General features: G+C 41.8%; 43 protein-coding genes (1 of these 43 running past the window's edge). 19 read left to right on the top strand and 24 right to left on the bottom strand.

The window, feature by feature from the left end; all coding sequences use genetic code 11:
* On the bottom strand, window positions 1-481 hold the 5' portion of the coding sequence (locus tag H5181_RS11635; RefSeq protein WP_182751086.1) for a LysE family translocator. It extends 137 nt beyond the left edge of the window; only the first 481 of its 618 coding nucleotides appear in the window; it begins with the start codon at window positions 479-481; the stop codon falls past the left edge of the window.
* 137 nt (window positions 482-618) lie between these two features.
* On the opposite strand from H5181_RS11635, the gene H5181_RS11630 reads away from it, so the two are divergent.
* Window positions 619-1,152 carry a thioredoxin family protein gene (locus H5181_RS11630; protein ID WP_123776461.1) on the top strand — a complete coding sequence of 178 codons (534 nt, stop codon included), beginning with the start codon at window positions 619-621 and terminating at the stop codon, window positions 1,150-1,152.
* Window positions 1,153-1,274: 122 nt separating this feature from the next.
* On the opposite strand, the gene H5181_RS11625 is transcribed toward H5181_RS11630, so the two are convergent.
* Window positions 1,275-3,881, bottom strand: coding sequence for a TonB-dependent siderophore receptor (locus H5181_RS11625; RefSeq protein WP_182751085.1), 2,607 nt, complete (start codon window positions 3,879-3,881; stop codon window positions 1,275-1,277).
* A gap of 459 nt (window positions 3,882-4,340) precedes the next feature.
* Here H5181_RS11625 and H5181_RS11620 point away from each other — a divergent pair, with 459 nt between their 5' ends.
* Window positions 4,341-5,939, top strand: a complete 1,599-nt coding sequence (locus tag H5181_RS11620; RefSeq protein ID WP_182751084.1) for an AMP-binding protein — start codon at window positions 4,341-4,343, stop codon at window positions 5,937-5,939.
* A gap of 231 nt (window positions 5,940-6,170) precedes the next feature.
* On the opposite strand, the gene H5181_RS11615 is transcribed toward H5181_RS11620, so the two are convergent.
* A complete protein-coding gene (locus H5181_RS11615; RefSeq protein WP_182751083.1) occupies window positions 6,171-7,991 on the bottom strand; it encodes an ABC transporter transmembrane domain-containing protein in 1,821 nt (606 codons plus the stop codon).
* 161 nt (window positions 7,992-8,152) lie between these two features.
* On the opposite strand from H5181_RS11615, the gene H5181_RS11610 reads away from it, so the two are divergent.
* Complete coding sequence (locus H5181_RS11610; protein ID WP_182751082.1) at window positions 8,153-8,632, top strand: Tfp pilus assembly protein FimT/FimU; 480 nt, start codon at window positions 8,153-8,155, stop codon at window positions 8,630-8,632.
* Window positions 8,633-8,660: 28 nt separating this feature from the next.
* Here the strand turns inward: H5181_RS11610 and H5181_RS11605 are convergent, their stop codons facing one another.
* Complete coding sequence (locus H5181_RS11605; protein WP_101088737.1) at window positions 8,661-9,071, bottom strand: hypothetical protein; 411 nt, start codon at window positions 9,069-9,071, stop codon at window positions 8,661-8,663.
* Window positions 9,072-9,401: 330 nt separating this feature from the next.
* Between H5181_RS11605 and H5181_RS11600 the strand changes: the two genes are divergently transcribed.
* Window positions 9,402-10,580, top strand: a complete 1,179-nt coding sequence (locus tag H5181_RS11600; protein ID WP_182751081.1) for a methyltransferase — start codon at window positions 9,402-9,404, stop codon at window positions 10,578-10,580.
* A 978-nt stretch (window positions 10,581-11,558) separates the two neighbouring features.
* Here H5181_RS11600 and H5181_RS11595 read toward each other — a convergent pair.
* The gene (locus tag H5181_RS11595; RefSeq protein ID WP_011638545.1) at window positions 11,559-12,299 is read right to left on the bottom strand and encodes a FadR/GntR family transcriptional regulator; all 741 of its coding nucleotides are present in this window, start codon (window positions 12,297-12,299) and stop codon (window positions 11,559-11,561) included.
* Between the two features lie 848 nt (window positions 12,300-13,147).
* On the opposite strand from H5181_RS11595, the gene H5181_RS11590 reads away from it, so the two are divergent.
* From H5181_RS11590 to H5181_RS11565, 6 genes are all read left to right on the top strand, one after another.
* Window positions 13,148-15,439 (top strand): chondroitinase-B domain-containing protein, encoded by a 2,292-nt coding sequence (locus tag H5181_RS11590; RefSeq protein WP_182751080.1) that lies wholly within the window; start codon window positions 13,148-13,150, stop codon window positions 15,437-15,439.
* 32 nt (window positions 15,440-15,471) lie between these two features.
* Window positions 15,472-17,718 carry a heparinase II/III family protein gene (locus H5181_RS11585; RefSeq protein ID WP_404948505.1) on the top strand — a complete coding sequence of 749 codons (2,247 nt, stop codon included), beginning with the start codon at window positions 15,472-15,474 and terminating at the stop codon, window positions 17,716-17,718.
* Window positions 17,719-17,749: 31 nt separating this feature from the next.
* Window positions 17,750-18,097 (top strand): cupin domain-containing protein, encoded by a 348-nt coding sequence (locus H5181_RS11580; RefSeq protein WP_011638548.1) that lies wholly within the window; start codon window positions 17,750-17,752, stop codon window positions 18,095-18,097.
* A complete protein-coding gene (locus H5181_RS11575) occupies window positions 18,094-19,380 on the top strand; it encodes an MFS transporter (protein ID WP_011638549.1) in 1,287 nt (428 codons plus the stop codon). Before H5181_RS11580 ends, H5181_RS11575 begins: the two co-directional genes overlap by 4 nt.
* Window positions 19,381-19,382: 2 nt before the next feature.
* The gene (locus H5181_RS11570; RefSeq protein ID WP_059744771.1) at window positions 19,383-20,324 is read left to right on the top strand and encodes a sugar kinase; all 942 of its coding nucleotides are present in this window, start codon (window positions 19,383-19,385) and stop codon (window positions 20,322-20,324) included.
* A 187-nt stretch (window positions 20,325-20,511) separates the two neighbouring features.
* Window positions 20,512-21,285 carry a bifunctional 2-polyprenyl-6-hydroxyphenol methylase/3-demethylubiquinol 3-O-methyltransferase UbiG gene (locus tag H5181_RS11565; protein ID WP_182751078.1) on the top strand — a complete coding sequence of 258 codons (774 nt, stop codon included), beginning with the start codon at window positions 20,512-20,514 and terminating at the stop codon, window positions 21,283-21,285.
* Window positions 21,286-21,315: 30 nt separating this feature from the next.
* Here H5181_RS11565 and H5181_RS11560 read toward each other — a convergent pair whose 3' ends face one another.
* Together H5181_RS11560 and H5181_RS11555 are read right to left on the bottom strand one after the other, a co-directional pair.
* Window positions 21,316-22,194 (bottom strand): sterol desaturase family protein, encoded by an 879-nt coding sequence (locus H5181_RS11560; protein ID WP_182751077.1) that lies wholly within the window; start codon window positions 22,192-22,194, stop codon window positions 21,316-21,318.
* Between the two features lie 236 nt (window positions 22,195-22,430).
* Window positions 22,431-23,498: a DUF2804 domain-containing protein gene (locus tag H5181_RS11555; RefSeq protein ID WP_259397037.1), complete on the bottom strand. Its 1,068-nt coding sequence runs from the start codon at window positions 23,496-23,498 to the stop codon at window positions 22,431-22,433.
* 229 nt (window positions 23,499-23,727) lie between these two features.
* On the opposite strand from H5181_RS11555, the gene H5181_RS11550 reads away from it, so the two are divergent.
* The 5 genes from H5181_RS11550 to trmH all read left to right on the top strand — a co-directional run bounded on the left by H5181_RS11550 (window position 23,728) and on the right by trmH (window position 28,282).
* Window positions 23,728-24,294, top strand: coding sequence for a YajG family lipoprotein (locus H5181_RS11550; RefSeq protein ID WP_011638554.1), 567 nt, complete (start codon window positions 23,728-23,730; stop codon window positions 24,292-24,294).
* Between the two features lie 59 nt (window positions 24,295-24,353).
* The gene (locus tag H5181_RS11545; protein ID WP_182751076.1) at window positions 24,354-24,938 is read left to right on the top strand and encodes a peptidylprolyl isomerase; all 585 of its coding nucleotides are present in this window, start codon (window positions 24,354-24,356) and stop codon (window positions 24,936-24,938) included.
* 330 nt (window positions 24,939-25,268) lie between these two features.
* Window positions 25,269-25,601 carry a hypothetical protein gene (locus H5181_RS11540; RefSeq protein ID WP_041413690.1) on the top strand — a complete coding sequence of 111 codons (333 nt, stop codon included), beginning with the start codon at window positions 25,269-25,271 and terminating at the stop codon, window positions 25,599-25,601.
* A 128-nt stretch (window positions 25,602-25,729) separates the two neighbouring features.
* Complete coding sequence (locus H5181_RS11535; RefSeq protein ID WP_123776472.1) at window positions 25,730-27,157, top strand: AmpG family muropeptide MFS transporter; 1,428 nt, start codon at window positions 25,730-25,732, stop codon at window positions 27,155-27,157.
* Window positions 27,158-27,580: 423 nt separating this feature from the next.
* Window positions 27,581-28,282 carry a tRNA (guanosine(18)-2'-O)-methyltransferase TrmH gene (gene trmH / locus H5181_RS11530; RefSeq protein WP_182751075.1) on the top strand — a complete coding sequence of 234 codons (702 nt, stop codon included), beginning with the start codon at window positions 27,581-27,583 and terminating at the stop codon, window positions 28,280-28,282.
* A gap of 140 nt (window positions 28,283-28,422) precedes the next feature.
* Here the strand turns inward: trmH and H5181_RS11525 are convergent, their stop codons facing one another.
* The 3 genes from H5181_RS11525 to H5181_RS11515 all read right to left on the bottom strand — a co-directional run bounded on the left by H5181_RS11525 (window position 28,423) and on the right by H5181_RS11515 (window position 31,747).
* Window positions 28,423-28,836: a phosphate ABC transporter substrate-binding protein gene (locus H5181_RS11525; RefSeq protein ID WP_102036619.1), complete on the bottom strand. Its 414-nt coding sequence runs from the start codon at window positions 28,834-28,836 to the stop codon at window positions 28,423-28,425.
* A 12-nt stretch (window positions 28,837-28,848) separates the two neighbouring features.
* The gene (locus H5181_RS11520; RefSeq protein WP_182751074.1) at window positions 28,849-30,045 is read right to left on the bottom strand and encodes a hypothetical protein; all 1,197 of its coding nucleotides are present in this window, start codon (window positions 30,043-30,045) and stop codon (window positions 28,849-28,851) included.
* 85 nt (window positions 30,046-30,130) lie between these two features.
* Window positions 30,131-31,747, bottom strand: a complete 1,617-nt coding sequence (locus H5181_RS11515; protein WP_182751073.1) for a methyl-accepting chemotaxis protein — start codon at window positions 31,745-31,747, stop codon at window positions 30,131-30,133.
* A 1,328-nt stretch (window positions 31,748-33,075) separates the two neighbouring features.
* Here H5181_RS11515 and H5181_RS11510 point away from each other — a divergent pair.
* Window positions 33,076-33,702, top strand: coding sequence for a protein disulfide-isomerase (locus tag H5181_RS11510; RefSeq protein WP_011638560.1), 627 nt, complete (start codon window positions 33,076-33,078; stop codon window positions 33,700-33,702).
* Window positions 33,703-33,817: 115 nt separating this feature from the next.
* On the opposite strand, the gene H5181_RS11505 is transcribed toward H5181_RS11510, so the two are convergent.
* From H5181_RS11505 to H5181_RS11490, 4 genes are all read right to left on the bottom strand, one after another.
* The gene (locus tag H5181_RS11505) at window positions 33,818-34,459 is read right to left on the bottom strand and encodes a LysE family translocator (RefSeq protein ID WP_220491707.1); all 642 of its coding nucleotides are present in this window, start codon (window positions 34,457-34,459) and stop codon (window positions 33,818-33,820) included.
* A 292-nt stretch (window positions 34,460-34,751) separates the two neighbouring features.
* Window positions 34,752-35,000, bottom strand: coding sequence for a DUF3297 family protein (locus H5181_RS11500; RefSeq protein WP_011638562.1), 249 nt, complete (start codon window positions 34,998-35,000; stop codon window positions 34,752-34,754).
* A 282-nt stretch (window positions 35,001-35,282) separates the two neighbouring features.
* Entirely contained in the window at window positions 35,283-37,541 is a 2,259-nt protein-coding gene (locus H5181_RS11495; protein WP_182751071.1) for an ATP-binding protein, read from the bottom strand.
* Window positions 37,528-38,337, bottom strand: a complete 810-nt coding sequence (locus tag H5181_RS11490) for a phosphate/phosphite/phosphonate ABC transporter substrate-binding protein (RefSeq protein ID WP_011638564.1) — start codon at window positions 38,335-38,337, stop codon at window positions 37,528-37,530. The genes H5181_RS11495 and H5181_RS11490 overlap by 14 nt, the downstream gene beginning before the upstream one ends.
* Before the next feature lie 431 nt (window positions 38,338-38,768).
* On the opposite strand from H5181_RS11490, the gene katG reads away from it, so the two are divergent.
* Together katG and H5181_RS11480 are read left to right on the top strand one after the other, a co-directional pair.
* A complete protein-coding gene (gene katG / locus H5181_RS11485; RefSeq protein ID WP_182751070.1) occupies window positions 38,769-41,042 on the top strand; it encodes a catalase/peroxidase HPI in 2,274 nt (757 codons plus the stop codon).
* 256 nt (window positions 41,043-41,298) lie between these two features.
* On the top strand, window positions 41,299-42,492 hold the full coding sequence (locus tag H5181_RS11480) for a serine hydrolase (protein ID WP_259397036.1): 1,194 nt from the start codon (window positions 41,299-41,301) through the stop codon (window positions 42,490-42,492).
* Between the two features lie 189 nt (window positions 42,493-42,681).
* On the opposite strand, the gene H5181_RS11475 is transcribed toward H5181_RS11480, so the two are convergent.
* The 10 genes from H5181_RS11475 to H5181_RS11430 form a co-directional block, all read right to left on the bottom strand.
* Window positions 42,682-43,134 (bottom strand): hypothetical protein, encoded by a 453-nt coding sequence (locus H5181_RS11475; RefSeq protein ID WP_182751068.1) that lies wholly within the window; start codon window positions 43,132-43,134, stop codon window positions 42,682-42,684.
* Window positions 43,135-43,196: 62 nt separating this feature from the next.
* The gene (locus H5181_RS11470) at window positions 43,197-43,856 is read right to left on the bottom strand and encodes a molecular chaperone (protein ID WP_123776482.1); all 660 of its coding nucleotides are present in this window, start codon (window positions 43,854-43,856) and stop codon (window positions 43,197-43,199) included.
* Between the two features lie 84 nt (window positions 43,857-43,940).
* On the bottom strand, window positions 43,941-44,576 hold the full coding sequence (locus tag H5181_RS11465; RefSeq protein WP_011638570.1) for a DMSO/selenate family reductase complex B subunit: 636 nt from the start codon (window positions 44,574-44,576) through the stop codon (window positions 43,941-43,943).
* Between the two features lie 12 nt (window positions 44,577-44,588).
* A complete protein-coding gene (locus H5181_RS11460; RefSeq protein ID WP_182751067.1) occupies window positions 44,589-47,018 on the bottom strand; it encodes a DMSO/selenate family reductase complex A subunit in 2,430 nt (809 codons plus the stop codon).
* 40 nt (window positions 47,019-47,058) lie between these two features.
* A complete protein-coding gene (locus tag H5181_RS11455; RefSeq protein WP_182751066.1) occupies window positions 47,059-49,065 on the bottom strand; it encodes an MtrB/PioB family decaheme-associated outer membrane protein in 2,007 nt (668 codons plus the stop codon).
* Between the two features lie 15 nt (window positions 49,066-49,080).
* Window positions 49,081-50,034, bottom strand: a complete 954-nt coding sequence (locus H5181_RS11450; protein WP_182751065.1) for a DmsE family decaheme c-type cytochrome — start codon at window positions 50,032-50,034, stop codon at window positions 49,081-49,083.
* A 647-nt stretch (window positions 50,035-50,681) separates the two neighbouring features.
* Window positions 50,682-51,107, bottom strand: coding sequence for an HPP family protein (locus H5181_RS11445; protein WP_011638578.1), 426 nt, complete (start codon window positions 51,105-51,107; stop codon window positions 50,682-50,684).
* 89 nt (window positions 51,108-51,196) lie between these two features.
* Window positions 51,197-51,922: a CBM9 family sugar-binding protein gene (locus H5181_RS11440; protein ID WP_182751064.1), complete on the bottom strand. Its 726-nt coding sequence runs from the start codon at window positions 51,920-51,922 to the stop codon at window positions 51,197-51,199.
* 554 nt (window positions 51,923-52,476) lie between these two features.
* Window positions 52,477-54,684, bottom strand: a complete 2,208-nt coding sequence (locus tag H5181_RS11435) for a malate synthase G (protein ID WP_182751063.1) — start codon at window positions 54,682-54,684, stop codon at window positions 52,477-52,479.
* Window positions 54,685-54,955: 271 nt separating this feature from the next.
* On the bottom strand, window positions 54,956-55,906 hold the full coding sequence (locus H5181_RS11430) for a LysR family transcriptional regulator (RefSeq protein ID WP_011638581.1): 951 nt from the start codon (window positions 55,904-55,906) through the stop codon (window positions 54,956-54,958).
* A 109-nt stretch (window positions 55,907-56,015) separates the two neighbouring features.
* On the opposite strand from H5181_RS11430, the gene H5181_RS11425 reads away from it, so the two are divergent.
* Window positions 56,016-57,596 (top strand): isocitrate lyase, encoded by a 1,581-nt coding sequence (locus tag H5181_RS11425; protein ID WP_182751062.1) that lies wholly within the window; start codon window positions 56,016-56,018, stop codon window positions 57,594-57,596.
* Window positions 57,597-57,671 lie beyond the last annotated feature (75 nt).

The following is a 57,671-nucleotide window of genomic DNA, read 5'->3' as shown; positions in this document are numbered from 1 at the left end:
ACAAGCCATCAATAATTAACGGGGTAAATACAATTAATGCTTGGCCAGTGGTCGTTTGTGCAGCCATGACAAATTGGCTAAATAAGGCTAGAAAAAACAATAATATCTTAGGATTAAACAGTGAAATAGCTAGCCCGTCACGAGCTGCAACCCATAAACTAGTGGCTTCCCCAGCGGCTAACTTTTGCTGCATCCCGCCTTTGGAACCCAGCGCTTGAATACCCATCCAAGCTAAGTAAATTGCTCCGATTATCGCTATGGCATTAAAAATTAATGGAGATGCTTTTAATATTGCCGCTAAGCCTAATAAAGTCACCAGTGCATACACGCCAATACCAATTGAATGCGCCCAAGCACACACTACACCGTGTAATCTTCCACCACTGAGTGTATGCCTCACTACCATGGCTAAACTCGGGCCTGGAGACATAGCACCCAAACAGCATATCGCTAATAGTCCCAGCCAAGTACTTAACGTCATAACACCTCTTTAAATTACAGTTAGCCTATCTATAATCTTTGTACAAAAACAATTTTAACAACCAGTTAAGTATGCGCTGTTAATGTCGCGTCACTTATTAAGTGATGAATATGATAACGTATTTACCGAGGAAACCTATGACCACATTAATGCTGATATTACTCTTGGTTATTTTTAGCGCTGTAGTGATATTGATTTGGGCTAAAATAAAAGGCAAATCGATTCCGACCTTAGTGATAGCCATGCTCATTTTCATGGGGTTCTGTTTTGCGGGGATCATAGCATTTGTTAATAAAGGTGAAGACTATCAAGCATATCAAACATTGAATTGGCAGCCACTTGAACCTGAAAAAATTGCTACCTATGTTGAACAAGGCAATATTGTGTTTGTTGATATTACAGCCGACTGGTGTGTCCCCTGCCAAACCAATAAAGCCAACGTGCTTCATCGCGAACAAGTCGTAAATCAATTAAACCAACAACACATTATCCTCATGCAAGGTAATTGGACTCAAGCAGATACCGTCATTGAACAGTATATGGGACAGCAAGCGGCTGCTGGCACGCCGTTTAATAAAATCTACGGCTCATCCTACCCTGAGGGTATTGAGTTGCCTAAAGCGCTGATTATCGACGATGTGTATCGAGCATTGGCTTTGGTCGTCAAATAAAATACTTAATCTTCAAAAAATATTTAGTCTTCAAGAAAAATTCTTAAAAAATGCTCTCATTAAAAAAGACTGCCGAAGCAGTCTTTTTAGTTTTTGATTGGTTTTTTGAATGTCGCTAACGCTTAGAAGCGGTAATTAACACGGCCGTAGTAGAAACCACCGTTGTAATCAAATGGACCACTCTCGTAGTACACTGCACCTAATTCACCCAAAGTGCCATCTTTTAGCTTCTGCGCTTCTTGATCGAAGATATTGTTTGCGCCCACTGATACCGTTAGGTTATCAAGTACCGCATAGCTCACTTCAAGATCGATAGTCACTGCAGCGTCTGCCACTTCAGAACCCCAATCAGAGGTATCATCAGCGTGTGTAGCGTAATATTCACCATACATATTACCACGAACTGACATGCTTAAATCATCCCAGCTTTGGCCCCAAGTAAGGGTTGCACGGTGTGCAGGAATACCATCTTCTAAACGACGAACTTTACCTGCATCTGTTGTTTCAGGGTCATATTTATCAACACTGGTATCAGTCCAACCATAAGCTAAACTGAACTTAGCATCACCTGATAGCATTTCTGTAGTATAAGACGCTACAACATCAACACCTTGAGTCGTTGTATCAAAGTCATTAGTGTAGAAGGTTACCGCAGAGATCAACTCAGGGAATTCAACACCAGCAGCACGTAATGCATCATAGTCACTTGCTTCAACCGAGATTTGACTAGATTGTGCAATACGACCAGTAACTTCAATGTTGTAGTAATCAACAGTTAAGAACAAGTTATCATATTGGTAGACGAAACCTGCTGCAAAGCTAACAGACTCTTCAGGATTAAGAACTTCACCACCATAGAAAGCCGCTAATGGGTTTGTTGGTGGAGCAATGAAGGTTTGAATCAAGTCACCGTTAACAATCGATGTTTGAGTGTTAACTACGTTTTCTTGACCAACAGTTGGCGCACGGAAACCAGTACTGTGTGATGCACGAAATGATAATTCATCGGTTGCAACATACTGCGCGGTTAACTTGTAGTTTAGTGTGTCACCAAAAGTAGAGAAATCTTCATAACGAAGTGCAATACCTAATAAGAAATCTTCGGTTAAATACGCTTCAACGTCAGTATAAATACCAATGTTATTACGGTCGTTTTTACCGGCTGATTCAGGGCCAAAGCCTTTAAAGCCGTGTGAGCCAATATTGAATCCCTGATCGGCATAAGGGCCTGCAGTCCAAGAGGCGTCATCACCTTGACCAATTTCGAATGATTCTTCACGCCATTCAAAACCAGTAGCAAAACTAATATCTTCTAAGCTACCAATAGTAACGAAACGGCTAAAGTCGATATTAACAGTTGTTTCTACTTGCTCGTAAGAACCGGTATCAAAGTCAGTTGGCGTGTCTAAACCCAATGATGGGTTAAGAGAATTTTTTAAACCAAAGCTGGCTTTGTTGCTACCAGTACCCGCACTGGCATCATACATCCACTCGCCTAGCTCACCTTTAACACCAGCGAAGAAAGACATATCTTCAATTTTACCGGTAAATTGTGGTGTATACCCGCCTGGACGAATTTGGTTCATTGAGAAACAGTTAGGATCTGCAACCATTGCTTGATAAGCGTCAGTACCTAGCACGTTTCCATCTTGATCTGGAATACCATCACCATCGGTATCTATCTTAGGAATAGGAACATCCATGTTGTTACATGTTGCGACACCATCAGTGGCCAAACCAACATCACCAACTAATAAACTTTCACCACCATCTACTGAATAAACGTTACCGCGGTTATGTGGGTTACGATAATAGAAACCACCTGTTGCTTCACGTGATGACACGTTACCAAATGCATACAAGTGAGTATTGTCGTTAATATCAAAACCAGAGTTTACGAATACAGTAAAATCATCATTGATCTCTGGGTTACCCCAAGTTTGCGCTGGATTGAGAATTGAAGTATTGCCTCCAGCAGCAATAGCGGCTGCATCTGGACGCTGGACACTACGGCTAGTCTCATCTGCGGTTTTATATTGTGCACTGATATTAACAAAGCCATCATCAGTCAAAGGTAAACCAATGTTACCGTCAATTGTGGTTGCTGCTCCGTCACCTTCGTAGTATTCACCTTGGCTGACAGTGATAGAGCCACCTTCAGAGGCATCTTTTAATACAAAGTTCATCACACCAGCAATCGCATCCGAGCCATACTGAGCAGCTGCACCGTCACGTAAAACTTCAACTTGCTTTAATGCCACACCAGGAATAACCGAAATATCTGGCCCTTGTGCACCATCGTTAATGCCACCACCTTGGAAAGCAATAACTGACGCACGATGACGGCGTTTGCCGTTAACCAAAATAAGTGTACTGTCAGACGGTAAACCACGTAAGTTAACTGGACGAACTAACGTTGCTGCATCACTAATCGGTTGTGCACGAGAGTTAAAAGAAGGCACTGATGTCACTAACATGTCGATCATGTCGGTCGAACCGTTTTTCTTTAGGTCATCACTGCTAATGATATCAATTGGAACCGGTGAATCACCAATTGAACGAGGTGCTGCACGTGAACCGACTACTGCGATTTTTTCAACGTTTTCTTTCTTTGCGACTTCTTCATCGGCTGCGAATGCTTGAGCGCTTACCACAGATCCGGCAAGTGCAAATGAAATGGCTAAGCTCAAAGAGCTAATACCAAATTTAGATTTTTTTGATTGCATCATTATTATGTTCTCAACTGCTTATTATTGTTGTTTGTCGACGATATTTTTCACAAAACGAATGAAAAACATGTCTATCCCTATCGAAACGCTCCTTATTTCGACTACATTTTTATAACAATTAAAAAACAATTGCTAACACTTTTTTGGATAAATAAGTAAGCGCTAAATAGCAATTAACAAAAAAATACTCTAAGTAATTGATTTTTGGTGACATAGATCACATATAGAATTATTTTTGAGAAGTAAACTTTTTTAACGAAATCAACACAAAACACAAGTGTAACTATTGGTTTACACTCTAAATCGTGCTTTGATGACGATCTATTAAATGAGTTATCTAATGTTGATTCAATTTCAGTGAATCTTTGCCAATTGATATTGACCCGTGTAAGTTAGTAAAAATAATCTAAACGGACGTTTGATTTATAATAATAACCAAAAATATCTAAGGTGGTATGCATGGCTTATGATGCAGATTCAGTACTTGATTTACACCAATACACATCCATAGTTGATTTGATCGAAAAAGCCTGTGACAAGTATGCTGATAATGTTGCATATGCATGTCTTGGGAAAAGCACTACCTTTCGCGAAATAGAACAAAACTCGCGCGATTTTGCCAGTTATTTGCAACATAGCACTTCATTGCAACCAGGCGACAGAGTAGCGATACAATTGCCTAATATTACTCAGTTTGTGATTGCGGCTTATGGGGTAATTCGAGCAGGTATGGTGCTAGTCAATACCAATCCGATGTACACCGAACGTGAACTTATTCATCAATTTAACGACTCAGGTGCAAAAGCCTTAGTCGTATTGTCGGATTTACTACCTACATTAACTAACGTGATCGACAAAACAACAGTAGAGTTGGTGATTTCGACCCACGCAATGGATCTTATCCAACCGCAACCTCAGCCTGAAACCCCTTTTAATAAAGTGGCATTTACCTCTGTGCTCACTGAAGGTGCTAAGTATCCTTATCAGGCGATAAAACCTAACCATGATGATTTAATTGCTCTGCAATACACCGGCGGCACAACCGGTTTATCGAAAGGCGCTATGCTCAATCATGGCAACCTTTTGGCTAATTCTGGTCAAGTAAAATCACGAATTGCTAGCACCATGACCGAAGGGCATGATGTGTTTGTCGCGCCATTACCGATTTACCATATCTATGCATTTATGGTTAATTTGGTGCTGTATTTTGAATCAGGTAGCTGTTCAGTATTAATTCCCAATCCTCGTGATATTGCAGGGCTAATCAATACCATGAAAGCCTATCCATTTACTGGCTTTGCAGGTTTAAACACTCTATTTGTTGGCTTATGTCATCAGCCAGAATTTAAAGCCTTAGATTTCAGTAAAATGAAAATAACCATTTCGGGTGGTACTGCATTAACGAGTGCAGCAGCTAACTTATGGCAAAAAACCACCCAATGTATGATTTCAGAAGGCTATGGTTTGTCTGAAACATCTCCTGTTGTCAGCCTTAATGCACCAGGGCATCAACGCCTCGGTACTATTGGCAAACCTGTATTGGGCACTGAAGTTCATGTACTCGATATGGATGATAATGAAGTGGCTATCGGTCAAGCTGGCGAACTCGCAGTGCGCGGTCCGCAAGTTATGCAAGGGTATTGGAATAAACCACAAGAAACCGCTAACGTCATGACAAAAGACGGATTCTTTAAAACTGGCGATATTGGCATTGCCAGCGAAGATGGTTATCACACCATTGTTGATCGTAAAAAAGACATGATTATTGTTTCTGGTTTTAACGTCTATCCTAATGAAGTTGAAGACGTACTTTCAACTAATGAGTTAGTTTTAGAGTGTGCTGTCGTCGGGGTTGAAGATGAACGTTCTGGCGAAGCAGTAAAAGCCGTGATTGTATTAAAACAGCCGCCAGCGGATATCGAGGCGGTCAAACAGACGATCAATGATTACTGCCGCAGCCAACTGACTGCTTATAAAGTACCACGCATTATTGAGTTTACTGAACAGTTACCGAAAAGTGCTGTCGGGAAAATTTTGCGTCGAGAACTACGTAAATAAAAGCTAGGTAAATAAGAGCTAGGTAAGTACTACGCAAGCAAGAGATGAGCCAAGCAGGTAAATCTTAATGTGCTTAAACGTTATGTAAGTTACCTCAACCCTGAGCAATAACTGATTATCAAACTGCGATTAATGTCATTTGAAAAAGTTAATTGATTCGAAAATAAAAAAGATGCTTCGGCATCTTTTTTTATTTCTCAATTACACACACACTGCACAAAGCAGTAACCATTATGACGGCTCGTTATCCATCAATAACTGTAAACTGGCAAATTCGCGATATAGCTCATTGCTGGCCATTAATTCGTTGTGAGTACCACTGGCAATTAGTTGTCCTTTATCTATCACGAAAATCCGGTCTGCATTGATAACGGTAGCTAAACGATGAGCAATAATCACTGTTGTACGTTTGGCCATTAATGAATCCAGAGCCTGTTTTACTTTGATTTCGCTTATCGCATCTAACGCACTCGTCGCTTCATCAAGCAGTAATATTGGTCTGTCGGCAAGAATCGCTCTTGCGATAGCAATACGTTGCTTTTGCCCACCAGACAAACGCACGCCACGTTCACCTAAATAAGTCGAATAACCATCAGTAAATTCTCGAATAAACTCATCCGCTTTAGCCGCAATGCAAGCCTGTTTTACCTCTTCATCGCTGGCGTCTAAGCGGCCATAGCGCACATTATCGAGTACGTTCATGGCAAAAATCACCGACTCTTGCGGTACAAGTGCATACTGTTGGCGTAAATCTGCCAATGCCAAAGTAGAAATATCAATTCCATCTAATAATATTCGCCCTTGTTTAGGCTGGTAAAAACGCATCATCAATTCAAATAAGGTGCTTTTGCCTGCTCCACTAGGCCCCACTAAAGCGACTCTTTCACCAGGAGTAATCGACATCGACAACTGGCGGATCACGTCTTGCTCAATATCTGACGGATAAGCAAAGCACACGTTATCAAAACTCAGTAAACCTTTAACAGGTAACACAACTTGGTTGGGGGTCACTTGCTGAGGTATATCAATCGGTGTTTTGACTAACTCAATTAAACGCTCTGCTGCACCAGAAGCTCGTTGAATTTCACTAAACACTTCACTGATAGTGGCTACAGCACCTGCAACCATTACGGCATAAAACATAAACGCAGACAGCTCGCCACCGGTGATACTGCCAGACATAACATCTTGCGCCCCAATCCATGTAACAAAAGCAATTGCAACAATGCTTAAAAACATCACCGTTGAAATAAGCAGCGCACGATACATAATACGGCCTTTAGCTACATCCATAACCGCCTCGACTCTATCAGCAAATAGCTGACGGTCTTTAGCCTCGTGGGTATACGCTTGAACAGTATGAATTTCATGCAATGTTTCATCAATATAAGCACCAAGATCGCCTACCCTATCTTGACTTTTACGCGACAAGGTTCTGACTTTTCGGCCAAAAAAGATCACCGGGCCTAATACCAAAGGAACGGCTAACAACACTAATGCTGTCAACTTAACACTGGTAAACGCCATCATAACGATGCCACCAATCACGGTCACACTTGAACGCAACGCCATAGATAAGCTTGAGCCGACAACGCTTTGTAACAAAGTACTGTCAGCCGTAAAACGTGAAATAACTTCACCGGTACGCTGAGTCGCAAAAAAAGCTGGCGATAACGACAATAAATGATTGTAAACCTGTAACCGAATATCAGCACTAACCCGCTCACCAAGCCAAGTCATCAGATAAAAACGACAGAAAACCGCAGTTCCACTGATTGCTGTAATAGCAATAATAAACAACATGATCTCATTCAATCGCCCTGCATTATCGGCAATAAATCCTTCATCGACCATTAACCGCACCCCTTGCCCAAGCGATAGCCATGCAAGCGATCCAATAAATAGAAATACAATTGCCGCCACCACTTTCGTACGATAAGGAGACAAAAATTGTAAAATCCAAGGTAGAACAGAATGTTTTAAAGGAGGTTTAGCGGAAGATATAGACTCTGTTGAAGTCGTCGTTGGATTCGTCACAGTATTAACCAGCATATATAACTAAGATGTCCTGATAGTACCAACAAAACACCACATTGTAGATGCCTTAACAATAAGACGTCGACACAGCAGGATTACGACTGCCGAACAAATGATGCTAGTATCAAATAAAAAATAACATGAAAAACAGCATGAGTAATAAAATGAAAAATAGCATGACAAATAATATAAGACCATCGCACGGCTTTACATTAATAGAGTTGGTTGTTGTGATTATTATTTTAGCCTTATTGGCCGTTGTCGCGAGCAGTAAATTCATTAGCTTACGCAAAGATGCAATTGTATCTACCATGGAAGGGATGGAAACAGCAATGCAATCAGCTGCGACCTTAACCTATTCAAAAGCCGCTATTGCTGGAGTAGAAAGACTTGCGACTACGACGCTTAATATTGATGGGGTCAATGTTAACTTAGCTTATGGCTATCCCAATGGCACTGCTGCGGGTATACCGTTATTAATGAACCTAGCTGATAATGATTGGAACAAACGCCCCAGCGTGTTTACTGGAGCATGGATATACTGGCACGGGGTAATCACAGAGGACGCAGGCAAAGCTGCATGTTATTTACGTTACAGGCAAGTAACATCAGCCACCGCACGCCCTGTTATAGATGTTCAAACAAGCGGATGTTAAGCACCAATAGGTTTAAAAAAACATAACATTAAGACTCAGGGTAACGTTTTTCAATCGCTTTCAGCGATCGTAAAAACAACCCTATACCCCCCACACAAAGTACCAATATAACGATTAAATCAAATGCACTCATGTAAGAAAATCGAAAATTAATCGAGCTTATCACGCCAAAAATCAGTGCCACTAACGAGCCAAATGTCAGTAACCATCCAAGTATGTTTCTGCCATTATAAAACATCAGTCCCACACCAAACATAAAGGGTATCATCACCATTCCACTGGTAAGCCCAAAGCCGCCCAGCTGATATAAATGGCTGCTAAAGCCAAATGAGCTTGTCACTTTAATGGCATTTAATAGCATATAAAAGCCACCGCACATCATCACTAGCCCAATAAAGAACTGACCCATTCCACCTGACGTTCCACCAGCACCTTTCATCAATATCCCTTGAAAACCATTATTTTAAGTCAATATATTGATGTTACTGAAGCGTGCAATTAATAGCAATCATCTCTGCAGCATAGCCATTTTCGTGACGTTAGGTTTTAGTTTCAAAGTTAAAAAATCAATATCACCTTGTTCTGTATCCTAAATTCAACATGTCGCTTAAACGAGTTAAACAAGGAAGCGTTGATAATCAGTTAACTAGCGCCACTCCACAAAATTATCCCTATCAACTTGTTTAAGCCTAAGCCTCGCGCTAGTAAGTGTTATCTGAGATAATATCGGGCTATTTTATCGATATTCTTTTTATTAGGTAACACCGTCATGACAACCCAATTTGCTTGTTCAGGTATAGAGCTTGAGCTTTTTCGTTATCCAAGCCAACAAGCATCAAACTTACAAGCATGGGATGCCGCTGATGAACACCTAGTAAAGTACTTAATCGACACCGAAATAACAGCAACCACTACCGCCATTCTAAATGACAACTTTGGGGCTCTCACATGTGCATTAACCATGCAATATCCACACAGTGAATTACTTGTCGAAACGGATGCTAAAACCAGCTTGTTAGGTTATCAGCAAAATTTATTACACAACAAACTCGCATCAAGCAACATACATTGGCTAAATAGCCGCGAAACGCTGCCACAAAATATTCAATTAGTGCTGATGAAGTTGCCGAAAAACCTACACTATTTTGGCCAGCAACTTGCGCGTTTATCAACGGTGCTTCCAGCAGGAACCCAAATACTGATTGGTGCTAAAGCCAAGTCAATCAATCCAGCATTATTGGCCAGTATTGAAAAAAATCTAGGTCCCGCATCCGCCAGTTTAGCGTGGAAAAAAACACGGGTAATTAGCTGTATTAGCGATGGTAAAAAACGCTCATTAGCGAAAGCGGTGAGTTGGAATGTCGATGAGCTCAAACTCACTATCAGTAACCTTGCTAATGTATTTGCAGCCAATAAGCTCGATATTGGCGCAAGGATTATGCTCGACAACATGCCCAAAGGTGAATTCAAGCACATTATAGACTTAGGCTGTGGTAACGGTATTTTAGGATTACACGCAAAGCAATGTTATCCCAATGCGCAAATCCACTTTGTGGATGATTCTGATATGGCCATCGCCTCGGCAAAGCATAATTGGCAAGCGAACGCGCTAGACACTCCATCTCAAGATCTTCAAACCCAAGATCCTCAAACTGAACAAATGCCACAAGCTTTTTTCCATTGGGACGATTGTCTGAGTAATTTACCAGCGGATGTTGAACCAGATTTAGTGATATGTAACCCTCCGTTTCATCAAGGTGAAGCCATTACTGACCATATCGCTTGGCAAATGTTTGTTGATGCACATAAGCGCCTAAAAAAAGGCGGTTTATTACATATCGTTGGTAATCGACATTTAGCCTACCACGTTAAAATAAATCGCATTTTTAAAAACTGCACCACGGTTGCCTCTAATGGTAAGTTTGTCATTTTACAAGCAATAAAATAATGTCCTGAATAAGGTACTAAGGTCATGCTCCCCTACATGGCCCTGCATATAAAACCAAACCAATATTGATAGTAACGAGCGAGGGCCGACACAGTTTATGTGCAGCCTTTCACTCGTATGTATTTCAACTCACTACACCTTGTTTATCTAGTACGCCCACATTAACGAGCATAAATAATCATTGAACATTCATTAGTGTGAACGGCGATACAAATCTCTTTTTGTTGTAACTAACAGCAAATCGATTTGTGATGTTCATATCCCTTGAATAAATAACTATATGTCCGATTGTGTTGATCACTCGTTCGCAATAACGAGGCATCAATAGCCGCAATGATAAGTGAACAGAATGATTAATAAGCACTGAGCTTATGACCAATACCTTCCCGCGCTTAATAACTCACTATCGGTATTACCAAGTCGGCATAATTGGTTAGCGCACAAATAAACTAAATCCTATAATGACATTACCAAAATGAGTATGGGTAGTGGTAACAACACAATTCAATCATATTTATCTAGATAGAACAGCCGCTACACTAACTAATGAGGATAAATTCCTGTAATAATATTGGAGCTAATTATGATATTTCTTATATTTTTAAAGTCCAATTTAACAGCTTATTTTCTGAGTAAGTTGACCATAAAGAACATCAACTGATTAACCAAGTTACTTAATTGGTCGCTATTTATGTGGAGTATTACAACTTCAATAGCGCAAAAAAATCATGTAACAAATAGCTAAAGTGGCCGCTGAAAATGCGACACATCATTGCATTGGGGATAGGATTATTGATGGCGTTAACTAAATTGCTTGTTATCTCAAGCTGGCAGTTGAAATCATGAAGTCATCTTTACCGATATTATGGTCAACATCACTCATAGCATCCCTCATAATATCGCTCATAAAAAACGCGCTAACACTTAAGCGTGAGCGCGTTAATTTTATCGCAATGAGCTAATCCGCTTTAAAAGCAATTAACCTTTTGTTTTTACTAAACTCTCAATTGAATACAAGTCTCGATTAGCACTATTTTTCCGACGAACTTCTTCTAATGCCTGCTGTTCTAATTTATCAAACAACACATTGATTAAGCGATTAAAATGCTTATGCATTGCTAAACGAGCCTCGGCGGCATCGTGCAGTGATAATGCCTGATAAATTGCGGTATGTTCTGCCAAGGTTTTATTATTGTCTGTGCTACAAACAATATTATAATCTTCAATGATTTCATTACTTGATGAACGCAGTGCCCACATGTTTTCAAACAGATTTATCAACGCGCCATTACGAGTAGAATATGCGATGATCTGATGAAACAGCTCGTCTGCTTCTTCGACATTTTGCATATCTTTCATCATTACTAATGTTTCATGGAGTTTTTCAAGCTCTTCTGCAGTAATGGTTTTTGCTGCTAAAGCAGCTATTTCACCTTCAACTAAAGCACGTGCTTGGGTTAATTCAAATGCGTTAACATTATTAACCGCTACCGGTTTTTGCTGATGATCAACCACGTACACGCCAGAACCCGTTTTCACTTCCACTTTTTCACGCACTTCTAGTGCAATAATAGCTTCACGAATAGTTGGCCTGCTTACTTCAAACTTTTCAGCAAGCTCACGTTCTGGGGGTAAACGACTGCCTACCGGATACTCGCCACTGGCGATAGCGGCTTCAATCGTATCGACTATTCGCCAAAATAAACGACGGTTTTTCATATACCTTCCTTCGAAAAGTAAAACCAATTTACTGGTTAATGCTGACATATTATCGGTTAATACCTTAGCAGCAAACAACTAAATTACATGTTATGTTAATCTCAATATAGAAAGAATAGCACATTGTCATACCTTTAAAAATATTGGTAATAGACTGAAAATGTAAAATCTTAGTAATTGGTAAAACAATTTATTGACATAATCTTAATGATTGGTTAGTTTCTATTCAAGCACAAATGATCATTTAACAGAATAATTTAAATTTTGTGTGTACGTAAAGAAAAAGGAAATCAACTAATCTGGGGAGATTAACGTGAAATTTACCAAGACAAGCAATACTTTGAGACTAACAGGATTAAAGTCGCAATCAAGACCAGTAATTTACGACGCGGCACTAATATCTCTATTCACCAATCATGAACGTGCAACAGTGACAAACGAGTCAATACAAAAACAGCACGTCACAGTCTCTTAAATGCGAGGTAATTGGACTCGGTTACGCTTAATTACGGTTACGCTTAATTCATAATACCGTGAGAGTTAGACCCAGCCAAACAGCCTACCATTTCCAGACAGCTCTAATCACTATGCGCATGACAATGGACAACCTCAATTTGTTGGCTAACGTTACTGTGACAGATTACTTGTCACGTTGTTTCAAAGCCCTGAACAGGTTGGGTGAACCCCAAATAATTCCCCGTGGAAATAGCACCACAGTTGCTGATTATTCATGCTATGGCGCTAACGAAACTCTAAGGTGAAAAAGTAATTTTTTGATCCTTCCTCCCTTGATAACTACTTAACGTAGCCGTGGGATATCCTTTAAACAGTATTAAACGAGAGACTAGATGAATCATTCAAATAACAATACGTCATCGTCAAGGCATTGGTTATTCACACAGTTGTTAGTCTTATTAATGCTTTGCACCCCATCAATCTACGTGCAGGCAAAAGATCGCTTCGTGACTACCCAAACTGAGTACAAACAAGCACTAAAGCTCGTTGAACCTGGCGATAAAATCATTTTAAAAAATGGTACATGGCAAGATTTTGAAGTGTTGTTTATGGCGACAGGCACCGCCAATGCCCCTATTGAATTAACAGCCGAAACTAAAGGTAAAGTAATCCTGTCTGGCCAATCGAATCTTAAACTGGCTGGTGAGTATTTACAGGTGTCGGGGCTAGTATTTAAAAATGGCTTTACGCCAAGTAATGAAGTTATTGCATTTCGTAAGAATAAAAATCAGTTAGCCAATCACTCACGAGTAACCGAAGTGGTTATCGATAACTACAGCAATCTAGATCGCCAAGAGTCTGATTATTGGGTCAGCTTATATGGACAAAATAACCGACTTGATCACAATCACTTTGTTGGTAAACGCAATGTAGGCGTAACTGTTGCTGTGCGTTTAGACAGTAAAAGCAGTCAGCAAAATCATCACCGAATTGATCATAACTATTTTGGTCCTCGCCCAATCTTAGGCTCTAATGGTGGTGAAACTCTCAGAATTGGCACCAGCCATTACTCACTCACAGATTCCTTTACCGTGGTTGAAAATAATTATTTTGATCGCTGCGATGGTGAAGTCGAAATTATTTCGGTCAAGTCGGGTAAAAACCGTATTCAAAATAACGTCTTTTATGAATCAAGAGGCACATTAACCTTAAGGCACGGTAACGGTAATATTATCGATAGCAATGTGTTTTTGGGTAATGGCGTTGAACATACCGGCGGGATCCGCGTGATTAACCGCGATCAAACTATCGCCAACAACTACCTAGAAGGCTTAACTGGTAATCGATTTGGCAGTGGTTTTACTATTATGAATGGCGTGCCGAACTCATCAATTAATCGCTACCATCAAGTGGTCAACGCCAGTATTAACCACAATAGCTTTATTAATATTGACCATATTGAGCTGGCCGCGGGCAGTGACAGCGAACGTTCAGCGGTACCACTAGACAGTAAGTTAAACCACAATCTATTTATTAGCCCAACTGCACCATTTACTTTACACGATGATATTAGCGGACTTAGCTTTAACGATAACCTCAGTAATTTTGCGACAAAAACGTTAAGCCCATTAATGGCTAAAGGTATTCGTTCAAAAGATATCACCATGGAACGTGCTGCAAATGGCTTGTTATACCCAAGTGATGAAAATTTTGCAGCATACGGTGCCAGTAAAAAACTGACCCCTACATTAAAGCAAGATACCGGCACACTTTGGTATCCAAAAGCAGAGCCTACAATCGCATTCCAATCTGGCAACACTATCAACGTTAGCGCCAATGACGATGAATTAGCAAGCGCTGTTGAACGAGCTAAACCAGGCGATATTTTATTACTCAGTGATGGCAAATATAACATCAGCAGAATACTGGCGATCAACAAAACGTTAACCTTTAAAGCCGCTAATGCTCACCAAGCAATAATCAGCTTTGAACGCCCTAGTCTATTTGAAATTCAAGACAACGGTAGTTTGCAACTCGATGGTCTAGTCATTACTGGCTTAAACAGCCCTGATGCTGCCGGTAATAGCGTGGTAAGAACCCGCAAATGGGGCATGTTAACTAATTATCGTTTTGAAATGACAAACAGCATTGTTGAGCAACTTAATGTGAATCACTCATTTCACTTTTTCGATTCGGGCAGTCGCGCCTTTGCAGATAGTATTAATGTCAGCAATAGCCAGTTCCGCCATATTAGCGGGGATTTATTTCGCCTCGACAAAGAAACCGACGACCTAGGGATTTATAACACCGAATACCTCATATTGAACAATAACCAGTTTGACGATATTGAGGGTGCTATTGCCTCGGTATACCGCGGTGGTACGGATGAGAGTACCTTTGGTCCCCATGTATCGGTAACCAACAATGAGTTCACTAAAGTCGGTCAAGGTAAGCGCAATAAAACAGGTGCGTCACTGAAATTGCACGGGGTTCAAATGAGCCAAATAGAGCACAATAAATTTAACAACAGTGCCGCTATTATTGTTGAACACACCGTCGGTGAACCACAAACCCGCATTACGCATAATCAGTTTACTGATACACCTAGCCCACAAGTAACGGAGTTAGTTGTAATAGGTAAACACACTGCTGATATCAACAATAATAAAGTGCAAAAACTATGAAAAACTTCAATATAGCGGCCGGCGTAAGCCCGATGACGCGTGCCATTAAGCAGGCAGGAAAAATAGCACTATTGGCGTCAATAACGTGCGCTATTTCATTACCCGTTATGGCTGCGCAACATCCAAACTTAGTCATAAACCAGCAAGATGTGGCAGCCATGAAACAGGCCATAACTCAACCTGGGTCATTTCAAAATGCATTCAATACCACGCAGAGTAATGTGGACAAGGGACTGGCTCAGCCAATTGAAGTGCCAGTACCCAAAGATGCAGGTGGTGGTTATACCCACGAAAAACATAAAAGTAATTACCAACAAATGTATGACACTGGCATTATTTATCAGCTGACTGGCGATAAAAAATATGCCGAATACGTTAAAGACATGCTGTTGCAATATGCCACACTTTACCCAACACTACCTTTGCACCCTATGCGTAAAAGCAACAATGAAGGTAAACTTTTCTGGCAAGGACTCAATGAAGCAGTTTGGTTAGTGCATACCATTCAGGCGTACGACTTTATCTATGATGCGTTAACACCTGCAGAACGTAATACCATCGAAACGGGTGCAATAATACCCGCCGCACTCTTTTTGTCAGAACAATCTCCACACACCTTTAATAAGGTGCATAACCACGGCACTTGGGCCACTGCTGCTGTTGGTATGAGTGGATATGTACTCGATAAGCCACTTTGGGTTGAACGTGCATTGTACGACTTAAATCTCGCCAAAAAAGGCGGTTTTATGCGTCAGTTGGACGAATTGTTTTCACCAGACGGTTATTACAATGAAGGGCCATATTATCAACGCTATGCATTAATGCCATTTGTGACTTTTGCTAAAGCCATTGAGCAAAATGAACCGCAGCGTAAGATTTTTCAATACCGTGACGGTATATTACTTAAAGCTATTACGAGTACGGTTGAACTCAGTTATAACAAACTGTTTTTCCCGCTTAACGATGCGATTAAAAGCAAAGGCATCGACACTATTGAACTCGTCAACGGCGTCGCCATTGCTTATGGTCTCAACGGCGATCCACGTTTATTAGATATTGCTCAGCAACAACACAATATTTTATTAACGGGTGATGGGCTCAAAGTTGCACAAGGGTTAGACAACAAACTACAACAGCCCTTTCCATTCGTTTCGACATTATTCCGCGATGGCCAACAAGGTGATGACGGTGCATTAGTGGTTATGCGTCAAGGCAAAGCAACCGACCAAGCCATTGTATTTAAAGCAACCGCTCAAGGTTTAGGTCATGGCCATTTTGATAAGTTAACGTGGCAGTTTTACGATGCTGGTAATGAAATCGTATCCGATTATGGCGCTGCACGTTTTCTAAATGTTGAGGCAAAATTTGGTGGCCGTTATTTACCTGAAAATGAATCATGGGCTAAACAAACCATTGCCCATAACACTTTAATTGTTGACGAGAAAAGTCATTTTAATGGCAAACTTAAAGCGGCTAACAAAAATAACCCGACATTACACTTCTACTCAGCAAAGCAAGACCTCACCATCGCATCAGCTTCAATCGACACTGCTTATGATGATGTCGCGTTTAAGCGCACTCTCGCCTTAGTCAACATCAAACAACGTGATGCGGTAATTGGTATCGATATAATGCGTGTTACGGCTAACAAGCCACATCAATACGACTTACCAGTGCATTATCAAGGGCAATTAATCGATACCAACTTTGACAGACAAGCGTCACTGACTCAATTGTCTGCTTTGGGTACCGAAAATGGTTACCAACATCTATGGTTGTTAGCAACTGCTAACCTAGCCAAAGACAAAGCCGCTAATAAACTGGCTAAAGTCACTTGGTTAAATGATAACGGCCATTTTTATACCCATAGCACGTTAGTCAATACTAACTTCAACAATGCCACTAACGAGCAAATGTTATTCACCCAATTGGGTGCCAACGATCCGGATATGAACTTACGCCAACAGCAGTCGTTCATTCACCGAGTGAATGCCACTAATCATACTTATGTCAGCGTGATGGAGCCACACGGCGAGTACAACCCATCAAAAGAATACACTCTAGAAGCCACCAGCAATATTGCAGGGCTGATTCATCATCAACAAGCTGATCTAGAAGCGATGCAAATACGCTTTACCGATGGACAACAATATCTATTAGCAATCAACCACGCAGATAACGCTGTGACTCAAGAAACACAAAGTGTCATTAGCGTCAACGGGGTGCAATACCCGTTTAGCGGACGCGCCGAATTATTAGACATTAAAGAATCCAAGTAACACAAAATTAAAATAAAAAGGAATAAACACCATGCAGCAAAGTGAGCATTTTTCATTTGGGGAACAAACCGAAATCGAGGATATTGGCGGAGGGTTAAAGCGCCAAATGCTTGGATTTAATCATGAACTCATGGCAGTAAAGATTTGGTTTGATAAGGGAGCAGAAGGCTATGTCCATGCTCATCGCCATTCACAAGTATCGTATGTGGTAGAAGGCGAGTTTCATGTCAATGTCGATGGCGTGATTAAGGTGTTAACGGCTGGAGACAGCTTCTTTGTGCCACCTCATGTAGACCATGGTGCAGTTTGCCCAACTGGTGGCATTTTAATTGATACCTTTAGCCCGGCTAGAGAAGACTTTGTTGAGGGTTTATCATGAAAAAAGTCCCCCTTAAATTGAAGCACCTACGTTGGCTTGTTGTCAGCTTAGTGGCACTCGCTACCGTCATTAACTACATCGACCGATCTGCCCTTGCCATTATGTGGCCAGGCATTGCAGAAGATTTAGGTTTAGATAAAAGTGATTATGCCAACATTATTACCGTGTTCATGATCTCATACGCAATTGGTCAGTCTCTATTTGGTAAGATATTTGATGCTATTGGCACGCGCTTAGGTTTTTTATTATCCATTGTCGTGTGGTCGGTCTCAATCGCCCTGCATGCTGTTGCAGCAAGCGTTACCTCATTTGCTATTTTTAGAGCTATGCTTGGGCTAGGCGAAGCGGGTAACTGGCCTGGTGCAACCAAAGCGAATGCTGAATGGTTTCCGATTAAAGAACGCGCCCTAGCACAAGGTATCTTCAATGCTGGTGCGTCTTTAGGCTCGATTATCGCCCCACCATTGATTGCTTTTTTGTATGCATTTTTAGGATGGCAGGCAACCTTTATCGTCATTGGTAGTTTGGGTATTCTTTGGATTTTACCTTGGTTGATTGTTTATAAATCATCACCAGACTCACATCCATGGATCACTGAAGAAGAACGCCAACATATCTTAACCGGACAGCAATGCACTTCAGAAAAACAACAGGACAAAGAATACGTGCCCACTATGGGACAGTTATTACGCCACCGTCAAACTTGGGGAGTGATTGCAGCACGTTTCTTTATCGACCCAATCTGGTGGTTATTTGTTGCTTGGCTACCATTGTATTTAAACGAAAAATTTGGCTTTGATGTTAAACAAATTGGCGCGTTTGCTTGGTTACCTTATGTAGGTGCTGCCATTGGTGCACTATTTGGTGGTTGGTTTAGTGGCCACTTGATGAGCCGAGGCTGGTCGGTGAATAAAGCCCGTCGTAGTGCAATTGTCTTAGGTTGTATGGTTATGCTGCCAGCACTGTTACTGACATCTCTTGCTGCAACACCTTGGATGGCAATGGGCCTTATAGCGCTTATCTTATTTGGTTTCCAAACGGCTATTGGCAACGTTCAAACGTTACCAAGTGATTACTTCTCCGGTAAAACAGTCGGTACCTTAGCTGGTATTAGTGGCACATCGGCAGTACTAAGTGTGATTATCACCATCCAATTAGTGCCAATGATGACCAAAGGCGGTGACTATACGCCATTCTTTATTTTAGGTGCTGCGTTAGTTCCACTAGCATTAATTTCGTTGTGGTTAGGCGGAAAAATTGAACCGGTAAAAAGGAAGGCATAACCGTGAAGAGTCTGTATTTATTTGGTGAGTGTATGGTCGAATTGCAACGTGTAACGGCCAGCAGCTTGCAGCAATCTTTTGCTGGTGATGTGTATAACACTGGGGTTTATCTTAAGCGCACCTTTAGTGATATTAACACCCACCTAGTCACAGCCATTGGCCAAGATAGTTTTAGCCAGGCCATGTTGCAACGCTTTGAAGATGAAAAAATTAATACTGATATGGTCTTTCAAAGCACCGACAAAATTGCTGGTCTGTATGCAATACAAACTGACAGTAAAGGCGAGCGCAGCTTTACATACTGGCGCAACGATTCAGCCGCCAAGCAAATCATGCAATTTATTGACGATGCAGCCATCAGTAAAATATCTCAGGCAGATATGGTGTTTTTTTCGGGCATTTCTTTAGCAGTAATTAATGAAGAAGATCGAGACGCATTTTGGTTACTGATTAAACAATGCAAGCAAGCAGGTGTCAGTATTGTATTTGACCCTAACTACCGCGCAAGAATGTGGCACAGTCCAGACCAGGCAAAGGCACAGTTTGATATTGCGTTTAGTGTGGCCGATGTCGTACTGCCAGGTGTTGATGACTTTAATCAACTTTACGGTATTAGCTCCGTTGAAGACATTATTGCGTTCTGCCAGCCTTACGACATTAACGAGCTGGTGATAAAAAATGGTGAAAACGGCATTAATTATCTGATTAATGGCCAGCAACAGCATTTTTCAATCACACCAGTAACGAATGTTGTCGACACCACATCAGCGGGTGACTCATTTAACGGGGTGTATTTAGGCGCACGCTTAACTGGCGCAGATATCAGCACAGCGATAAAATTAGCCTCTCAAGCAGCAGGATTTGTGATCCAACATAAAGGTGCCATTGCACCAAAAATTGAGTTTCATCAATTTATTGAACGTCAAAAATTAATGATGCAATAACAGCTAAAGAGTCATCTTTTGTCGCTTGTAAAAAGGCTTGATAACACTGAGTTATCAAGCCTTTTTATTTGCTAAGAAAAAGTAATATATCGCCTGTTGAGCCATTCGTGTTTTAGCTTCAAAACAAGTAATATTACTGAATCATTTCGATAATTTACCCTATTAAAGCAATAAGAAGACATTGAACATGGACTATTTAGCCATCAATAAACACGCATGGAACGAGCGAACCCAAATCCACCTCGACTCAACATTTTATGACTTAGAGGCATTTATCCAAGGTAAGTCATCATTAAACCCCATTGAACTTGAACAAGTCGGCGATGTGCACCACAAAAGCCTGTTGCACCTACAATGTCACTTTGGACAAGACAGCTTATCGTGGGCAAGGCTTGGCGCCAATGTCACTGGCGTAGATTTATCAAGCGAATCGATTGCAACTGCAAAAAAGCTGGCTGCTCAATTACACTTACCAGCAACATTCATCAACAATGACATCTATCAATTTGGTGATCACAATACAGAGCAATATGACTTCGTATTCACCTCTTATGGGGTGTTAGCTTGGTTACCCGATTTAACTCGCTGGGCGCAAACCATTGCAGGAGCATTACGTCCAGGCGGTGAATTTCATTTGGTTGAGTTCCACCCTTTTAATGATGTGCTGTGTGGTTATGGCTACTTTCCACAGACACAACCGGATATCGAAGATGAAGTCACCTACACCGAAAACCACAACGACCAAATTGAAACGGTAGTCACTTGGCCGCACCCGATAAGTGAAGTCATTAGCGCACTTATTAGTGCAGGACTCAGTATCGAAGCGTTTAACGAACACCCTTACAGTCCCTACAACTGCGTTGAAGGTTTGGAGTTTGTGGTAGGCAAAGGTTACCAGCTAAAACATCAAGACCACCTCATCCCACTTATTTACTCTATTAAAGCAAGTAAAGTGGGATAAGTACTAGCCTGAAGCTTGTTTACAGCGGGCTCAAATATCGGTTTTAGTGGATGACTGTTGATGTGTTGAAGGCGGTGCAAATAATATACGTAAACGTTGTTTTAGAGATAATTGCGCTTGGGTAACATCACCCCACATGTCGCGCCATTCACTAAACGTTACCACTAACGGGTTAAAACTGTTTACCGGCTTAGTGATGCCGTATTTCACAGTTTCAACCTCAGGCTCAAAAGTACCAAACATTTTGTCCCAAATTATCAGCACTCCCGCATAATTTTTGTCGATATATTGTGGGTTACGTCCATGATGCACGCGGTGATGGGACGGTGTATTAAAAATCAATTCTAGCGGCCCTAACGACTTAATAGCTTGGGTATGAACAAAAAACTGCAATCCCAGATTAAGTAATACTGCAAACACCACCCAGTTAGGATCAAAGCCAATCACCACTAAAGGCAACCAAAACAGCCACATTCCTGCCAATGGGTACATTAAGCTTTGTCTAAATGCGGTGCTGAAATTCATGTTTTCTGAACTGTGATGCACCACATGCGCAGCCCACATCCAGCGAATACGATGGCTAGCACGATGGAACCAGTAATAACAAAAGTCTTGAGCAATGAGCAATAAACCAAAAGTGAATAATGTCATTTCAATATCAAATAAGCGCCAACCGAAAAAGTGTAAATATATCTTCGCAATCAATAAGCCAGCGATGATATCCGCCACTTGGTGCATACCTGCCAATACAAAATTACACAATACTTCGGCAGGGCGATATTGAGCATTACTCGGTAATCGCTGGGCGCGAACACCAAACCACCATTCCAGTAAAATGCAGCCGAAAAAAATCGGGGCTAACACTAGTAATAACCACTCTGGGTGAGCTATCAGTAAATCCATGTCCATATGTTATCCATTTCTATTTATTATTATTGAGTCAATGTTTGTACTAGTGGTTCACTATTTCTGGTTCCTAATCAAAGTGCTCTTTTGGCGAAACCCATTTGAGTAAACCGCTTTTAATAGGTCATTTTAATAATCTGTCGTTAATAATCAGTTGTTAATATTCCGTTTTTAGTAATTCGTTTTTAATAGTCCATAGGCTAAAAAATCACTCACCGAGTCAACACGGTTAGTCGTCATCACCATTTGGCAAAATGATCTTCTGTTAAGCCTAGCTGGTTGGTTAACCTATATTGATTACCATTGTTGTCGCAAATCACTCCGCTAAAATAGCCAATGTATTGTCTAAAATTATTCTTCAACCAAATTAAATTAAGCTTTTCGCTGCGCTGATTTAATGGTCTAAAATGTAAATCAACATTGCCATCATTAGTGGTGATATGCCACACATCTTGTTGTGAGTGTCGATTAAAATCAAACTGTGCACCACCTAATAGATGACGCTCGCCATTTATCCACATCACATTTTCTGTTTGACCGGTTTCATTAACGCCAGCAGCTAAATTTAGCCCGATAACCCCGTCGTCAGTTTGGGCATTAATTGAAGCCCAACGCCAACTGGTTTCGCGGCGCATAAATCCGGCTGAAAAGTCATAACCCGCCAAAGCATATTGTAAAGGCTGCGGTTCATGATGAATGGTTAATTGCCCTGTTACGGCTAAGCCATTGTGCTTTTGAGTATAGGTCCAACCGTTATAACCCGTTGGAGTACACAAGCTAATGGGTAAACTCAGTGGCGCTGGTTGAATACGTAAATTGGCTTGTATGTCTGCAAGATTAATCTCAACTTGCCATTGTCCGTCGACAATATCGATAACAATACCTTTATGTTTACGGCCAATTTCGGCCCGCCCATGCTTAGGAGAGTCACTTAACTGGCAGCCAAATCCGAATGGTGTTAGCCATTGCGTTTGGGTCAACTTGTTGGTTTTAATGTCATAAAGGTAGCAAAAACCATTGGCGACATAACGAATATCGGCTATCGCCAGAGCGATAATATAATGAGGAGTGATAATGCTAACGAATTGGAACTGCTTAAAATCAAAATGCTTAGCCATTGCCGACGCAGGTTTGTCCATTACCGTCGAATAAGCAAACTGATTAACATTGAGTGAATCAACAATCCCATCAAAAATACCAAATACTGGCTGGCCATTGGCATTAATCAATTTGTCAGGAGCCAATTGCGGCTGTTTATGTTGCATTACATTACCTACATCATGTTGTTTATCAAACTTAAGTTGCATAACACTAACCTGAATTGATCAGCCATTAAAGTCAACAACCAAGTAATATTGTTGCCATTAACCGGAGTTGAAATGGCGTTAAAAACAGATATTGATGAGTGACAACACCTGCACACAGAGTGATGCATATCACTCTCGTTATCTTTATAGCAACATAACCTTAGCGATACTGGAAACCCAGACAAATTCTGGTATCATTTATCTACCTTTTGCTGGTTATTGTTGTCTCATGAAGTTATTGATCCCTATTTTACTGTCTACATTATTGTTATCGGCTTGCGCAAGTTATGAGCCGACTCATGTTGGTCTTAATCCCACATTGGGTCCGATTCAGTTACAAACTGAAGTCGATTTCCCTGTACTGGTCGACACCATCGATACTCGCGAAGCAAGCTTTGTGGTGCGTTTTAATGAAGAAGGCAAATCACCAAGATTAGTCAGCGCCAGTGAGCCTATTCGCCAACAGTTAGATACACTGTTCCGTAATGGTATGAACAAAGCGGGTTATGTTATTGACCCTGCCGCACGCAATTCAGTGCAGTTTCAGCTAAATTACTTGTTAGCTGACGTCACGGACACCACGTTCAGTTACGAATCAAAAACACGTCTAGTTATCAATGTACTGGCTAAAAACTCACAACAAGAGTTCACCAAATCCTATAACGCTAACGGCTATTTAAAAGGCCCGTTAAGCCCAGATTTTGCCACCCTTGAATTAGATATCACCAAACTCGTTGATAAGCTCACCACTGAAATTCTTAACGATGAAGAGTTACACCAATTTATTCAACGTTAATCTCCCCGCTTTATCAGGTATTGGCATCGAGAGATGCCAATAAAAAAGGACGTCACATTATGATGAAATGGTTATCCACTTGCCTACTGTTATTGACCAGTTTAAGTTCCAGTGCTGCGGTCGACATTCAAAAAGACACTTTATATCCACAAGTAGAGTTGGACACCTCTATGGGGAAAATAGTGGTTGAGTTAGATCGCACTCGTGCACCACTTACCGTAGATAATTTTTTAACCTATGTGATTAAAGGCGAATATGACAATACTATTTTTCATCGTGTGATTGCCGAATTTGTGGTTCAAGGTGGTGGGTTAACCACGAAATTAGAAGAACGCCCTTCGCTAGAGCCTGTTGTAAATGAGTCCGGTAATGGTTTATCAAACTCCCTTGGCACAATTGCCATGGCTCGAGATAACGATCCTCATTCAGCAACACGTCAGTTTTACTTCAACCTAGGTGACAATAAAAAATTAGACCCTTCTAAACGTCGTTGGGGCTATACCGTTTTTGGTGAAGTGACTCAGGGGATGGATGTATTAGAAGCCATTTCATTGGTACCAACTGAACATAACACCACCCTAAACTGGCCCGATTTTCCGGTTAATACTGTCATGTTGAAAAAAGCGACTCTACTGCCTCGCTAATCTCCCGCTAATCGCCTATACCTACCGATGGTCATGTTAATGCATGCCATCGGCATTTATATTGTCTCCTTCAATGTAATATTGGCCAATTTTAGCTCGATTAATAAGTCCAAACTCACTCAATATGATGACGTCTTACATTGTTATCCTATACATATTTACTAGCTGCAAAATCAACTAAGTAGCACTATCGATTGACTAAATCGACACTTTTTTACGTTTTTGACTATCGACAGCCAAATTAACGTCTATACTCTATTTGACTCATTCACCTAGTTAGCTGCGCAATTGTTCGCAACCGCATTTCGAATACTCAAGGACGCAATTATGATGACGGCTAATGATTTTATTGAAACCAAAGCTCCACAACTAGCCTATTTCGGTAAAGCTTTTTTAAACAATCAATTAGATTACAAAGAAATACAGCTCTATATGTGGGATGTGCTGGAAGAGTGGCAATTTATATCAAATAATCCCATCCAATTAGCCGAACAACCTAGCGATACCGAGAAAGTGTTTTGGCACTTATTGTATTGCTTCGATCATTGGTCTGGTTGGGCAATTAAAGGCAATCAATACTTACGCCAGCAAGTTCATGAATGTTGTGACTACATTGATATTGGCGGCAATGTGCCACAAAGTTGTATTGGTATCAGACCTTAAGGCGATTATCTTAAATCTGCTCTGAATGCTAATTTAACCTCAAACTGACTGAATAATCTTTTAGAATGGCTTGAACCTAAACCCCTTGCAACATAAGCTAGAGCCATTCTCCTTTATCCAGTTGTCTTATGTCGGTTTTCTTGTCTCGTACCCGTGAAGCGTTATCGGTTTACTACCACAAACGAGTATTTATTTTACTCTTGCTGGGGTTTTCTGCCGGCTTACCATTAATGTTAGTCTTTTCGACCTTAAGCTTTTGGTTACGTGAAGCTGGCATCGACCGAGCGGCGATTGGTTATTTTAGCTGGATAGCACTAACGTATGCATTTAAATGGGCGTGGTCACCATTAGTCGATCGTATGTCATTGCCCTTTTTTACCCGCTTTTTAGGAAGACGACGCGGATGGATGCTGTTCGCACAACTGTGCTTAGTCGGCGCCATACTCGGTATGTCTGTTAGCGATCCAGTGGTTAATCTTGAACGTTTGGCCTTATGCGCCCTACTTTTGGCATTTGCCTCCGCCACCCAAGACATTGTTATCGATGCTTTTCGGATTGAATCCGCCCCAGAAAAAATGCAAGCAGCGCTTGCTGCTGCGTACCAAGTCGGTTATCGCAGTGCGATGATCATCGCCACAGCAGGCGCATTAACCATTGCTGCTTGGGTGTCTCCTGGCGATGATGCTTACAACTTAGAAGCTTGGCAGACCGCCTACTTTGCCATGGCGATGTTAATGGGTGTTGGTATTATTACCACGTTATGCAGTAAAGAACCGCAAGTCGATACCAAACAGGCTGACGATAAAGAACGCCTATTAAGAGCCGAGTTTGCTGCCAAATACCCTGCTAAAGTCGCAGGGGCATTAGCCTGGTTATACAGCGCAAGTGTATTGCCTTTTATTGACTTTTTTAAGCGTTATGGCAAAAGCGCTATTCTCATTTTGTTGTTAATCTCGTGCTATCGCATTTCCGATATTGTCATGGGTATTATGGCAAATGTTTTTTATGTTGATATCGGGTTTAGCAAAGAAGAAATCGCTTTTATCAGTAAAGTCTATGGTTTGATCATGACCTTAGTCGGCGCCGCTTTTGGCGGTGTGTTGCTGATGCGTTATGGCACCATGAAGATTCTATTCTTGGGTGCCTTGTTAGTCGCGGTCACTAACCTGCTGTTTGCTTGGCAAGCGTATATTGGCTACAACGTGCCATTTTTAACCTTAGCCATATCGGTAGATAATTTTAGTGCTGGTATCGCAACCGCAGCGTTTATCGCTTATTTGTCCAGCTTAACCAGTAGTGGATATAGCGCGACACAATATGCGTTATTATCTTCGATTATGTTGTTGTTCCCTAAGTTTATCGCAGGATTTTCGGGCTTGTATGTTGATGCTTTTGGTTACATCAATTTCTTTATTGCAGCGAGTTTGATTGGCTTTCCGGTGTTGCTATTAGTGGTGTTGGTGAATCGATCGCAAAACCAAGTGATGATTGCCAATGCGGCATCAACAGAGGGATCTATCGATGTGTCGACAGATGTTGGTAAACCACCACTGTAAGCGATTAATATCCGAACGGCATTGGGTTTAAGTGCAAAAGGGTTGGCCTACCGCAGCACTTTACGTTCACGTTTCAATGGCTATAAAAGTAGTAATATTGACAATATCAAAGACACATGCCCTCTTAAAAGAGGGCTGAAGTAAATCCGTAGCCTAGCTATAATTTATAGCCATAATTTATAGCTATAAACCATGCGGTAAATCAAAGCGGTAAACGGCTGCGAAATTAACCTTCAAAGGTTAGTAGCCTATATATTTATCTTGTCGCGATCGATGACGTTTTAGCGTTAGCATTTTAACGCTATAATGCCACTCGAAATAATCACCTGCTATCAATATTAATCGCTTCCCGGCGCATTTAGCGCCCTTTCTGTTGAAAGCTAATGTTTAAATATGTTGAATAAAATTAAGTAGAAATACCTCATGAGTCCAGAACGTTTTGCCCGAATAAATCAAATGCTTGATAACCGCCAAGTCGACTTAACGGTTTGCCTTGATAAAGTGCATATGACCAATAATATTGCTGCGGTTCTTCGATCTGCTGACTGTGTGGGCATACATCAAATTCATGCAGTGTGGCCAGATGATGATATGCGGGTATCGGGTAATACCGCTTCTGGCAGCCAGCAATGGGTTGATACCGTTAAACATTACACGTTTGAAGAAGCTCACCAAGCTTTTAAAAAACAGAAAATGCAGGTATTAACCACTACATTTTCTGACTCTGCAGTCGATTTTCGTGAGATTGATTATACTCAACCCACTGCCATCGTAATGGGTAATGAACGAGACGGCGTCAGCGCAGAAGCCATTGCCGCAGCAGACCAACATATTATTATTCCCATGCGTGGCATGGTGCAATCGCTTAACGTATCGGTTGCGGCAGCACTAGTGATGTATGAAGCTCAGCGCCAGCGCGAAGTGGCTAATATGTACGGCAAACGAAGACTTGATAACAGCTACTGCCAGACGATGTTGTTTGAACAAGGTCATCCGGTTTATGCTAAAGCGTGTCGCCGCAAACAGATCCCCTACCCAGCCATTGATGTTCAAGGCCAAATTTTTGCCGACAAAGAGTGGTGGGATAGAATGCGCGCGCCAGATCCACAAGCGTTAGTGGGTTGAATACCGAATAGCTTGCAGAGTCAGATTTGATTTAGCGATGATATCTTGTTTAATCGGGATATGGGTCGTAGCTTACCAATCAACTTAATGATATTCGTTGCCTAGTAAGCGTTGACCCAATTCATATTTCAGAAGATAGATTATGGTTGGTAAATAATCTTTAGTTGATCGGTTACTTCTGTAGAATCAATGTAACCAATTACTGAACTATTAGATGTTATTTCAGCAATAACCGCGGCTGACGAACTGACTTCCTTTGGCGGCGTGCCCTTTCCTGTAAATACCAACTGCGACCAGTAAGCCTGCAGTTGAGATCCTGACTTTTGCGTCACCTTGCTATGAAACTCTTCACGAATAGCTGAACCATCTGGATATTCAACAACAATTGGCTTAGTGCCATTTGGCAACGTTTTCAATTTACCTAAAAACAACTTCTTGGCGTCGCTTGCACTAATATTGTCGACACCATTTAAGTTCCCAACGATCACAGGTTCAGCAAAAGCACTACCCATGCCAATTAGGAGGCCTAATATTATAAATACTGATTTCATCATCTTGCTCCCTAATTAAAATACACAGTCTAAGCGAATTGAATAAACCAAAGAGTCATCTTGCTTAGAACCAAAGGTTGTAAGATCAAGGTTACTTGCCAGAGTAGCGTTACTAATCATGCCGACTGTATCGCCAAAATTGTTGATTAACGTTGCATCAGCTTTTATTGATACGTTGCTCATAACGTCGTAACGGACCCCTAATGAATATGCATCTCGTTCTGCCGTTAATAATGGCGCTACAGGCACAGTCATGCCCCCCAAGTTAAAATATTGACCAACGCGTTCAGAATTATCTGTAGTTTCCAGTCTAGCAATAGTCACATAAGGCATCCAATCACCAAAACGGCGTCCGTATGTCAGGTAAGCAGATTTAGTATCTGACATCTGCCCATCAACTTCTACTGTGGTATATTCACCCGTAATCAAGTTGGCTCCATCATCATATTTTAAACCGAGTCCAAAAAACTCTGCTTTGGTATCCTCAGGAATAATACTGTAAAACGAACTTGTTGAAGGGACACTAATTTGTGAAGTACCGTAGACAGCGCGAAGCAATAAATTGTCGTACTGCCAACCAGCACTGGCACCATACATGTAGTTAAATTCGATATTACCTTCTTTGGCTTTACCGGCAAATGCTTGCAACTGAATGGTTGAGTCATCTAATTCTAGATCGTAAGCAATATCACCGCCGACATAAGTACTAAAAGGCACGGCTCCGTAAACTTCTTCTGGCGGGCGGATAAAAGGTTGTGCATAGCCCACATCAAGAAAATCAGAGTACATAAAAATAGGAACACGAAGTTTACCGCCTCGTACTGTGACATCATTGTCAAAGGTATGCTTTATATAAGCCCATTCAAATGATGGGTCATAATCATCTTCGCCTCTGGCAACAAGTTGCGACACAACACTAGTCTGTTCACCCAAAGTAAACTCTGCTTGTAAGCCAAGTAAACTTAATGAGTTCAATTCATAACTGTCATCAGAACCTGCATAGCCAGCATCATTATTAGACCGTGTAGCGCCCACGCTGAAAAAACCGTTAACCTTAATTCGGTCGGCTATATCACTTGCGCTACTGCTTTTAAGTAATTGAATTTCTTGCTCTAGCTGACTGACTCGCTGATCTACGGTATCTTCCGCTGCTGCCACGGACAAGGCCGTTGTCATCAGCACAGGAATAAGGTAATACTTTTTATTCATCATCATTTATCCTAAAAATATATAGTGGTATTTTTGTTTATTGATTAAGTTAACGCGTGGGTAAAAACTACATTCAACGTGTTATAGATCAGACCTTGTATTGATTAATCACTTGACCCAGTCTTTGGGTTACATTTTGAATTTCTTTACTTTCATGTAAAATAACTTCGGCGCCATCTCTAACCGAAGAGGAAATTTGATTTGCATCGGTAATACTGTTGGATATCGCTTCATATGTTACTTTTTGCTCATCTGTTTCATCAGCGATTTGTTTGTTTAGGCTCAAAATACGTTCAACTTTACGGGTGATATCATCAAGCGATCTGCCTGACTTTTCCGATTCAGTGACTGTTGTATTAACACTTTGCTGACCAGAATTCATAGCTACAACAACTGAAGAAGCTCCTTTTTGAATTTCTTCTAAAGCTTGTTTTATTTGTGCTGTTGCATCTTGTGTATGCGATGCTAAAGAACGTACTTCATCGGCAACAACCGCAAAGCCTCGACCATGCTCACCCGCTCTTGCAGCTTCAATTGCTGCGTTAAGTGCTAATAGATTAGTTTGATCTGCAATGCGACTAATCGTGCTTAAGAATTCCCCAGCGTTATTTGCCAACAACTCAAACTCACTGACCATTCCGGCTGTTTTATTCACGTCTATAGCAAGGGCATTAATGCTCGCAACAGTTGACTCCACAACGTCTCGGCCTTCTTTAGCGGTATCATTAGCGTTGGAAGCTTCTGTTGATGCCAATAACGCACTTTCAGCAACAGACACAACACTTTCGGTAAGTTGCTGAACCGCCGCCATCACCGAAGCCATTGCAGTCTCTTGTGACTGAATTAACTGGGTGCTATCCATGCTGGTTGTTGCTAAACGTGTTGAAACTCTCTCCAAGGTTGTTATTGTCTCTTGGGTAGAGCTAATATTGCTGTGCATTGATTTAATAAATTCATTAAACCAATGTACTAAATGTGACACCTCATCTTTACGCGAGTATTCTATGCGTTTAGTTAAATCACCTTCACCCTCAACAATATCCCTCAATGAATCAGTCACTTGCTTTATTGAATTGGTGATACTACGAGTTAATAGATAGCTCGATACCACCATGGTCACAATTAAAATAATACCCAACATAATGCCGACAATACGGCTTGTTTCATTCTGCTTAAAGGTTTTAGCGACCACGTTACTAGATGCAATATGGATTGACTGAACCGAATCTGTTAGTGACTTTTCTAAGGTCTGAAGTGCTGTATTTGCTTGTTGAGATCGTGGAGCAATAACTTGGAAATCGACATCCCCATCTAAGAGTGATGAGGCGACAAAAAACTTATGTTTAGTATAAGTATTGAATAACTCTTTAAGATTAGCGGGCAAATTCAGGCTCTGGTTACTGGCTTGAATATTAACTAACACATCAAGCACGTATGCTGAATGCTGTTTTGCTTCTGTTATCCGGTCTTTTTCCCCGGTTGTCACTGCACCTTCAAGACTTTTTTCCACATCTTTAAGGCCCTCTTTAGCGTTATTTAGCAGCTCTAGCACTGGGGTGTATTCATCCTGAAGTAAAAGAATGTTGCTCTGTGTCTGACTCACTAATTTTTGTTGATATAGAAAAAAAATAACGAATCCTAAAATAGCGACACTGGCAAGAAGCCCGATTTTATGGCTGATTTTTAAATTATTCCAGAGTTGCATATGTAGACCTTCGTTATTTCAACACAAGCGAATTCGGCAATGATAATGATTGCTTCATAAACAGCCGTGTTATTAAGTAGTGCATATATCCTATTGGAATAGGAGCGTGTTTTATTTTCACAAACTAAGAGCCATATATAATACTTGTTATCAACAAAAATATTGTGACCAAAACTGTATTTTATTTAACATAATAAGTATTTTATGGATTTTGTGATTTATGTATCTATAACAATGTAGGGAGGAATTAAGAAACCACTTAACAAGATTTAATTAAGTTCAGTAAAAACTCATTAATGTTCAACATTAAATAATTAAAATAACAATAACCAGGTTACACTCACCGCTAAAACAAATCACTACCTACATTAACTTCGATTATTAATCTAGTATTTTTAGTTTTTTTGTTATACGAAAACATATCCTTTAAATCATCTTTTCGATCCATAATGCCAATCATCACCCCCCAAAACCCCATAACACTTAATGGAGAAAATCAAAACCAAAAAAAACACCTAACCACCTGATAATAAAATACAAAAACAAATTACTATTGAGACAGAAGAAACAGATTCACTTATTTTATTGTTAAATTGATTTAACTCTACAATATCGACAGAATAAATAACGAACAAACCCCATACTTATATTAATCCACTCTAATTTAATATAACTAGTCTAGCTTTAATTCATTACATATGTACTTAACACATCTTAACGCCACTTAACTTCGACTTAAATTAAAGTTGATTCAATTAATCTCTAACAATTATTAAAATTAACCTTTAATATGGAAAGTAAATCCTAAAAACAAAACAATTTATTCATTATAAAAACAACAAAACCATCCATACATACATAATACAAGACCGACTAACTCGTTAAGTATTAATGTGCTAGCACGCATTCATTAGATAATTCATTAATTGAAAAATCTATCTTATGAATAAACACTCGTAAAATCACATTTGCATCGTTTATGCGACCTACCTAACAGGTTCATATTTTAATTAGGTTGTCATGTCACGCTTAATATAAGAACGTTATTATCTGAATTAAAATTAAATACCAGCATAGAACCCTTGATCTAATATGGCAGAGCCCAACGTAAACGTCGAAAACAAGTAGTCAACGCATGCACACAGTAGACCAACTCCGGTCACACTCCATTTAGCTTGCTAAATGGAGTGTGAAATCTGATAACTTAAAGTTTGCTTGGTTAAGAGCTCGTTTATTCTGAACTGAGGTCTACTGCAGATTCAATGATTGTATAATGCTGATAAACTATTTAGGATCAGCACATCTGATCGCAAACAAGAATTAACGTAATGACCACTGAGCTTTATTTTATCTACGACTCACATTGCCCTTGGAGCTATGCCACCACACCGTTGGTGAATGCATTGCAGCAAGCCTATCCTGAAATGAATGTACATTTACTGCATAGCGCACATTACATTGGCAAAGACAGTGCTGGCGAAGAGCAAATGGAAGCGGCTGCAAGAATGAGTGGACTAAAATTTGGCCGCGATCATATTCGTTACGTAAACAGTCCTAAAAGCTCAATCAAAACCGCAAACTTTATGGCCTGGTTGCAGGGCAAACAAGCTGACAAGCAATTAGATGTGCTCAATGCGCTACAAAGAGCTCATTTCATTGAAGGCAACCCGCTTAGCAATAAGCACGACTTTAATGACATCGTAGAAAAATTTAAGCTGTCACCATCAAATAAAGTGTTTAAAGATGAGCTCAGTATGGACGCAGAATACGTACTGGAAGGCATTGAAGAGATTCAACAAGTCATTGGTACTACCGGCTTCCCCGTTTTAGTCATGACCGTTAATGATAACGCCATTTTTATCGATCATTCACAATATCTGAGTAGCCCTCATGCTGTGGTTGCTGCGGTTGAAAAAGAAATAGCGGCGATTAAACTCGCGAAAACAGAATCGTAGCGATAAATCGCAACCCGCCAAATACATCATTGATGTGAATGTGCCAGCAGTAAGATCAAAAAACCACGGCTAATGACCGTGGTTTTTATTTACTAGCGACTTTTAATCGTAAAGGTTAAGCAATACTTTGAACTTGCGATGCCAATAACCAAATCGCTAATGCAAAAAATATTACACCCATAAACTTGTTTTGATAGGTACGAAACTTTTCATTATTAAGTAAAGGTTTTCCCAAACTGCCCACTAATGCTACCAACAGCAAATTGAACGTCAATCCCATCACATTCAGCAGCAAACCTAGCGCCAGCATTTGTTCACCTGAGCTAGCACTCAATTGAGTAGACACAAACTGAGGCAAAAATAACACAAAAAATATCAGTGCTTTAGGATTAAGTAAATTGCTCATTACCGCACGGCGATAGAGTAATTTGGCTAAGTGATTCTGTTGTGCAATCTCAGGTGCATCACTGGCACTGCTGCGCATGCAATCCCAGCCCATTTTCAATAAATAAGCCCCGCCCAATACTCGTAATAGCTCTAACGCCATCGGGTTCATCGCCACTAATGCGGACACGCCCATTGCAGCAAGTAAAGTCAAAATAAGTCCCGAGGTCGCATTACCAAAACTGGCATACACGCCCACTTTACGGCCATAGCTCAAACTCGAACTGGCAATCAGCAACATATCAGGCCCAGGAATTAATAATAACGCGACTACAGTGGTTAAATATAAAGGAAGCAAAGCCAGATCAATCATCATAAACACACAAACAACAACTATTAAGACGGAAAATAAGGCGCGGATTCTACAGTTATTCAACATGAATTAAAATCATGTTGGGCTTCATGTTGTATTTAGGCTGGATGACGACTGGCAGAGTTTGTTTACGGATGGGGTAGATAAGTGTTCATAAACCTAAGGAATATAAAACAAGGTAAAATCATAGAATAAAATTTACTCTATTGCTCATTTGTCACGGTAAATAACAAAGGCCAGCCCATTGGGCTAGCCTTTCGTTTTTTGACGCTAAGAGTCAGCTTACTCAGTTCTACTTGTAGAACGCTTCAACCTTGCCTTTTACTGTCATCGTAAGCGGTTGGCCACGACGATCTAATGCTTTATGCGAGGCGACTTTTACCCAACCTTCACTGATGCAATATTCTTCAACATCTGCACGCTCTTTGCCATTAAACAAAATGCCAATCTCGTGTTCGAAAATTGCAGCCACATGATGTGGGCTACGTGGATTAACGCTAAGGCGATCAGGTAAAGCGGGTTTAGCAGTAGTGTCGTTCATTGTCGTGTGCTGTAGTTAATAAAACGTGCGCTATTGTAGGCAATACCAGCCTGATGCTCAATAGCGGCTGTCATAAATGTGAGTCGCACCGAAAGATATGGCGAGTTTAGAGTTAACCAGGCAGGACAATTGTTACTCAGTAACATGATAGACAAAGATTTTAAGCGGATTTAAGTAAACAAATTTCGTTAATACCTTGCTCATAATCGCTAAAGTAAGCTGTTCGATTGTGAGCGGTATAAGGCTATAAATGACTAATCAACCAAAGGGTCCGTTAGTTCATTATTCATAGTATTCACAATAACGTGTTAGCTGAACCACGACTTCTTTAAAGCATTGTTCTAAGTCACTCACGTGCTCAGCAGTAACGCTGCCATTGGTAGCCAGTGTTTCAACTTGCTGACAAATGTCGGCTAACAATAATGCCGAAACCGATTTTGATGACGACTTTAAACCATGGGCTTGAAATGATAAATCGGCGTAGTTCTCACTAGTCGCATACGCACTGATTAACTTAACTTGTTCACCAGCCGTTTGTAAAAAGGCATTAAACACCATGCAATGCACCGTGGGATCATCACCTAGCATCGCATTTAATAATGCTAGATCTAACTGATCAAATGAATCAGACGCAACCTCTGACGGTTTTTTAGCTTCAATATGAGCATTAACCATGGTTGTTGAGTGCTCCATTAAAAGCGATTTAAGCTTAGCCAACTCAACGGGTTTGGTTAAAAAACCATTCATACCGGCATCGTAACAAGCATCAATATTCTCTTTAATAATGTTCGCTGTAATCGCAATGATGGCTAAATCTTTAAATCGTTCATCTGCTCGTATCTTTTTAGCCAGGCCTAAACCATCTAAAATTGGCATTTGAATATCGGTTAACAATATATTAAAACGTTTATCTTGCAGTGTTTGCCAAGCTTGCTCGCCATTACTCACAAACGTTGAATGTACCCCAAGCAAGGTTAATTGTTGCTTTAACACTAGCTGATTAGTCACCTGATCTTCAGCCACCAGCACTTCTAATATAGGTAAGGTCTCTGCTGAAACGTATTGTTCGCTGATGTCTGTTCTATCTGATTGAATTGTAGAGTCTTTTTTAGCCAGTAAGTTAGTTTTAATGGGTACATCGGCTTGCTTAAAACCATTAAAAATTAAACTAAAACACGAGCCCTTATTTAGTTCACTTTGTACCCTTATCTCGCCTTGCATTCGCTCAACTAATTCTCGGGTAATAACCAATCCAATACCCGTGCCATTAATATTACTGGTTTCGGCACCTAAGCGATCGAAGGGCTTAAATAACCGAGAAACGTCATCAGCAGCAAAGCCGTAACCGGTATCTGCTACGCTAATTGTGCATTGGTTATTGCTTGATACGCTGCAGCTAATAAAAATATCGCCGTGGGGTTTATTATATTTAATGGCATTGGAGAGCAAATTTAACATTACCTGCTTAAAACGACGCTCATCGATATAAAAACAAAGTCCTTCAAGCTCATTAAAGCCTTCTGTATGAATCGTCATCGACTGTGCCTTTACCAATTCACTCACCAGCGCAACAGACTCTTCAACAACACGTTTAATTGATGCATAGTCAAAACTAAACTGCATATTACCCGACTCAATCGCTGTTAAATCAAGCACATCATTAATTAATAACAGTAAATGCTCACCAGCCCGATAGATGCTTTTAGCATTGTCTTTTTGGACTTTATTAGCAAGATCATCATATTCATATAACTGTGCTAACCCTAAAATAGCATTTAACGGTGTACGCAATTCGTGGCTCATGCTGGCCATAAAATCTGACTTTGCTTTACTTGCCGACTCAGCCTGTATTCGCAGGGTATTTAATTTTTGATGATTACTCGCGACCTCGGTTGCCATGTGATTAAACGCACTAATCACACTGCCCACTTCGTTATTTTGATGCTTATCGACATGACAATCAAAATCACCTTTGGCCAGCCGTGCAAACGCAAATTCTAATGACCGCAGTGGTTTGGTAATTCTATAATCGACCAACCAAGCCAACGCCATAAAAAATAAAACCAGAATCATAAATTGAATGTATATGAGCGTGTAATGCAGCTTTGATGATTCATTAATTTCATTGGTAAAGTTAACCACTAGCGTAATGCTTGCTAATGATTTTTCTAAAAACATAATTTGTTGGCTGAGTAGCATGTCACCGCTTTGGGTTGCCCCGTTCCACACATCAAGCGGATACAATTGATTACCAGTTGCCGTATCAACTATTTTAATGGCCTTCCAATTAGGTTGAATGTCTAATTGGTTATCTATTTGCTCGTAAAGCTCAGCGTATTGGCGGGTAAGCAAAGGCGTTTTAACAGAGGTAGAGAGTTGTTGTAATGATCGCTGCGCCGTTTTCGAGAGATCATCATTCACCCAGCGGGCTTGCTCTGGCAGCGCATAAAAAATAAATAAACAGGCAAGTAAAAAACCAAACGCCATTACGGCAATAAAACTCTGTGCCCGTAAACTGTGCCACCAATTAATTTTCAACATAAAATAAGCGTAACCCCCACTGAGTTAACTGCTGATATTCAGCTAAAGTTGCAATGCTGGGTTTAATAATTGGAATACCTGCAAGCAAGTGTTTGTGCTCTTCACTTTGGCCTATATCTAAAATAGCTTGTTGTACTTTTTGCTGAATGGCAGGGTCCACTCTTGGGTGAGCCACAATAGGATGACGACTTATTTTGCGGGTTTTATAAATAATTTTAAGCTTGTCTTGTAGGTTTTGCGGTTGCTGTTTTAGCGTACCTAGCACGCCACCGCCAGCCTTAGTCGAGTTTAATGCCACATTTAAATAAACCGAAGAGTGGGTTTGTACATAAACCGGCTTTATTGTTAGCCCATACAACTGCGCTAAATCAGCACGCATTAATAATGACGCGCCCAATGCATTAGGCGCCGGAAAAGCAATTTCGGCACCTTCTAACTGGCTAACATCGTCTATGCCGCTATTTTTATTCACCACTAACACACCTTGCAGTTGGCGCCCTGCATCTTTTATTAACGGCAAATAACCTTGTTTTTCGTTAGCGATGACACTGTGCCAAGGGTTCATGTAAGCAAAATCATACTCGCCATTGGCAAAAGCTTGTTCAAATACAGGTATAGACTCAACAGTGATTAACTTAATCGTCACCCCCGTCTGTTCACTCACCTGGTCAAGTAAAGGTTGCCAAATTGCATTCAACTTTTGCGGCTCATATTGCGGCACCACCCCAAACGTATACTCTTGCGCCAACAACCACGAGCTTTGAATCAAACATAATATCGCTACTACATACTTCATTGGTGCTCCAAATAATCGTTTGCCGTCATTGATTAGCTTAGTAAAATACTGACCAAGTCACCATAACATTATTATTTGAATTCAGGTCCATTCAATAAGAAATGCTTTGGCTTGCTACTATTTACCGATAAATATTGCGATATAAGTCAGCGAATAATCAGTGTGTCCCCCACTTACTTATTATCTTCCCTCTTCTTTTTATTATTCATTAGCATCACTTTTTCAGATTAGAACAATCGTTTTTATTCGCACCTACCATTTAGATACTTTCCTATACTCTGGTTTCGCCTAGTAATTTAAGCCCTGATTTTAATCCTCGAGTACTTCAAATGGATAGTTAATAGCTTGAGTGGTTAATTAGGTTTTGTGTTTTAGCGTAACCATACATCTTCACATGAAGCGAAGATGCGTTAACTTTAAGGAAGCTAACTATGAAACATCCATTATTTAATCAAAAAATACTCGCGGGTTTTGTCAGCATGCTGCTTATATCCGGCTCTGCTTTCGCCAACAATAACGAAAAGTCAGAAATGACCAAGCCCAAAGGAGCTGTTGGAACTGGTGTAGCATTAGAAAACCAAGCAAGAACGAATCAATTTTGGTGGCCTGATCAACTCAATCTATCTGCGCTGCGTGACCACGATAAGCGCTCTAATCCTTATGGCGAAAACTTTGGCTACGCCAAGGCATTTAACAGCCTAGATCTTGATAAAGTCAAACTAGACATTAATGCGTTACTGACCACATCTCAAGATTGGTGGCCGTCAGATTATGGCAACTATGGCCCCTTTTTTATCCGTATGACATGGCACAGTGCAGGTACCTATCGCACCCTTGATGGCCGAGGGGGCGCTGGTGGTGGCCAACAACGTTTTGAACCACTCAACAGCTGGCCTGATAATGCGAGTTTAGACAAAGCGCGACGTTTGCTCTGGCCAATCAAAATGAAGTATGGAGAAGCCATTTCTTGGTCTGATTTGATTGTGTTAGCGGGTAATGTATCGCTTGAAAATATGGGCTTTAAAACCTACGGTTTTGCCGGTGGACGTAATGATGATTGGGAACCAGACATGGTGTACTGGGGACCAGAAATTGAAATGCTTGCTAGCGACAGAGAAGATAACGGCGGCAAGTTACAACGTCCGCTTGGTGCCACTCACATGGGCTTAATATACGTAAACCCAGAGGGGCCAAAAGGCGTACCAGACCCATTGGGCTCAGCCAAAAATATTCGTGTAGCCTTTGAACGTATGGCGATGAACGATGAAGAAACACTAGCCCTAATTGCGGGTGGACACACATTTGGTAAAATGCACGGTGCGCACAAGCCTAAAGATTGTCTAGGCGCTGAACCTGCTGCAGCGGGTATCGAAGAGCAAGGCCTTGGCTGGAAAAACAAATGTGGTAAAGGACACTCTGAAGACACTATCACCAGTGGTTTAGAAGGTGCTTGGACTCAAGCCCCAACAAAATGGACCTCTTTATATCTAAGCAATTTACTTACCTTCGAGTGGAAACAAACTCGAAGCCCTGCTGGCGCTATCCAATGGATTCCTACAGACGAGTCGTTGCATAAAGCGGTTCCTGACGCGCATGTTAAAGGCAAGTTTCACGCTCCTGTCATGACAACAGCAGACTTAGCATTAAAGTATGATCCTGAGTATCGAAAAATTGCTGAACGCTTTTTAGCTGATCCAGAAGAATACCGCTTAGCTTTCGCTAAAGCTTGGTACAAACTGACCCATAGAGATATGGGCCCATCACGTAATTTCTTAGGCAAAGAAGTCCCTAAAGAAAGTCTAATTTGGCAAGATCCTATAGATGATAAAACACAATCAAATATAGATGCTGATGGCGTGCAAGCACTTAAAGCACAAATTCTAAAGTCTAACCTAACCGTGTCAGAGTTAGTGCGTGTGGCTTGGGCATCTGCGGCAAGTTACCGTCATTCAGACATGCGCGGTGGTGCAAACGGTGCACGTATTGCATTATCACCTCAAAAAGACTGGTCGATAAATAATCCGGCTGAAACCGCTAAAGTGATTAAAACACTAAAAGCGATTCAAGAGAACTACAACGACAGCTTGTTTAGTAAAAGCAAAGTATCACTGGCCGACTTAATCGTTCTAGGGGGCACTGCTGCAATAGAAAAGGCCGCTAAAGATGCAGGTTTTACTGTATCAGTGCCATTTAATGCTGGTCGTGGTGATGCCACACAAGCAATGACCGATATCAATGCCTTTAGTTTACTTGAGCTAACATCTGATGGTTTTAGAAATTACTTTGACGCAGAGCAAAGCTACAAGTCGCCTGTGGACATGTTAGTTGATAAAGCAGACCAACTTAACCTATCGGTGCCAGAAATGACCGTTTTAGTGGGTGGATTACGCGCACTTGACGCTAACTACAAAGGGCTAAAACACGGAGTACTCACAAGCACTCCAGGCACCTTAAACAATGACTTTTTCGTCAATTTACTCGACATGTCTACGGTTTGGAAAAAATCGTCAACCGATGGTATTTATGAGGGATTTGATCGTCAGTCAGGTCACAAAAAATGGACCGCCACCTCCGTCGATTTAGTCTTTGGTTCAAACTCAGAGCTTCGTGCAGTGTCTGAAGTGTATGCGTTTGATACATCGAAGCAAAAATTTGTCGAAGACTTTGCAGCAGCCTGGACTAAAGTAATGAACCTAGACCGTTAATGTTAAGCCTAGCGACTAAATGCGGCAAAACGTAATAGTGGCAGCGTAACAGAGCTTGAATTTACAACATTTAGAAGCGAATCAATCGATTCGCTTTTTTTTATCTATAACACTCAAAAAAGCACTTCAAACAAAGCCATAACTTAGCCTGATTATCGCCGGTGAAAAGTTGGCTAAATTGTTAACAATTTGATTTATATTGATGATGCCTATAGGTTATTGTCATTACATCAATTTTATCTACCTGGAAACGTCAATGTCGACTTTGTTTAAGTTCATCAAAGCTGCCTTACTAAGCATCTTTATTATTGTCATCGTTCTTGTCGCGTTTAATTGGCAAAGCGTTAATCGCTTATACAGCGTAGTCACCTTATTTGATGAATCTCTCGTGGTAAATAATTTCTCCAATATGAAGGATGTCTTTTTTAACAAAAAAATCGATAAACAAGGCGAGCCTTATGTGTTCGACGTCGCCTTAACGCCTTTGCCTGAATCGTTTACCTATCGAAACAGCTCAACCAATACCGAAGCGTTTCTCACTCGCAGAGCAACAACCGCATTACTGGTGCTTAAAAATGACCAAATAACTTACGAGCAATATTTTCTAGGCACTAAAAGTGATGACAAACGTATCTCGTGGTCAATGGCCAAATCATTTGTATCGATATTGTTCGGCATGCAGGTGGATGCTGGCAACATTGATATTGAAAAAACCGTCGGCTTTTATCTGCCCGAGCTTGCCAAGTCTGGTTATGGCGACGTCAAAGTAAAACACGTATTACAAATGTCGTCTGGGGTTAAGTGGAACGAAGACTATCTAGATTTTTATTCTGACATTAACAAAATGGGTCGTGTACTGGCTATTGGCGGCTCGTTAGATCAAATGACCAGTGAACTGGTTAATGAGTCAGCCCCAGGCAAAGCATTTCATTATGTCAGCATGGACACCCACGTGATTGGTATGATACTCAGGCGCGTTTCTGGTAAATCATTAATCGAACTTTTACAGCAAAATATCTGGAACACCATCGGCATGGAAAGCGATGCCTATTGGCTTACCGACTCCCAAGGTAGCGCATTTGCGTTAGGCGGCTTAAATGTTACCACCCGTGACTACGCCCGCTTTGGCCGCTTATTACTCAATAATGGCGCATTTAATGGCAAGCAAATCGTGTCAGCTGCTTGGATTAAAGCCGCCACTACACCGCAAGCAGATTACCTACAACCGCAAGTCGGAAAATTAGGTTATGGTTATCAAATTTGGTTACCGCCAGAAGCACAGCAAGGTGAATTTTTCTGTGTCGGTGTATACGGACAATATATTTATGTAAACCAAAAACACAATGTGGTGATAGTTAAAAACAGTGCCGATTTAGGCTTTCTTGATGAGCTGAATTCAAAACAAGAAACCATCGAATTTTTCCGTGAGATTGTGGCGTCATTGGAGTAATTAGATATTCCTCAGACTCTGCTCCACTTTTCGATTGCTCACTTATCTGAAGCTCACTTATCGATTGCGCATTTATCGGCAGATCACTTTTCGATTGCTCGCTTTTCGATTACTGAGCATCAACCCGAATACCATGCGACGCAAGATGAAAAGTTAGCTTTTTTAGTCTGATAAATTTAATAGCTAACGTCACATATTGCGTTTTTGGAGCAGCCTCTGCCGATTTAGCTCATCGAGCTGTTCGCTAAGGTTGAGAATTTGTTGTTGCAGCGCTTGATATTGAGTCTGGCTGGACTCATTAACAGGCTTGTCGCCCAACTCTTTCGTTGCCCACATTTTGGTAAGCTGAATGATCAGATGTTCGGCTTGGCTCAGGTTGTCATGCTCAATCTGTTTGATCATCAGTAACCGAAAGCAGTCGAATAGTATGGTGAGCATAAACTCATGGCTGAGCTGCTGCTCTTGCTCCTGAGTCACAGCCCCTTGAAAGCCGATGGCTGCGATTAAATTAGAGACTGTGGTAACGGTGGTTGCCCCAATAAAAAGCGACTGGATCTCAGGCTCTAACATCAGAACCCGCTCAAGCTGTTGCGACAACTTACCTTTATTCCACTGAGCGCCCAGCGCTTTAATGAACGTCATATCAATCCACCCGTTATAAAACCTTGTCTCTTAACGATACTGTCTATTAACGATACTGCCTATTAACGATATAGGCGCGCGGTCATAGGGACCAGATTTAGCCTTTGGATCAGTCGATCTAAATAGGCTTGAGTCAGCATTGCTATGCCGCGATAAAAATCAGTTCTAGCATGTTCATTCATCAGTTCGAGGCAGCGACCAGACCAAGGAAGAAGGTGTTGCTGCAGCAAAATCATGCAGCTTCGTTCTAGTGGTTCGTTATCTTCAGTTTGATCCCATTGGGTAAACATTTGATCCAATACCGCGAAAAACAGACCAATATGATCGACAGGTTGATTACTATCCAGCTCGAAGCTGATCCCTTGTTCATGATAAAAGGCTTTTAGTGCCATAGTCGACTTATCATTGAGGAGTTGCCTCTCGCTCAAATAGACCGATCCCCAAGGCACAGCATTGGGCTCGCCCGGTCCATAGAAAAGTTGTGCATAGTCCAGTTTTAAGGCTTGTTGTTTATCTTCAGTCCATTGGCCGAGATAATTGGCCAGCAACTCACGACCACTCGACTCTTTGGCCGATGCGGTAAACGGTGGCCAGCTTTGAGCAACATCATGCTCAATAAATCCTTGGATCAACTCTGGGGTCGGATCATTAAAGAGTACATTGTGAAGAATGCGCGCAATGCCTTGATATTCTAGGAGTTCATTTTCGGTAAGAGATGCCATGCTAACCTCGTTTGTTGAACTAAATGTATCGCCATAAACAGCAAATAGAGGTGCCACTCCACATGAGTGGCACCAATCGGGGGATTAAACTTCTGCGTAGTTCAACACTTCTCCATCAGTGTCACCACTTGGGCGAGAATGACGGTTAGGTGTAATAAGTAAGTTAGGTGTAGTAATACTGCTTTGTGGCAACGGAGCAACCGCGGGCGAGATGGCGCCCGGGTACTTAGCCATCAGCTCTTCCATCGGTCCGAAATCGATAGCTCGCATAGGGCAAGACTCCACACATGAAGGTTGTTTACCTTCGGCCAAACGCTCAAAACAACCATCACACTTGGTCATCACCTTACGATCTTTATCTATCTGCGGCGCATCATATGGGCAAGCTCTTGCACAACTTTCACAGCCGATACAAAGATCTGCCGCCACATGGACTAAACCATCTTCGCGGCGTTTGTGCATTGCGCCAGTTGGACAAGCCTTAACACAAACAGGCTCCGAGCAGTGGTTACAAGCGATAGACATGTAATAGGCAAATACGTTTTGGCTTACAGTGCCATCACCATGTTCTGTCCATTGTCCCCCACCGTATTCATAAACCCGGCGCCAGTTGATGCCAACGGGGAGGTCTTTACGATCCTTACACGATATCTGACAGGTTTTACAGCCAGTACATTTACTTGCGTCGACATGAAAGCCGTATTGGATATTATTACTCATTGTTAACTCCTATCAGACCTTACGGATTTCAACCAGGTTAGTGTGCTGAGGATTACCTTTCGTTATCGGTGTAGTGCGTTGTGTGGTAAGCACGTTCAAACAACCGCCTTTATCCACATTGCCACCAGGTAGGAACCAAGCGCCCTGCCCCAGTGCTGTTACGCCGACCATAATACGAGGTGTTACCTTAACTTCGACTTCGATGGTGCCGCGATCATTGAAAATGTGGACCTTATCACCAGTGCTAAGTCCGCGCTGATTAGCATCGATTGGGTTCATCCACACAGCATCCTGCACCGCTTCACGCAGCCAAGGGACGTTGTGAAAACTAGAGTGGGCACGGCCCTTAGTGTGATAACCAGTAAGTTGTAATGGATACTTCTTCTTGGTTTCAGTATCTTCATAACCTTCCCAGGTCGGCACGTATTTAGGTAGCGCAGATATTACGTCACCCTCTTTGAGCTTCCAGGTACGCGCTTTTTCCGCTAAGCGTGATGAGTAGATCTCAATCTTTCCAGAAGGTGTGCCGAGTGGATTGGCATCGGGATCGGTACGGAAATCTTCCAGTACGATATAACCCCCGTTCGGCAAATATTTGCGATAGATACCCTGTGTGAGCATCACCTCTTTTGCTGGTAATTCTGGGGTAGCCTCTTTAGATTCGGCATAGAATTGATCCAACCAATCTTTGCGACTCTTACCTTCGGTAAACTCGGCTTCAACCCCCATGCGTCTTGCTAAGTCGACACAGACCTCATAGATAGGACGGCTCTCGAACATAGGGTCGACACTGCTGCTCATCTGTACCAAGGAGGCGGTATCACCTGCGGCGTAACTTTGGTTAACTAAGTCTTCTGATTCAAGCCATGACACGTCTGGCAACAAAACATCGGCAAATTTGGCACTGGGTGTCATCCAGTTATCGACCACTAGGATAAATTCACATTTAGTTTCATCCTGGAGGAGCTTCTCTGTTTTACGCACGTCAGAGTGTTGGTTAATTAGGGCATTACCACCGTAGTTGATGATCGCCTTAATATCTGTATCCAGCTTACCGTCACCCGCTTCATCAAGGTCGACACCTTGTACTCCATCGGACAAAACGGTCATGTTTTTGCCGTCTTCGATGGCCTGCGTGAAGGTAAAGAATGATATCGCTTTCTTCACTGGGTTTGAGCCAGTAGGCATTGATGGCGCGTGTAGAGAAGAGCCCTTACACAAACCACCACAGTTAGTGCCCGGCAAACCCAATTGACCTAACAGGATGGGTAGCATGTAACCCGCACGGGTGTTGTTTTCACCAGCAGCCTGACGGTTTAGCGAGGCGGCAATTTGAATGAAAGGTGCGCGAGCTGCAGCCAGTTCGCGGGCCAATTCGACAATGAGATGAGCTTCGATACCGGTAATAGCAGCAGCCCACTCTGGCGTTTTAGCATTAACACCCGGAGTTAAGTCGCCAATTTTCGCGTTATCGAGAATATACGCCTTGTAGCTCTCTTCATATCCAACGCCTTCAGGCATGGTTTTCTCGTCATAACCGACACAGTATTTATCCAGGAAGGCCTGATTAACGGTGTTAGTGGTGATCCATTCATAGGCTAAGGCTTCGAATAGCGCCGCATCGGTACCCGGACGGATTGCCAGCCACTGATCTTCTTTACCTACCGCAGAGTCGGTGTAACGAGGGTCAATCAAAATAGTCTTAAAGTTATGCTTTTGTTTCTGCACCAAGAAGTCATAGGCTTCGCCCGAACCACTCATGCGGATTTCGGATGGGTTGTAACCAACCATCAGCACTAAGTCTGAGTTTTGCATTTCAGACACACTGCTTCCTTGCCAGCCAGGGCCTGCAGAGCCATATGTTTGTCCGGCTGCTTCATAAATTTGTGACCAGCTATAATCGCCATAAGCGTTAAGATAACCGCCCTTAAGGTTCATTAAGCGATACAGACATTGTTTACCGGAGAAGTGATAACGTGCACCCGAGTTATAGGTGAAGTGAATCGATTCATTACCGTACTGATCTATAGTGCCTTGCAGTTTTTCAGCGACAAGATCAAGGGCTTCATCCCAGCTAATCCGCTCAAATTGTCCGCTACCACGAGGACCAACACGCTTCATCGGGTATTTCAGACGATCAGGTGCATAAACACGTTTACGCAAAGAGCGTCCCCGTGGGCAAGCGCGCACATCATGGTCGCCGTACTTATCTGTGGTGGTAAATTGAGACTCTACCCGGGTAATCACCCCATCGGTAGAAAAAACCTGTACCGGACAGTTAGATCCACAGTTAACCAAACAAGCCGACCAGTTGAGGTTTTCACCGGCAACAGGTGGCTTAGGCGGCACTACTTCAACATCTTTAGAGCTTGAGTTACAGCCTGAAACCGTTGCTACGCAACTTAGTGCGGCACTCATTTTTAAGAAACTTCTGCGTTCCATTATCTTTTCCTCATTGCAGTTATGATTAGCACTGTTTGCATTAGCGCAGCTGGTAGCTAAACGACAACATCACTTGGTGCGCGTTATAGTTATGGTTCAGGCTACCTAAGGTGGTCAGTCCTGGAACTGTATTGACATCAATTTGCGCGTAATCGGTGTCGTAATAGCGCTCATACTGGTAAGCCAGCTTTAACGCCATCTCTTCGCTTAATGCGTAGTTCGCATGCAGTTTGAGACTATGGTTGAAAGAGGTGTAATCCCCCTGTGGCGTGGTAACGTCATAGGTGACCAGCGTGTTGCTGGCAGAGTTAGCAAATAAGTAGTCGCCGCCTAGGCTGAGCCTGTCTTCAAGCAGCCCGCTATAGTTGAAACCAGCTCCCAGATTAATAAACTCATCTTCCACATCGGCGAACCAGTCAGGGCTTGAGAACCCCTGACTGCCAGCTTGTGCAGCGTCGATCCACTGCTGACCAGCAAAGGCATAGCCAGATAGGTGTGCATTCAGCTGCAGCCCAAGATTGATGTCATAACCGTAGTCTTCAGATTCGGTCAGACCCAGTTGAGTCTCGTTATAATCATCTTTGGCATAGCGGGCGGTCATATCCACACTAAGCCACGACGTTGGGGTGTGATTAAACTTGGCTTCGAAGGCAGTGCGCTTTCTATCAGCCAGGTAATATTTGCGTAGCAAAGGATTCGTTTCTGATGACGTCAGTTCGCTAGTTTGATATTCGCTGCCTCCACGGTTATCGAGGCTGGCCTTAAATGTAAGCTTGATGTCATCCATTGCACGGACATTAAGCTTGGCCCATAAGGCGTCATCATTGGTCTGTTCACGGTCACCATAACTGCGCTCCATCTCTTTGCGGTCATAGCCAGCCTGTAAGCGATAGTCACTGCTTAGGCGGTAACTGGCATTAAGCTTGAGGCCGCGGCGTTCGGTGTCTAAAGGGATATTCTGTTTAAATGCCCCCGATATACCGTTCACTTCATATTGAGCGAATTCCCAAACCGATCCCTTATTGTCACGCTTGCTGTAATCGACACTGCCGCCGAGTCTGAGCGTGTTGCTTAGCAGCGAAGTGACAGACAGCTTGCCGTCTAAGGTATCGACTTCTCCGTCCCAGTTTTGCAGTGGATTACCCGACATTTGAATCAAATCATCATCTTGGGTCATCTTGCCCGATGCCAAGCGACCACTCATAACGGTGCGGTTTAATTGATATTGGCCAGACAAACTAATTTGATGGGCCTGATTGTCTGGAGCAGGTGCAAAAACGTCATACAGATAAGGAAGACTTAACGCGTCAACATCGTTTTTATACTGGCTCACGAAATAGTTCAGGTTGGTAGTCCAACTATCGCCAGACAATGACAAACCCGCGGTGAGGTTATCAGTGTTGGCATCGACTGGCAGGCCAAAATTAACTGGACGCGGAGTGACAATACTACTGCTCTGGTAACCGGTTTTATTCTCGTGCTCATAACGCACATAAGCCTGATAAAAGTCTTGGCCATAGCTCAAACCCAAGCCAGCTTTGTTCCTCTGCAGCGAGAGCTCCTGAATTTGAGTATGTTCACTCGGTGTCAGTACGCCGTCTTTGTACCATAACTGACTGCGTGCATCGCCAGACTGATAACGGGTTAGCTGTTGATAATCGGCAACCAGTTTATAGTGGCCTGACTTTCCCGCTTCAAGATGAGCAAAGCCGTTATCCAAACCTAATTGATGTGCCTGAAACTTGGCTTTATAGCCTGCAGTATTTCGATAATGTAAATCGGCATCCACACTGCCATTAGCCCCGTCATTGTCGGTACCAAACGCATTACCAGAGTGAATGTCATCACTGTCAATATACGCGGCATTGACCCCGATGGTGCCGGTATAACCTGCAACTTGAGGGCAACGCTTACACTGAAATACTTGTTGGTTAACGGTACTGGTATTGGCCTTGTTCACGCCAAAGTCAGCCGCCATTGCAGAGCCCGTTATCGCGCCAGATATAGCGAGAAGTGATAACGTGATGAGGTTAAATTTGAATCTCATTTGAGTTACTCCTAATTAGCGCTGCAGCTTGCTGCCGGCTGGGTGATTGGAGCCATGGATCTGGCTATGACAATTGAGGCAACTCTTACCGCCGCCAAACACATCACTTCCGCTTTGTTGTACAACACGGCTTGCATGACCATCATCCATATGACATTGCTGACACAGTTGTGGTGCTCTTTGGGTGAGCATGGCTTCGTTAACGCTGCCATGGGGGTTATGACAGTTGGCACAATTTTCTGTCACTGGCGCATGCTCCCATAAAACAGGGCCACGTTTTTCGCCATGACAGCTATAACAAGTGTCATTCACAGTGGCGTGATTCAGCGCACTTTCACTCATAGAACCGTGTGGATTATGACAATCGATACAGGTCATTTGATCCCACTTCATCGGGTGAGATGAGCGCTTATTCATGTCAGATTTTTGCTGCGTGTGGCAAGAGGTACAGGTGTCATTAACCGTAAGCTTGTCCATAACCGGATCGTTGTCGGTGTGGATATTATGACAATCGCTGCAGGCCACCTCGTCTAAATTGTGGCTGCTGCTATGCCATGCCATCAGCTTAGGATCGTTATGGCAACCTAGGCAGACACTGTTCTGACTTTGAGCGGAAAGCTTGCTCTCTTTGCCAAAGGCGATCATCGGCTCCTTACCGCCTTTGTTATGCGCACCTAACGGGCCATGACAGGCTTCGCATTGCAGACCCGCCATAGGCGAACCCTGTTGGCTCGGGCTACCGTGCACGCTATCGAATATCGCCATGACCTTGTCATTTTTCTTATGACACATCAGGCAAGAGTCGGCACCTTTGTTAGAGTAATTACCTTGAGCAAATTTCTCCGTCAGTTGCTGTTCTAGTTGTTCACCAGTGAGTTGATTCCAGGGGGCCGCCTGAACTGAGAGAGATAAGCACGCGAAAGCGAATATCCCACAAAGTAACGTAGTGATAATACATTTGTTCATCATCTTGGCCTTACAGTTAATTATTTTATGATTTGTTAACGTTTGTGTTAATTAGTTTGCATTTAAAGTGTAATTTGAATTAACAAAAATACGAACTATTACTTTGGAGGTATTATTAGATCTGTGATTTTTAATTTAAAAATGATTTATTCGGGATCAAGATCTTTATTTATCGCCATCTATTGCATGTATTTTTTAATATTAAAAACCTCAAAAACAAAACTTCAAACATCTGATTTTAAAGAAATTAACTTAAAACATCCTACTGATGAACATGATTTTAAATTTGTTAACTATATAAATGAGAATGATTTAAACATAATATAACTTATGAACTTACATCGCCTTTATTCATAACTATTTTTATTAACCCCACAGCCATTAATAACTATTCACAACCTCGTTAATAACTTTAAATATCTTTTCATATTAATTCATAACTTAATTAGCAAACAAACTTACAATCATTATAAATAAATGATTCCACAACTAACGAATGCCTCATAAAAGACAAAAACAAAAAAGCGACCTTCAGGTCGCTTTTTTGTTTTACATTGATTTATATTTGCTAGGCCGTCAGAGGGAAAATATTCTGGCTGGAGTTATTAATGCCCACTTCATCTGAATACCATAAAGACTAAGCATAATGGTTACTTTTGCGTTAGCAGTAGGCGCTGGCAGAGTTTGACAAAATCTGACGATGTCACAATTCCTAGTACCTTATTGTGTTCATCAACCACAGGTAAACAACCCAGTTTATTGTCGATAAAATATTGCACTACAACCGTCAGCGGCTCGTCCAAACCGAGCTTCTGCACTTGGGTATCCATAACCTCGGCAATAGGCGTAAAGCGCTCCTTTCGATCTAACGCCCCTTGGCCATATTTATTGAGCATGGTTAATACAACAGCGATCATCTTTTTATGGGTTAGCATCCCAATGAATTGCCCTGTCGTTTCCGAAATCACCGGCAAATGGCGCACATTGCGAGTTTGCATCAATTGATGAGCATCTTTAAGGCTAGCTTCATTGCTAATGCAAAAAGGATTCGGGGTCATGATATCGCGCACTTCCATGGTATTACTCCTTTTACCGATTTATGCTTAAAGACTAGCCAAATCAAAAATAAATAGCCAGTAATCATGTTAATCGCCGTAGAGGCAAACTAACGTTTAAGGGTCATACGCCCAAACACACTGGCATCGATAAAGCCTCTGTTTTTGTCACCATTAACCGGGGGGATCTCATGAGAACCCATAAAATGCTCTCTTACTGGGCTGCCATCATTATCGCAATAGGCAAGCATAAAACCGATCACTTTATTCGGTGTTAATAATAAAGGCTTATCTTGCTGACCTTCTTTAAAATCATTAGGATACAGCTTAATCGCCACCTCCCAAATCACGTTGTAAGGCGCCTCGCTACTTCGCTGCCAACGACTTTTTAAATGCGACGTATACAAGTGAGCTTGTTTATCTGGGCCATAATCAGCCGCCTGATTGTCTAGGCCAATATGGTAGGCAAATGCACTGTGATTAAACTGATGATCGCCGCCTGAGGCATCGCTATCAATAAAAATCTCTAAGGTGTCATCATCCCAATAATTCACCGTTGGGTCGGCATGGGTATCAAGCAACACATCGTCGGTAATTTCAGCATGCAGATACAAATAGTGCTCATCCCACATTAGCTTATATTTACCGCTAAAATCACTCGCAGAATCTGGCAACACCCCATCCATTAAATACGGCATAGTCTGCCATTTAGCTTGCTGCCATGCTGCATCGGCAACCCCATCAATCTTGATAGGCGTTGCAGTATATTCAACATCCATAGCAAACAGTGTCTGGCTACTAAACAGTAACCCCAAAGCGAATAACGAATATTTCATAAAGCTCATTTCTAGTCGGTTTTATATAGACTCGCTTAATCTGACAGCGAAAACAATCATAAATCAGACCAGCGATTAAAGCTTTGCATCTGAAATAAATCGGCCCAACAATCTGGTCAAAACCCCGCAGGCTAGCGGGTACTTTAAAAGTTTACTCTGACACCACTCTGACACCACTTATAAAATGGCCACAAAAAAAAGCCCTAATCTTTGCAAGATCAGGGCTGATTTATTGAGTGACTACATAAACTCAGAGCCGGTATTAACGCTAGGGTCTGTTGATCTTTCAAGGTTGTTTTGCAGCGAATTGTTGGTCTTTTATACAAGGCAGAGACTTTGAGGTGTAGTTATTCTACATAAAAAGTCGATAACGTAGTAAAAATGGCCAACAAACGCTGCCCGAAGGGTTCGGCTAAAAACGTTTTACTCTTTGTTGAATGATGCTTTGCGAATAAAGAGTTGCTTAGATGACTAGGCATCAATCCATTCGCCTCGATTAAAACGTTTTTAACTCGAACAAAATTCAACCAGCAAAGATCAACAGCCCCTAGAGATTAACCTGCTTTAGCTTTAGCTTGAATTCGATAAGCATGTAGCAAAGGCTCTGTGTAACCAGAAGGTTGAGATTTACCTTTAAAAATCAGATCGCATGCTGCTTTAAAAGCGATGCCGTCAAAGTTAGGCGCCATATTAGTGTACAGCGGATCACCTGCATTTTGAGTATCGACCACAGCGGCCATTTTTTTCAACGCCGCCATCAATTGCGCTTCACTGCATAGGTCATGTTCAAGCCAATTAGCTAAATATTGCGATGAAATTCGCAAGGTTGCTCTGTCTTCCATCAAGCCGACATTATTAATATCAGGCACTTTTGAACAACCCACACCTTGATCAATCCAGCGCACAACATACCCTAAAATACCCTGGGCATTATTTTCTAGTTCAAAAGTAATTTGCTCATTGGTGAGTGTAACCCCTTCAGCAAGTAAAGGAATGGTTAACAAACTGTCAATGCTAGCACGTGGGCGTTGCTTAATGTGTTGCTGAACGTCTGCCACATTAATTTGGTGATAATGAGTAGAATGCAGCACGGCACCATTTGGCGACGGCACCCACGCTGTGTTTGCGCCCGCTTTAGGATGAGCCGATTTTTGCTCAAGCATCGCTGCCATTTCATCTGGCATTGGCCACATGCCTTTACCGATTTGAGCGCGACCTTGTAAGCCACATTCAAGCCCAATATCGACATTCCAATCTTCGTAAGCACTAATCCATTTTTGCTGTTTCATCACCGATTTAGGCACAAACGCGCCCGCTAGCATTGAGGTATGCAGCTCATCACCTGTGCGATCAAGAAAGCCAGTATTAATAAACTCGACGCGCTCTTTCGCAGCCCTAATGCACTCTTTTAAATTCAGTGTCGTTCTGCGCTCTTCATCCATAATGCCTACCTTAATAGTATTACGCGGCAGCTTGAGCGCATCTTCTATCTTAGTAAACAGGTCACAGGTAAATTGCACTTCTGCAGGACCATGCATTTTAGGTTTTACAATATTCACCGAACCTTTGCGGCTATTACTACGACCATTATTGTTACCTTTAAGGTCGTGCATCGCAGCAAGCACAGTTATCATGCCATCAAGTATCCCTTCAGGTATTTCGTTGCCATTTTTATCCAGCACGGCATCAATGGTCATCAAGTGACCCACATTACGCACAAATAACAAACTTCTGCCAGGTAAAGTCACTGTTTTTACATCTGCATCCTGGTTGGTACTCTGATTGACATTAGCTGCGGTATAGACGCGATCGTCATTGAGTTCTCTTACAATCTCTTTACCATTTTTAGTCAGCGAAGCAGATAAATTACCTTGCATCAAACCTAACCAATTGCGATAAACTTCAACCTTATCTTCAGCATCCACTGCGGCGACAGAGTCCTCACAGTCCATAATGGTGGTAACAGCGGCTTCAACCAGTAAGTCTTTAACACCAGCGCGATCGCTGCCACCAATAACACTGCTTGGATCTATTTGAATTTCGATATGCAGACCATTATTAACTAATAAAATAGCACTGGGTGCATCGGCACTACCTTGGTAACCCACACATTTATCGGTTTGTGCTAAGGTTGTGGTAGAGCCGTCAGTTAATTGCACCCGTAACACACCCGCGTCGAGGTAATAACGGGTCACATCGGCATGGCTGCCTTGTGCTAAGAGCGCAGCGGTATCTAAGTGTTGTTTGGCAAAAGCGATAACTTTATTGCCGCGTACCGGGTTGTATTGTTTAGTGAGCTCCGCGCCACCGTCTTCAGATATCGCGTCAGTGCCATATAGCGCATCATACAAGCTGCCCCAACGAGCATTGGCAGCGTTAAGCGCAAAGCGAGCATTTTTAACCGGCACTACAAGTTGTGGTCCCGCTTGCGCGGCAATTTCATGGTCGACATTTTCAGTGCTAATTTGAAAAGCCTCACCCTCAGGCACCAGGTAACCTATCTCAAATAGAAAAGCTTTATATGTTGCAGGGTCAAAATCTTTGGTGGGATGACCAATATGCCATTGATCAATTTGCTGTTGTAGTTGTTGTCTTTTTTCTAACAGCTTCACATTAACGGGAGAAAACTCGCTAATAATGTCCTCAAATTTTGCCCAAAAGGTTGCTGAGTCAATGCCAGTACCTGGGCAAATGTCACTGTCGACCAGTTGCCACAATGCTTGCGCTATTTGTAATCCACCTACTTGAATACGTGCTGTCATTTTATATCCCTACCTTAATTTCTGTGCGTTGACCGTAAACTTAGCCTTAAATCATTGGCTCTAAATCATTAGCCATAAATAACTCGCACAAACTCATTCCACTGTTAACAGCTTACTGTTCATACGCAGTAATACTTTACTCTATATCAAAGTTATCGTATTTATCCAATTTATGCTCATTATCGCCACTATTCACCAAAGATATGGCAAAATGGTGTTTTTTGGTTAATTTGCAACATATACGTAACTAAAAATCACAATAACAGTAAGGTTAAACATCCCCTCTATTTATCTCTTCTGCGGTTTTAGTGATCAGTTGACGCATCCACTGATGCGCGGGATTATGCTGAAGCAAAGGGCTCCAGGCCATAGTTAAGGCGATGGGTTGAATAATAAAAGGCGGCGGAACAATGCTCACCCGCTCATTATTGATATGATGACGTGCCATCTTACTTGGTATGGTTGCGATCAAATCTTGTTGCTCAGCCAACAAACAGGCGGCTTGATAATGGCGTGTAAAAACGGTGATCTGGCGTTTCACACCCATTCGAGTTAATGCTTCATCTACCCAGCCCAAACGCTGAACATCATCAGGGTTCATCCCTACCCCAACACCCATCCCTGTTTTACTCACCCACACATGCTTAGCTTTTAAATAACTGTCTAAAGAAAACTTCTTTAAAACAGGATTACCTTTACTAATCAAGCAGCTAAAATCATCACTCCACAATATTTTTTGATGGAATGATTGCGGAATACTGTCGAAACGGTTGATCACCATATCGACTCTTCCTTGTTCTACATCAGGGAAACTGACATCACTTGGGGTCATGATATCTAAAATAATGTTGGGTGCTTGAGTACGAAGCTTAGCAATAAGCGGCGGAATTAACGTCGCTTCAGCATAATCACTTGCCATAACACGGAAGACTTTATCACTTTCCAGTGGATCAAAATTGGCACGCGGTTGTACGGCTTTTTCCAGCCCAATAATCAGCTCACTGATAATGGGTTGTAATTCATTTGCACGTTCGGTCGGCGTCATACCCTGACTAGTGCGAATAAGTAAAGGATCATCAAACAAGTTTCGTAAGCGTTTTAGGCCGTTACTCATTGCAGGCTGGCTGATCCCAAGCTGGTCTGCAGCTTTAGTTACGTTTCTTTCACGCAGTAAAACATCTAAATAAACAAGGAGGTTCAAGTCGATACGAGATACATTCATATGGTGAATACCGAAGATAGTAAGTATAAATTAGGTTTATTTAACCAAATCTAGCTATTATTTTCAACGTAATCAATTGCCGCTAATCTATTTGTTAAGGAATAAACACATGACTCACTACAAAAATAATATCGATGAAGCTGCCACCTTGATTAATTCAGAAGGTAGTGCATGGAATGCCATCAACCCAGAGTCAGTCGCTCGTATGCGTCTACAAAATCGCTTTAAAACTGGGTTAGATATCGCAAAATACACTGCCAAGATCATGCGTGAAGACATGGACAACTACGACAAGGACTCATCGCAGTACACTCAGTCTTTAGGTTGCTGGCATGGTTTTATCGCCCAACAAAAAATGATTTCGATTAAAAAACACCTTTTAACCACCAAGCGTCGTTACTTATATCTTTCAGGTTGGATGGTAGCTGCACTGCGTAGTGAGTTTGGTCCATTACCAGACCAATCTATGCATGAAAAAACTTCTGTTGCTGCGTTGATTAAAGAGTTATACACCTTCCTACGTCAAGCTGATGCTCGTGAACTAGGTGGTCTTTTCCGCGAATTAGATAGTGCCAAAGAGTCAGATAAAGCCGCGATTCAACACAAAATTGAAAACTTCGAAACCCACGTTGTACCTATTATTGCCGACATTGATGCCGGTTTTGGTAACGAAGAAGCAACTTACTTAATGGCAAAACAGATGATTGAAGCCGGTGCTTGTTGTATTCAATTAGAAAACCAAGTGTCAGATGTAAAACAGTGTGGCCACCAAGACGGTAAAGTCACCGTGCCACATGTTGAATTTTTAGCAAAAATTAATGCGGTTCGTTATGCATTTTTAGAACTCGGTATCGATGACGGCGTGATTGTTGCGCGCACCGATTCATTAGGTGCAGGCTTAACTCAAAAAATTGCTGTCACTAAAGAAGCTGGCGATCTAGGCGATTTATACAATAGCTTCCTTGAAGTTGAAGCCGTTGATGCAGCAAAACTTGAAAATGGTGATGTGGTATTCAAGCAAGGTGGCAAACTGGTGAAACCGGCTCGTCTACCAAATGGCTTATTTAAGTTCCGTGCTGGTACGGGTGAAGAACGTTGTGTACTTGATTGTATTACCTCATTGCAAAATGGCGCTGATTTATTGTGGATTGAAACTGAAAAGCCTCATGTATCTCAAATCGGTGGCATGGTTAACGAAATCCGTAAAGTTGTTCCTAATGCCAAGCTTGTGTATAACAACTCGCCATCGTTTAACTGGACGCTTAACTTCCGTCAGCAAGTATTTGATGCGATGCAAAAAGCAGGACAAGACGTTTCAGCTTACGACCGCGCGCAATTAATGAGTGTTGATTACGATGGCACTGAGCTTGCTATCCAAGCTGATGAAAAAATTCGTACATTCCAATCTGACTCGGCCCGTGAAGCAGGTATTTTCCATCACCTTATTACACTACCGACTTACCATACTGCAGCATTATCTACCGATAACTTGGCTAAAGAATACTTCGGTGACCAAGGTATGTTGGGTTATGTTGCCAATGTTCAACGTAAGGAAATCCGTCAAGGTATCGCCTGTGTTAAACATCAAAACATGGCAGGTTCAGATATTGGTGATGCACATAAAGAGTACTTCTCTGGTGACCAAGCGCTTAAAGCGTCTGGTAAAGACAACACAATGAACCAGTTCTAAGACCGCTTTTATAGACTGATTTTATAACTGCTTTTATAACTGCTTTTATAACTGCTTTTATAACTGCTTTTATAG

This window comes from Shewanella sp. SG44-2, from assembly GCF_014164215.1.
Classification (GTDB): Bacteria; Pseudomonadota; Gammaproteobacteria; order Enterobacterales; family Shewanellaceae; genus Shewanella; species Shewanella frigidimarina.
This window is presented reverse-complemented; position numbering and strand designations above follow the sequence as displayed.

Coding starts and splice junctions, on each gene's coding strand:
- H5181_RS11630 (WP_123776461.1), top strand. CDS start 619: ATGACCACATTAATGCTGATATTACTCTTGGTTATTTTTAGCGCTGTA.
- H5181_RS11625 (WP_182751085.1), bottom strand. CDS start 3,881: ATGATGCAATCAAAAAAATCTAAATTTGGTATTAGCTCTTTGAGCTTA.
- H5181_RS11620 (WP_182751084.1), top strand. CDS start 4,341: ATGGCTTATGATGCAGATTCAGTACTTGATTTACACCAATACACATCC.
- H5181_RS11615 (WP_182751083.1), bottom strand. CDS start 7,991: ATGCTGGTTAATACTGTGACGAATCCAACGACGACTTCAACAGAGTCT.
- H5181_RS11610 (WP_182751082.1), top strand. CDS start 8,153: ATGACAAATAATATAAGACCATCGCACGGCTTTACATTAATAGAGTTG.
- H5181_RS11605 (WP_101088737.1), bottom strand. CDS start 9,071: ATGAAAGGTGCTGGTGGAACGTCAGGTGGAATGGGTCAGTTCTTTATT.
- H5181_RS11600 (WP_182751081.1), top strand. CDS start 9,402: ATGACAACCCAATTTGCTTGTTCAGGTATAGAGCTTGAGCTTTTTCGT.
- H5181_RS11595 (WP_011638545.1), bottom strand. CDS start 12,299: ATGAAAAACCGTCGTTTATTTTGGCGAATAGTCGATACGATTGAAGCC.
- H5181_RS11590 (WP_182751080.1), top strand. CDS start 13,148: ATGAATCATTCAAATAACAATACGTCATCGTCAAGGCATTGGTTATTC.
- H5181_RS11585 (WP_404948505.1), top strand. CDS start 15,472: ATGACGCGTGCCATTAAGCAGGCAGGAAAAATAGCACTATTGGCGTCA.
- H5181_RS11580 (WP_011638548.1), top strand. CDS start 17,750: ATGCAGCAAAGTGAGCATTTTTCATTTGGGGAACAAACCGAAATCGAG.
- H5181_RS11575 (WP_011638549.1), top strand. CDS start 18,094: ATGAAAAAAGTCCCCCTTAAATTGAAGCACCTACGTTGGCTTGTTGTC.
- H5181_RS11565 (WP_182751078.1), top strand. CDS start 20,512: ATGGACTATTTAGCCATCAATAAACACGCATGGAACGAGCGAACCCAA.
- H5181_RS11560 (WP_182751077.1), bottom strand. CDS start 22,194: ATGGACATGGATTTACTGATAGCTCACCCAGAGTGGTTATTACTAGTG.
- H5181_RS11555 (WP_259397037.1), bottom strand. CDS start 23,498: ATGCAACTTAAGTTTGATAAACAACATGATGTAGGTAATGTAATGCAA.
- H5181_RS11550 (WP_011638554.1), top strand. CDS start 23,728: ATGAAGTTATTGATCCCTATTTTACTGTCTACATTATTGTTATCGGCT.
- H5181_RS11545 (WP_182751076.1), top strand. CDS start 24,354: ATGATGAAATGGTTATCCACTTGCCTACTGTTATTGACCAGTTTAAGT.
- H5181_RS11540 (WP_041413690.1), top strand. CDS start 25,269: ATGACGGCTAATGATTTTATTGAAACCAAAGCTCCACAACTAGCCTAT.
- H5181_RS11535 (WP_123776472.1), top strand. CDS start 25,730: ATGTCGGTTTTCTTGTCTCGTACCCGTGAAGCGTTATCGGTTTACTAC.
- trmH (WP_182751075.1), top strand. CDS start 27,581: ATGAGTCCAGAACGTTTTGCCCGAATAAATCAAATGCTTGATAACCGC.
- H5181_RS11525 (WP_102036619.1), bottom strand. CDS start 28,836: ATGATGAAATCAGTATTTATAATATTAGGCCTCCTAATTGGCATGGGT.
- H5181_RS11520 (WP_182751074.1), bottom strand. CDS start 30,045: ATGATGAATAAAAAGTATTACCTTATTCCTGTGCTGATGACAACGGCC.
- H5181_RS11515 (WP_182751073.1), bottom strand. CDS start 31,747: ATGCAACTCTGGAATAATTTAAAAATCAGCCATAAAATCGGGCTTCTT.
- H5181_RS11510 (WP_011638560.1), top strand. CDS start 33,076: ATGACCACTGAGCTTTATTTTATCTACGACTCACATTGCCCTTGGAGC.
- H5181_RS11505 (WP_220491707.1), bottom strand. CDS start 34,459: ATGATTGATCTGGCTTTGCTTCCTTTATATTTAACCACTGTAGTCGCG.
- H5181_RS11500 (WP_011638562.1), bottom strand. CDS start 35,000: ATGAACGACACTACTGCTAAACCCGCTTTACCTGATCGCCTTAGCGTT.
- H5181_RS11495 (WP_182751071.1), bottom strand. CDS start 37,541: ATGTTGAAAATTAATTGGTGGCACAGTTTACGGGCACAGAGTTTTATT.
- H5181_RS11490 (WP_011638564.1), bottom strand. CDS start 38,337: ATGAAGTATGTAGTAGCGATATTATGTTTGATTCAAAGCTCGTGGTTG.
- katG (WP_182751070.1), top strand. CDS start 38,769: ATGAAACATCCATTATTTAATCAAAAAATACTCGCGGGTTTTGTCAGC.
- H5181_RS11480 (WP_259397036.1), top strand. CDS start 41,299: ATGTCGACTTTGTTTAAGTTCATCAAAGCTGCCTTACTAAGCATCTTT.
- H5181_RS11475 (WP_182751068.1), bottom strand. CDS start 43,134: ATGACGTTCATTAAAGCGCTGGGCGCTCAGTGGAATAAAGGTAAGTTG.
- H5181_RS11470 (WP_123776482.1), bottom strand. CDS start 43,856: ATGGCATCTCTTACCGAAAATGAACTCCTAGAATATCAAGGCATTGCG.
- H5181_RS11465 (WP_011638570.1), bottom strand. CDS start 44,576: ATGAGTAATAATATCCAATACGGCTTTCATGTCGACGCAAGTAAATGT.
- H5181_RS11460 (WP_182751067.1), bottom strand. CDS start 47,018: ATGGAACGCAGAAGTTTCTTAAAAATGAGTGCCGCACTAAGTTGCGTA.
- H5181_RS11455 (WP_182751066.1), bottom strand. CDS start 49,065: ATGAGATTCAAATTTAACCTCATCACGTTATCACTTCTCGCTATATCT.
- H5181_RS11450 (WP_182751065.1), bottom strand. CDS start 50,034: ATGATGAACAAATGTATTATCACTACGTTACTTTGTGGGATATTCGCT.
- H5181_RS11445 (WP_011638578.1), bottom strand. CDS start 51,107: ATGGAAGTGCGCGATATCATGACCCCGAATCCTTTTTGCATTAGCAAT.
- H5181_RS11440 (WP_182751064.1), bottom strand. CDS start 51,922: ATGAAATATTCGTTATTCGCTTTGGGGTTACTGTTTAGTAGCCAGACA.
- H5181_RS11435 (WP_182751063.1), bottom strand. CDS start 54,684: ATGACAGCACGTATTCAAGTAGGTGGATTACAAATAGCGCAAGCATTG.
- H5181_RS11430 (WP_011638581.1), bottom strand. CDS start 55,906: ATGAATGTATCTCGTATCGACTTGAACCTCCTTGTTTATTTAGATGTT.
- H5181_RS11425 (WP_182751062.1), top strand. CDS start 56,016: ATGACTCACTACAAAAATAATATCGATGAAGCTGCCACCTTGATTAAT.